A 57,671-nucleotide genomic window follows, 5' to 3' on the forward strand; every position below is an offset into this window, starting at 1 on the left:
CATCCGCGTGGCTCAACGCGGCCGCGCTCGTGCGCTTGGAGCTGGACGAGGGCAACAAGTACGCCAAAGGCCACCCCGCGGCGCACGCGTTCCCCGCCGTGCTGGCGCTGGCCGCCGACCTGCGTGCGTCCGGCCCGGAGACCATGGCTGCGCTCCTCGCGGCGTACGAGGTGGCGAGCCGGTTCGGCCGCGCCACCAGCCTGCGGGCCGGCGCGCACCCGCACGGCTCGTGGGGCGTGGCCGGCGCGGCGGCGGGGTGTGCCCGGCTGCTCGGGCTCGGCGCGGACCAGGCCGCGGCGGCCGTCGACACCGGCGCGGGGCTGCCGGTCGCCGGCCACTTCGGGAGCGCCCTGGACGGCAACCCGGTGCGCGACGCGTGGATGGCCGCGTCCAACCTCTCCGGACTCGCCGCCGCACGGATGGCGCAGGCCGGCGTCGCCCGCAACACCGGCACCGCGGCGATCGCGCTCGGCGAGCTGCTCGGCGGGTTCGACCCGGGCGCCGTCGCCGACGGGCTCGGCGAGCGCTGGGACGTCGAGCTGGGCTACTTCAAACGGCACGCAGCCTGCTCGTTCACCCACCCCGCCGCCGACGTCGTGCTCGCGCTGCGCCCCGAGATCCCCCTGGACGCGGTGCAGGAGATCGTCGTCGAGACGCACGCGCTCGCGGCCGGCCTCACCAGCACGACCTGGGACTCGCGGCTGGGCGCCCTGTTCTCCACGCCGTTCGTCGTCGCGGCCGCGCTCGTCCACGGGCACGTGCGCCCGTCCGCGTCCAGCGGCGACGCGCTGCACGACCCCCGCGTCGCGGCGCTCGCGGGACGGGTGGTCGTCCGCGAGGCCGCCGACCTCACCGCCCGGCTCCCCGCCGAGCGCGCGGCACGCGTGACCGTCCGCGGCGTGTCCGGCGCGGTCACGCGGGAGGTTCCGAACCCCGTGGGCGACAGCGCGTACCACCCGATGGACGCCGCCGCGCTGCAGGACCTGCTGGCAGAGCTGCTCGGCCCCGCAACTGCCGCCGAGGTCGCGCGGTGCGCCGCGGAGACCGCGACGGCGGACGACGTCTCGATCCCGCTCAGGAGGCTCGCGTGCACATCCACGCCGTGACACCGATCCACGTCGACGCCGACGAGCTGGCCCGCCGCCAGGCGCGCTACGACGCGCTGTGCCCGCCGGGCCTGCACCTCGAGCTGCACGACATCGGGCCGGAGGCGCCGCGCGCCCTGGACACCGCCGACGAGGTCCGCGAGTCCGAGCGGCTCGTCGTCGCCGCGCTGCGGGCCGCACCGCCGGGGTACGACGTGCTCCTGCCCGACTGCGTGCTCGACCCGGGCGTCGACCAGCTGCAGGGCGAGCTCCCGGTCGTCGGCATCCTGCGCCTGTCGCTGGGCTGGCAGGTGCTCACCGGCCGGCCCACCGGGGCGGTGGCCCGCAACAAGGCCATCGCCGACGAGCTGGCCGGGAAGGTGGCGGCGTACGGCTGGTCCGGGTGGTTCACCGGCGTCCGGGTGCTCGACCTCGACGTGCACGCGATCGCCGACACCCAGCGCTGGAACGACGCGGTCGGCGCCGCGCTCGAGTCACTGGAGCAGGACGGTGCCGCGGCCGTCATCAACGGTTGCTCGGCCGTGGACGTGCCCGCCGGTGACGTCCGGGTGGTGGACCCGACGGCGCTCGCGCTGCGGGTGCTGGCGGCCGGATCATGACAGCGGCAGGACCGGACCTGGTGGTCGCCGGTGCGGGCGGCGGCCTCGTCGCGGCGCTGCGGGCCGCGCAGCAGGGCCTCGACGTGCTGGTCGTCGAGGCCAGCGAGCACTACCGGCGCGGCAACAACACCTCGATGTCCACCGCGATGATCCTCGGCATCGGCACCCGCTGGCAGCGCGACGCCGGCATCGCGGACTCGCCCGACCTCTTCGTCGAGGACGTGCGGCGCAAGACCGGGGGCGCCGGGGACGAGCGGCTGGCGCGCGCCCTCGCGGAGGTGAGCCCGCGGCTCGTCGAGTGGCTGGCCGACGACACCGGCCTCGCGCTCTCCCTGGTCACCGACTTCCACTACCCCGGCCACTCCGTCGACCGCTGCCACACCGTGGAGGGCCGGCACGGCACCGTGCTGCTCGACCACCTCGCCACCGCGGTGGCCGCCTCTCCCCGGATCGACGTCATGGCGCCGGCCCGGCTCGTCGACGTCCTGGTGAACGACGCGGGCGCCGTGCGCGCCGCCGTCGTGGAGACGCCCGACGGCGCCCGCGAGGAGATCGACACCCCGGCCGTGCTCCTGGCGACCAACGGCTACGGCGCCGACCCCGACCTGGTCTCCCGGCACTGCCCGGAGATCGCCGGTGCCGTCTACCACGGGAGCGAGACCTCGCGCGGGGACGCGCTGCGCATCGGCGCGGCCCTCGGCGCCGGGACCGCGTTCCTCGACGCCTACCAGGGTCACGCGGCCCTCGCCCAGAAGTCGGCCACGCTCGTCGGCTGGGCCACCGTCATGCACGGCGGCTTCATGCTCGACCTGACCGGCCGCCGCTTCGGCGACGAGACCACCGGCTACTCCGAGTACGCCGCCGTGCTCGCGGGACGGCCGGAGGCCACGGGCTGGCTGGTGTTCGACCGGCGCGTGCACGACGCGTGCCTGCCGTTCACCGACTTCCGGCAGACCGTCGAGTCCGGCGCCCTCGTCTGGGCCGACGACGCCGAGGCGCTCGCGAAGGCCACCGGACTCCCCGCGGGCGAGGTGGCCGCCGAGCTCGCCACGACGGCTGCGCTGGCCCGCGGCGAGGGGACCGACCGGTTCGGCCGCACCGGCTTCGAGGCACCCCTGGAGCCGCCCTACGCGGCGGTCCGCGTCGTCCCGGCGCTGTTCCACACGCAGGGCGGGCTCGTCGTCGACGGGTCGGCCCGCGTGCTCCGGGCGGGCGGGAGCCCGATCCCCGGCCTGTACGCCTCCGGCGGTGCCGCCGCGAGCATCTCCGGCCACGGCGCGTCCGGCTACCTGGCCGGCAACGGCCTCCTGCCGGCGCTGGGCCTGGCGTTCCTGGCCGCCGACCACGTCGTCTCGAGAGAAGGAAAGCGATGACGCAGATCCAGACCCTCATCAAGAACGTCACCGTCGTGCGGCCGGACGCGGCCGCCTCGCCGGACGGGGACCGCCTGGACATCGGCATCGCCGACGGGAAGTTCGTGCGGGTCGAGGCGGACATCCCCGCCGCCGACGCCCAGACCGTCGTGGACGGCCGCGGCCTCCTCGCGTTCCCCGGCGCCGTCGACGCCCACCAGCACTGGGGCATCTACAACCCGCTGTCGCAGGACTCCGAGACCGAGAGCCGCGCGAGCGCGCAGGGCGGCGTCACCACCGGCCTGACCTACATGCGCACGGGGCAGTACTACCTGAACCGCGGTGGGCCCTACTCCGAGTTCTTCCCGCACGTGCTCGCGGGCAGCGAGGGCCGCTCGTACATCGACTACGGCTTCCACCTCGCGCCGATGTCGAGGCAGCACATCGACGAGATCCCGGCGATCGTCGAGGACTTCGGCGTCACGTCTTTCAAGATCTTCATGTTCTACGGCAGCCACGGCCTGCACGGGCGCTCCTCCGACCAGAGCTCGTTCCTCATGATCGGAGAGGACGAGCGCTACGACCTCGCGCACTTCGAGTTCGTCATGCGCGGGGTGCAGGAGGCCAGGGAGAAGCTGACGGACGTCGCTCCGTACATCTCGCTGTCGCTGCACTGCGAGACCGCGGAGATCATGACCGCCTACACGAAGCTCGTGGAGCAGGACGGCACGCTGCAGGGCCTCGCCGCCTACAGCGCGTCGCGCCCGCCGCACTCCGAGGGCCTCGCCGTCACGATCGCGTCGTTCCTCGCCGACGAGACGGGCCTGCCGACGATCAACCTGCTGCACCTGTCGTCGCGCAAGGCGATGAAGGCCGCCATGCTCATGGCGAAGACGTTCCCGCACGTCGACTTCCGCCGCGAGGTGACCATCGGGCACCTGCTCGCCGACATCGACACCGCCAACGGCATCGGCTCCAAGGTCAACCCGCCGATCCGGCCCCGCGAGGACGTCGAGGCGCTGTGGGAGCACGTGCTCGCCGGCAACGTGAGCTGGGTCGTCTCCGACCACGCCTGTTGCAAGGACGAGACGAAGTTCGGCGACCCGCGCGAGGACGTCTTCGCCGCGAAGTCGGGTTTCGGCGGCGCCGAGTACCTGCTGCCCGGCCTGGTCAGCGAGGGCCGCCGCCGCGGCCTGTCGAACCAGCGCATCGCCCAGCTGACCTCGTGGAACCCGGCGCAGCGGTTCGGCCTGCTCGGCAAGGGCACGATCGCCCCCGGCTACGACGCCGACCTCTGCCTCGTCGACACCTCGACGTCGTGGACGGTGCACGCGCAGGACTCGCTCTCGACGCAGGAGTACACGCCGTTCGAGGGGTTCGAGCTGGGCGCCCGCGTCACCGACACCTGGGTGCGCGGCCACCACGTGCTCGACCGCGGCAACGTCGTCGGAGACCCGCAGGGGCGGTACGTGCGCCGTCCCCAGGCCCGATGAGCGAGTTTGCGAGCGAATCAATGCCACAGCGCCCGCGCGAAGCGCCGGCCGAGCGCAAGCGAGGCCGAGCGATGAGCGAGCTTGCGAGCGAATCAATGTCACAGCGCCCGCGCGAAGCGCCGGCCGAGCGCAAGCGAGGCCGAGCGATGAGCGAACTTGTGAGCGAACCAGCGGCGCACCCCGGGCCGCTCGACGGGATCCGCGTCCTCGACGTCTCGACGATCCTCGCCGGGCCGCTGGTGGCGCAGATCCTCGGCGACTACGGGGCCGACGTCGTCAAGATCGAGCACCCGACCCGCGGCGACGGGATGCGCGGCCACGGGCTCGACAAGGACGGCGAGCCGCTGTGGTGGAAGATGATCAGCCGCAACAAGCGCACCGTGGGGCTCTACCTCGGCAGCGCAGAGGGCGCGGACGTCTTCCGCAGGCTCGCGCGCACCGCCGACGTCGTCATCGAGAACTTCCGGCCCGGCACCCTCGAACGCTGGGGGCTCGGCTACGACGTCCTCTCCGCCGACAACCCGGGGCTGGTGCTGCTGCGCGTCACCGGGTTCGGGCAGACCGGCCCGTACGCGAAACGGGCGGCGTTCGGCACGCTCGTGGAGTCGATGAGCGGGTTCGCGCACCTCACCGGCCAGCCCGACGGGCCGCCGACGCTGCCCGCGTTCGGCCTGGCCGACTCGATCGCCGGCATGGCGGGTGCGGCCGCCGTGTCGATGGCGCTCTACCGGCGCGAGCGCGACGGCGCGGGCCAGGAGATCGACCTCGACCTGCTCAGCCCGATCATGACGGCGGTCGGCCCCGGCGTGATCTACGCCGACCAGCTGGGCATCGACCAAGAGCGCACGGGCAATCGCTCGAACAACAACTCGCCGCGCAACACCTACCGCACGAAGGACGGCGAGTGGGTCGCGGTCTCGACGAGCGCCGACAGCATCGCGCGGCGCGTGATGCACCTGGTCGGGCACCCGGAGGTGATCGACGAGCCGTGGTTCGCCACGGGCCGCCAGCGCGCACGGCACGCCGACCTGCTCGACGAGTACGTCGGGGGCTGGATCGCGCAGCGCACGCGCGACGAGGTGGCCGCCGCGTTCGAGGAGGCGGGCGCCGCCGTCGCCCCGGTCTACCGGCCCAGCGAGCTCCTGACCGACCCGCAGATCCGGGCGCTGGACATGATCACCACGGTCGACGACCCGGCCCTGGGGCCCATGCGCATGCAGAACGTCCTGTGGCGGATGGGCCGCACGCCGGGCCGCATCCGATCGACGGGCAGGCGCATCGGCGAGGACACCGACGAGGTACTGGCCGAGGCCGGCCTCTCCGAGGGCGAGGTGGCCGGCCTCCGCGAGCGCGGCGTGATCCGCTGAACCGGCCGGCTCCGGTCACTCCGGTTCCCGCCGCGGCCGGTGATCTCGGCGGCCGGCCTCGACCGCGCCGAGGAACTGGCGGACCACGAGCCCGAGGACGAGCAGGTCGAGGAGCATCTGCGCGGCGACGACCATGCGGGCCGCCTGGCTGGTGGCCGTGATGTCCCCGAAGCCGACGGTGGCGAAGACGGTGACCGTGAAGTACAGCGAGTCGGTACGGGTGAGCGAGCCGACGTTGAAGTGCTGGGGGTTGGACCGCTCCATGACGAAGTACGTGGCGGCGAACAGGAGCAGGAACGCCGGCACGGTGATGGCGAGCGCCTCGACGGCCCGGATGGCCGAGTGTCGATGCCGGATGATCGCCCGCACCTGGTAGGCGACGATACCGGTCAGCGCGGCCAGCCCGGCCGCCAGGGACAACGCGAGCGAGACGCCCGCGACGTTGTCCAGCGGTAGCAGGTAGTACGCCAGGACCAGGACGACGGTGGTCGCGGTCGCCCGGAGCAGGCAGATGCCGACGAGCCGGCGGCGCACCGCACCCGGAAGCGGTTCGATGGGGGGAACGTCCACGCCAGGCCTCCTCGTCGTGCTCTCACGGCGCCGCGACCCGTTCGTCACATGTCCCGGATCGTCGAGCCGACCGGTGCGGACCGCCTTGACGAACTGGAGGTCCTGCTCGTTCTGATCGGTGTGAGGCCGAGCCCGTACGGCTCCGCCATCGCGGATCGGCCGTTGAACCGGGCCACCTGTCTAGTCGGGCCCGGCGTCGGTGCGGGCGGGGACGGCCGCCTGCCCACCGGTCGCCGGCTCGACGCGACACGTGGATTCCGTGGATTCCGTGGATGCGGGGTGCTCGCGGTCGGAGGTGTCGGCGCCGTCTTCATCGGCTTCGCCGTCCTCGTCCTCGGACGGTGCGGGCCTGCTGCCTTCGACCAGGCTGGACATCCATCTGGTGTTCGGGTCCACGTCGAGCAGCAGCGCCTTCGTCAGCAGCGTCAACGGGATGGCGAGCACGGCACCGATCGGGCCGATCACGAACGACCAGAAGACGAGCGACAGGAACGTCAACGACAGCGAGAGGTTCACCGTGTCGGACATGACCTTCGGCTGGATGACCGACTGGATCACGAAGTTGATCACGGCGTACGCCACGATGACCGCGAGCATGAGCCCTGGCCCGCCCTCGAGCAGGGCCAGCAGGGCGGGCGGAATGAGCCCGATGAAGTACCCGACGTTGGGGATGTAGCCGGTCAGGAAGGCGAGAAGCCCCCACAGCGCCGGCAGCGGCACCCCGATCGACCAGAGGAATGCGGCGTCGAAGGTCGCCACGATCAGCCCGAACACCGTCGTGAGCAACAGGTAGCTGCGGGTGCCGCGCACGAAGTCGTCCAGCACCCCGACGATCTCCGGGCGTTGCGGCCGCACCCGGGCCAGCCGACTCGAGAAGCCGCCGGCATCGACGCCCATGAACACGATCACGAAGATCAGGAACAGCAGGTTGGAGAAGACGCCTGCGACGCCCAGGAGCAGGTCGCCCACCAGCGCTGCCACGTGGGCGAAGTCGACCGCACCGACGGCGGCCAGGATCTGGTCGTGCCCCACGCCGAGCGAGGCGAGCCAGGCCCGCAGATCGTCGACCAGCGCCGTGAAGCTGTCCTGATAGGTCGGCAGGAGGGCCGCCAGCTCGGCGACCGACAACGCCATCGCCGACCCGAGACCCAGGATCGCCGCGACCAGCGTGATCAGCGTCGTGGTCACGGCCAGCCACCTCGGCACGCCGCGCCGGTGGAGGATGCCGGTGAGCGGGTGCACGCCGATGACGAGGATGAGCGCGAGCAGGACGGGTGCGACGATCGACGCGAACTCGCGCAGCGCCAGCACGCTGACCAGCACGCCGGACAGGGCGAGCACGACGACGAGACCACGCGGCATCACCCCGCGCCGGTCAGCGACGTCGGCCGGACCACTCACACCGCGACGCTCCCCGAGCGGGCCACCGATCGCTTCGCCCGGAACGGGTGAACCGCGGGCCGGCCGTGCATGCTCCCCTGCTTGCCGGCATCGATACCTTGTGCTTCTATGCATAAGGCTTCGAGCCATGGGAGGAAGCGGTCGTGCAGATCGACAAGGACCTGGTCGCGGCCTCGGCCACGCCGCTCGTGCTCGCGATCCTCGCCGAGGGCGAGAGCTACGGCTACGCGATCCTGAGGCGGGTGCGCGAGCTCTCGGGGGGTGAGCTCGAGTGGACCGACGGGATGCTCTACCCGCTGCTGCACCGCCTCCGCCGGCTCGGGTACGTCACCACGGAGTGGCGGACGCCGCCCGAAGGACGTCGCCGCAGGTACTACGAGATCACCGACGACGGGCGGGCGGCGCTCGCGGAGCAGCGCCGGCAGTGGGCCACGGTCACGCGTGCGTTGGGTGATGCCTGGCGAGGTCCCGGTGGGCTGATGCCGGCCCTCGGCGAGGTGTGACCCGTGGACCGGGTGGAGTCGCAGATCGCCGAGTGGCGTGCCTACGTCGCGAAGGCGCCTGCGGTCGCCGACCGCGACGTCGACGAGCTGGAGGCGCACCTCCGCGACCAGATCGCGGAGCTGGGCGCGGCCCACCTCACGACCGACGAGGCGTTCCTCGTCGCCGTGAAGCGGATGGGCGACCTCGACGGCCTCTCCCGCGAGTTCGCCCGCGAGCACAGCGGCCGGCTGTGGAAGCAGCTCGTCCTGAGCGGTGAGGAGGAGGCGGAGCGCCCGTCGGGCGGGTGGCTCGAGGCGCTCGTCCCCGCCGTCGGCGCGGCGGTCGCGGTGCAGGTCGCGCGCCTCGCCGCCGGCTTCCCGCAGGAGGAACCGGCGTGGCTGCTGCGGAACGCGGGCCTGCTCGTGCTGCCGTTCCTCGCCGGGTACTTCGCCCGGAGACGGGGCCTCGACGCCCGCGCATGGCTGCTCGCCGCCGCACCGTTCGTGCTCGCCGCGCTCGTCGTCAACCTCTACCCGTTCGCTCCGGGCTCGGCCACCGAGCTGCTCGTCGGGCTGCACCTGCCCGTCGTGCTGTGGCTGGCGGTCTCCTACCCCTACATGAACGGCACGGTCCGGGTGCACGCGCGGCGCATGGACTTCGTCCGCTTCACCGGCGAGTGGGCCATCTACTACGTGCTCATCGCCCTCGGCGGCGGCGTGCTGCTCATGCTCACCGGCGCGATCCTCGACCCGATCGGCGTCGACGTCGACCAGATCGCCCCGTGGGTGCTGCCGACGGGCGCGGCCGGAGCCGTGATCGTCGCGGCCTGGCTCGTGGAGTCCAAGCAGCACGTGGTGGAGAACATGGCACCGGTGCTCACCGTGCTCTTCACCCCGCTGTTCGCCGTGATGCTCACGGTCGCCGCGGTCACCTACCTCGTGTTCGGGGTCGCGGGAGCGTTCGACCGCGAGCTGCTCGGGGTCTTCGACGCCCTCATGGTGGTCGTGCTGGGGCTCGTCCTCTACGCGATGTCCGCGCGGGAGGAGGCCCGACCGGCCGGGCTGATGGACCGCGTCCAGCTGCTCGCCGTCGGCAGCGCCCTCCTGCTCGACCTGATGGTGCTCGGCTCGATGGTCGCCCGGATCGGCGATCTCGGGTTCACCCCGAACCGCGTGGCGGCGCTCGGCCTCAACCTCGTCCTGCTCGTGAACCTGGCCGGGACCGCCTGGCTCTCGACGCGGTTCCTCACCGGGCGGATCCCCTTCCACCGCCTCGAGCGGTGGCAGACCCGGTACCTGCCCGTCTTCGCCGCCTGGGCGGCGACGGTCGTCGCCGTCCTCCCCCTGCCGTTCGCGTTCACCTGAGTCTCGGCCTTCGGTGACCACGCGGTGCTGCTGCCGGTCCTTCCGTGGGCGCGCCGTTCTCGACCGGGGCCGGAGGGTGTCGGGCCTTCGTCGTGGTGCGGCACCCGAGACCTCTGCCGAGGTAGATCGCACGACCTGCTCGCGTGGCGGTGGAAGGCGGTCACCGAACCGGTGTTGACCGCGCTCGGCCAACGGTTCCCACCTCGGGCCGGACAGCCCGTGCCCCGCCTGCGGTGGGTGCTCGTAGTGCGCAAGACCGAGCTCTGCTTCGTGCACAGCGGGGTTCGTCTTGGCCAGCTCTCGGAACCGGGCTACTTCGGCGCGGACGGCGTCAAGGCTGACCGACGGTCCTCCGGAATGCTCGGGTCCGACCTGACGTGATCGTTCCGGAGCAGTTCGGTGAGTGGCAATCGGACTGCAGCGTGGCTGACCTCGTCGAGCGGGGTCTCCTTCGACGGCCGGTACGTTCCGCGGAACCGCGGAAGTCGGTGGGTTCAGGCAGCGGTCGTGATTCGGCGGGGCAGCAGCACGTCGAGGATGGGTTCGGGATCCAGGCGGTCGCCGTCCCAGTCCGGGGTCAGCGTGGTGTGGTCGATCCGCAGCCGGGCCTGGGTGTGCGCGTGCGCGACACGCAGGTGTTCGGTGGGCGGTGCGCAGGCTCATCCCGGCCCGCCACGACAACCAGTGCGCACAGGAGCGGATCCCGTCACCGGCCCAGCCGTCGCGGTCGTCGAACTCGGCCACCAGCTGGAGGAAGCGGGCCTGGGCGGCGGCGATGTGCCCGGCCAACCCCAACAGCTCCGATTCCAGATCGTCGATACTCATTCCGTGCAGCGGGGCGGGCAGCGAAACAATAGCGGCGACGGGCATGGAATTCCCCTGAGTCGGTGTGGCGTTCGACTTCAGGATGGCAGCCGGGTCTGACAATTCTTGAGCTGCGGAGCGCGTTCCGCGGAACGCGGTCAACGGTCGACTATCCTGCGGGCCCGATTCCCATGCCGCACCTCTGCCAAGAGCTGCGTGTCTACCCCGCCGCGTCCCGCGGAACGCAGCCTTCTCTCGTGGGCGCGCCCGGTCACCTCGGCACGGATACGATCGACCTCGATCGGGGTCTCGTGTGCTGGTCGTTGGTTCGCGTCGCTCTCACCTGCGGGCATGGTGGCTGGGTTGGGATCACTACCGAGCCCTGGGGTTGCTCTGGCGGCCGTCCCCGACCGGCGGGCACGCCCGTTCCCGACGAGACCGCCTCCGCCGGGTGCCCACGCAACTATCCGGTGGTCCCGATCCCCGCCCCACGCCCTGCCTGGAAGTGATTGCCTCCACGTAGGCACCGCACCCGCCGTGACGACCTCGTCGAGAACGGGGGTGCCCTCCAGCCGGGAACGGCTGCCCACGCAACCTCACGGCCCGGTAGCGGTGCCAACCCGGCCATTTCCAAGGGCGCGCGAGGAAGCCGTGAACCGACCGGCAGGTCCCGAGGCCTCGCTGATATCGATCGCATCGAGGCTCGAGGCGACCGGGCTCGCCAACGAGAGAAAGATCAGCTGATGGTGGCTGCGTTCCGCGGAACACGGCGGAGAAGGCAATCAGCCCCATGGAGCGAACGAAACGGGACAACAGAATAGTTGCGCAGGCACCCGGCCGCCACGGGCTCGTCGGGAACGGGCGTGCCGCGAGTCGGGTCGCTTCGGGTCCAGCGCCCCGCGGCGGCGCCGCCCTCGCGATCGGGACGGCTTCGTGAGCACCACCGCGGCACCGCCGAGCGTCCCCAAGCCGACGCCCGGACGCCGACCACGGGGGGCGGGGCTGCTGTCGCCCGAGGAGCTGCGCTTCCAGCTCGACGAGAACCGGGGCAAGGCCTCGTAGTCCGGTCGCGTCGGGGTCACGAGGGACCGGGGGTCTCCTCCACCTGGCGGATGAGCCGTTTCAGCTGGGAGATCTCGTCGTGCAGGGCCTTCGTGCCGGCCGCAGTCGGGTGGATCCAGGTGCGGCCGCGCCTGCCCTCGCAGCTCTTGGCAGATGTCCGGCGTGGCGCGCGGCACTCGACGCTGGTTCCGCCGAGCGGGCGCCTGCGAAGCTGGGCCCATGAGATACGTGGTGATCGGGGCCGGCGCCATCGGCGGGACGATCGGAGGGCGGCTGGCCGAGGCGGGCCGCGAGGTCGTGCTGGTGGCGCGGGGGGCGCACCTCGCAGCCCTGCAGGACTCCGGGCTGCGCCTCGACGACCCGGAACGCTCGCGCACGCTGCGCATCCCCGCCGTCGGCGGCGTCGACGAGGTCGGGTGGCGGACCGGCGACGTGGCCCTGTTCTGCACGAAGACCCAGGACACCGAGGCGCTGCTGGACGCCTTGCACGCCGTGGCGCCGGACGTGCCGGTCGTGTGCGCGCAGAACGGCGTGGCGAACGAGCGCTTCGCGGCCGCCCGGTTCGCCGAGGTGCAGGCGATGTGCGTGATGCTGCCCGCCGAGCACCTCACGCCCGGGCACGTCGTCGCCTACTCGGCCCCGGTACCGGGCGGGCTCGACGTCGGCCGGTACCCCGAGGGGGTCGACGAGCTCTCCGAGCGCATCGCCGCCGACCTCACGGCGGCCGGGTTCAGCTCCCTCGCCGACCCCGCCGTGATGCAGGCCAAGTACCGCAAGCTGCTCCTCAACCTCGCCAACGCCGCCGAGGCGGCGTGCGGGCCGCGGAGCCCGCGCCTCGCCGAGCTCGCCGCGGCGGCGCGCGATGAGGGCGAACGCTGCCTCGCCGCGGCCGGCATCGCGGTGCTCCCGATCGAGCAGGAGCGGGCGCGCCGCGACGGGCTGATCACGGAGCGGCCGGTGGCCGGCGCGTCGCGGAGCGGCGGGTCCACCTGGCAGAGCCTGCGGCGCGGCACCGGGTCGGTGGAGGCGCAGTACCTGAACGGCGAGATCGTCGAGCTCGGCCGCCGCTACGGGATCCCCACACCGGTGAACTCGCTGCTGCTCGACACGGTGGCCGAGATGGCCGAGGGCGCGGAGCCGCCCGGCAGCCGGGACCCGGCGCAGCTGCTCGCCGCGGTGCGGTAGTCACCGCTACGACGACGCAGCGGGCAGGTGCACGATCGCCGTGTCGTCGCTTCCGAGGTCGAGCGGGATCTCGACGTCCGGCCACCACACCACGACGATCCGCGTGCGGGCTCCCTCGGACGTCCCGTAGTGGTGCACCTCGCTGAGGATGCCGCTGAGGCCGTGCCCGCCCTTGCGCTCGATGAAGATCGGCTTACCCCGGTGTCCGGAGTGGAGCTGCCCCAGGAAGATCGCAGTGGGTTCGCTGTTCACCCGTTCCCGACCCTGTCCGCTGCCGACGTGGGTACCGCCGCCGATCACCGTAGCGGGTCGCCGCTCATCTGATGTGCCTAGCCACACATGCGGATCACGACGGGTGGGACGTGAGGTACCCGCCCATCTGCGGGAAGTGGTCCGCCGCGTCGTACTCGCGCCCGTCGTCGGTGCGCACCCGTTCGACGAGGACGCCGCGGTTGCGCCCGCGCCGGGCGTCGGCCCCCGCGACGATCACGACACCGCTCCCCCGCCGGATCACGATCCGCCCGGGCGTCCCGCCGATCGCGTCGTCGGTGACGCGGGCGCGCAGCACCCGCAGCCGCTCACCGCGGTGGAAGCAGTAGGCGTTCGGGTACGGGTCGGCCTGGGCCCGGACGAGGTTGAAGATGTCGCGCGCGGGCCAGGCCCAGTCGATGCGGTTGTCCTCCTCGCCGCGGCGGTGGAAGTACGAGGCCGCGGTCCGGTCCTGGGGCGTCCAGTCGGTGCGGCCGGTCGCCACCCGCTCCAGCGCCTCGACGGTGATCGGGCCGAACATCGCGAGGGTGCGGTCGAACAGGTCCACGACCGTGTCGTCGTCCGAAACCGGCGTGCGCAGCTGCAGGATGATGTCGCCGGCGTCGAACTCGGCGTTCATCATGTGGGCGGTGACGCCGACCTCGGGCTCGTCGTTGATCAGCGCCCAGTTCAGCGGAGCGAACCCGGCGTAGGCGGGCAGCAGCGCGTCGTGGACGTTCACGGTGCCAAGGCGCGGGAGCGAGTACACCTCCGGCGGCAGCCAGGTGCGCCAGTTCGAGACGACCATGACGTCGGCGGCGGCGCCGGCGACCGCCTCGCGGACCTCGGCGTCCTCGGCCCTGTTGCGGACCAGCAGCGGGATGCCGTGGTCGGCGGCGAGATCGGCCACCGACTCGTTGAAGATCTTCTCGTACGCGTTGTCCCCGTCCGGGTGCGTGACGATCAGCGGCACCTCGTGGCCCGCCGCGAGCACCGCCTCGATCGTCCGCCGCCCCCACGTCATGTATCCGAACGCCACGACCCGCATCCCGGTCACGGTCGCGCCCCGCGCTCCATCTCCGCCACCAGGCTGCGCGGGCGCATGTCGGACCAGTTGGCCTCGATGTGCTCCAGCACCTCCTGACGGGGGCCCGGACCGTGCACGGCCGTCCAGCCGGCCGGGATCTCCGCGAACGTCGGCCACAGGGAGTACTGGCCCTCGTCGTTGATCAGGGCGTAGAACTCGCCGCTCTCGTCGTCGAACGGGTTCGTCGACATCGTCACCGCACCTCCATCTCGCTACTCACTCCAGAGAAATCGGGAAACCGCCGGGAACCACTCGCCGATCGCGGGGGGATCGAGGAGCTGCGAGTGCGCACGGGCGACCCGCACCACCTCGAGGTCGCCCGCGACGAGGGACCGCCACCGCCGCGACGCCGTGCCGGTGAACCCGCGCTCGGGGACCGTGGCGTCGACGAACACCACGTCGCCCGCGACGGCGGCGAGCTCGGTGTGCTCGATCATGTGGTCGCTGGCCAGGTACGTCTGCACGACGCGCGCGATCTGGTCGTCGTCGAGCACGGAGAGCGTGCCGCCGTGGGCGCGCACCACCGCCACCGCGTCGGCCACGGTCATGGCGCCTGCGCGCTCCGCGGGGACCGGGTGGCCGAGCTCGACCAGCAGCCCCTCGATCGCCGCGCTGCCGTCCCACCGGTCGAGCTCCCGCCGCCCCTCGGGCAGGTGGGCGTCGAGCATCGCCAGCAGCGCGATCCGGCGTCCGCGGGCACCGAGCTCGACCGCCACCTGGTGGGCCACCGCACCGCCGAACGACCAGCCCACGAGCTGGATCGGGCCCTCCGGCGCCAGGCGCTCGACCTCGTCGGCGTACCGGCGGGCGGTCTCGGCGAGCGTCCCGGGGGCGGCGGCGGGGTCCTGCAGGCGCGGGGACTGCAGCGCGTAGAGCGGGACGTCGGCAGGCAGGTGCGGCTTCAGCCCGGCGAACTGCCAGCCCAGCCCGCTCGCCGGGTGGACCGCGAACAGGGGTGGCCGCCCGGCCCCGTCGCCGAGGACGAGGACGGGCGCCAGTCCCCCGCTGCCGCCGCCGGCACCGGCGATCCGCCGCGCGAGGGCCGACACCGTCGGCGTGGCCATCAGCTCGGCCACCGGGAGCTCGACGGCCAGGTCCCGCCGCAGGGCGGTGGCCAGCCGCACCAGCAGGAGCGAGTGCCCGCCCAGTACGAAGAAGTCGTCGTCGCGGCCGACCCCGTCCACGCCGAGGACCTCGGCGAAGATCGCGCAGAGCCTGCGCTCCAGCGCGGACGCCGGGGCGGTGCCCGTCACCGGCGCCCCGGGGGCCCGGAGCGCCGCACGGTCGATCTTCCCGTTGGGGGTGAGCGGTAGCGCGTCCATGACCGTGACGACCGACGGGACCATGTAGCCGGGCAGCCGCTCGGCGGCCGCCTCCCGGGCCGCTTCCCCGACGTCACCAGGCTCGGCCTCGAGGTGGGCGACGATCCGGTCCCCGTGCACGGCCGCCGCGGCGCGCCGCACCCCGGGGACGGACTCGAGCACCGTCTCGATCTCGGCGAGCTCGATCCGGAAGCCGCGGACCTTCACCTGGTGGTCGCTGCGGCCCAGGTACTCCAGGCAGCCGTCCGGGGTCCAGCGGACGAGGTCACCGGTGCGGTACACCCGCGCCCCGCGCCGGTGGGGGTCCGCGACGAAGCGGGAGGCGGACAGCCCGGGCCGGTTCAGGTACCCCCTGGCCACCTGCGGGCCGCCGAGGTACAGCTCGCCGACCACCCCGGGCGGCACCGGCCGCAACGCCGCGTCCAGCACGTGGGCTGTGGTGCCCGCCATCGGATGCCCGATCCCCGGCTCCCGACCCACGGCGGCGCTCGTCGCCCAGACCGTGACCTCGGTGGGGCCGTACATGTTGATGAGCCCCGCCGCGCGCCGCCCGAGCGACGTGGCCAGCCGCGCCGGCAGTGCCTCGCCGCCGACCAGCGCGGTGACCCCGGAGAGGTCGGGGTCAGCGGCGTCCAGCAGCGCGGTCCAGAGCGACGGCGTCGCCTGCACGGCGGTCACCGACTCGGCCCGCAGCACCTCGGCGAGCAAGCGCGGGTCCCGGACCTGCTCGGCCGACGCGAGCACGACGCACGCCCCGTGGGCGAGCGGCAGCATCAGCTCGAGCACCGCGATGTCGAAGGAGAGCGTGGTGACCGCGAGCAGCCGGTCGGCGGGGGTCAGCGGCAGGATCTGTCGCGCGGCGGCGAGGAAGTGCGCCAGGTTGCCGTGCGTCACGACCACGCCCTTGGGGCGGCCGGTCGAACCCGACGTGTAGATCACGTACGCCGCGGCCGCCGGGTCCGGTTCGCACCGGGGCACCGGGTCGCCCGCGACCTCGCCCATGGTGGCGAGGTCGGTGGCCGCCCCGTCGAGCAGCCCGCGGGTCGCGCCGTCGACGAGCACCACCGCCGGTGCGGCGTCCGACAGCATGTACCGCAGCCGGGCCGCGGGGAACCCCGGGTCCAGCGGCAGGAACGCGGCGCCGGCCTTCGCGATGCCCAGCAGCGCGACGATCATGTCGGGTGAGCGCGGCAGCGCCACGCCCACGGTCGTCTCCGGTCCGGCGCCGCGCGCCACGAGGCCCGCGGCGACGGCGTCGGACGCGGCGTCCAGGTCGGCGTAGGACAGCGTCGTCGCACCGGAGCGGACGGCCGGCGCGTCCGGGATACGGGCGGCGAGGTCGGCGAACCGCCGGAACCACGCGCGATCCGGCGACCCGGCATCCGGCGCGGGCTCGGCACCCCGCGACCAGCGGGCGATCGCGCGTGCGTCATCGGTGGTCAGGACGTCGAGGGTCGGGTACGGGGCGTCCGGGTCGGCGAGTGCGGCGCGCAGCAGCACCCCGAAGCGGGCGGCGAGCGATCGCGCCAGCTCCGCCGTGCAGCGCGCCGCGTCGTACTCGACGGACAGCTCGACGGGGTGCCCCGCCCCGGCGTCGACGACGGTGAACGTGAGGTCGACCTTCGGGTCGGCGGTGACGGCCGGGACCTCGCCCACCGGCAGCCCGAACGCCTCGTCGCCGCCGTCGGGCCTGCGGTGGTAGCCCAGCATCACCTGGAACACGGGGTTGCGGCCGGGCACCCGCACCGGGTTGACCGCCTCGACCACCTGCTGGAAGGGCAGGTCGGCGTGCTCGAGCGCGGCCAGCCCGGTCTCCCGCACGCGGTCGAGGAGCTGCCGGAACGACGGCGCGCCGGTGAGGTCGGTGCGGATCACGACCGTGTTGACGAAGAAGCCGACCAGCTCGTCGAGCCTCGCGTCTCCCCGTCCGGAGACCGGGCTGCCGACCGGGACGTCGGTGCCGGCGCCCATCCGCGACAGCAGCATCGCGAGCGTGGCGTGCAGGGCGAGGAACGTGCTCGACGACGACGCGCGCGCCTGCTCCCGCAGCCGGTCCATCAGGTCGGCTCCGAGCCGGACCGAGACCGTGCCGCCACCCGTCCGGCCGGTGGCGACGGAGGGCAGCGCCAGGTCCTGGGGCGCGCCGGCGAGCTGTCGCAGCCAGAAGTCCCGCTGTCGGCTGCACCGGCTGTCCGGGTCGTCGGGCGAGCCGAGGGCGGCGCGGTGCCACAGGGCGTAGTCGGCGTACTGCACGGGCAGCGCGGCGAAGTCGGGTGCCGTGCCGGACCGCCGGGCGCGGTAGGCGGCGTCGAGGTCCGCGAGCAGCGGCCGGTCCGACCACTCGTCGACGGCGATGTGGTGCAGCACGAGCGCGACCACCGTGTCGCCGGTGTCGGTCTCGCGGACCATGGTGGCCCGCACCGGGATCTGCGACGACAGCGCGAACGGCCGCGCGATCGCGGCGGCCACGACCGCCTCCGTGCCGGACGCGGGTGCGTCCCGGACGTCCACCTCGGGCACCGCGCGGTCGAGGATGCGCTGCTCGGGACCGTCCATGACCAGCGTGCGCAGCACCTCGTGCCGGCCGACGACGTCGGTCAGCGCCGCGGTGAACGCCTCGGCGTCGAGCGCGCCCCGCACGCGCAGCAGCAGCGGGTAGTTGTAGGCCGCCGACTCCGGAGCGAGCTCGTGCAGCAGCCAGAGCCGTTCCTGGGCGGGCGAGAGCGGCAGCCGTTCCGGGCGCGGCACCGGGGTCACCCTGGTCTGCGCGGTGGCCGGGCCCGCGTCGAGAACCGTGGCGAGCCGTTCGGGCGTCGAGTGGTCGAACAGCTGCCGCAGGGAGACGTCGGCGCCCAGCTCGTCGCGGACGCGACCGATCAGGCGGGTCGCGAGCAGCGAGTGGCCGCCGTGATCGAAGAAGTCGTCCTCGACGCCGAACGCCTCCTCGCCGAGTGCGCCGGCGAAGATCGCGCAGAGCGTGCGTTCGGACTCGGTCCGCGCCTCGCGGCCGCTCACCGAGACGGTGCGGGGCGCGGGCAGCGCCGCGGTGTCCAGCTTGCCGTTGACGGTCAGCGGCAGCGCGTCGACCACCGCGTACGCGCTCGGCACCAGGTAGCCCGGCATCCGGTCGCGCAGGTGGCGGCGCACCTCCTCGACCAGCCGGTCGGGATCCGCCGTGGGCTCCGCCGGGATCAGATAGGCGACGAGCCGCTTGCCACCTGCGCCGTCGTCGGCGGCGATGACGGCGCTGCGGCGCACGCCGGGAGCCGCGGTCGCGTTCGCCTCGATCTCGCCCAGCTCGACCCGGTGGCCGCGGATCTTCACCTGGTCGTCGGTGCGGCCGAGGAAGTCGATGTTGCCGTCGGCCCGGACCCGCACCAGGTCGCCGGTGCGGTACATCCGGGTGCCGGAGCCGGTCGGATCGGCGACGAACCGCTCCGCGGTGAGCGCCGGCCGGTTCAGGTAGCCGCGCGCCATGCCGACACCCGCGATGTACAGCTCCCCCGCCACGCCCGCGGGCACCGGGCGCAGCCACTCGTCCAGCACGAGGGCCCGGGTGTTCCAGATCGGGGTACCCACGGTGGCGGTCGGGCTGTCCGTGGTGCCGCCGCCGAGGGTGTTGATCGTGTACTCGGTGGGGCCGTACAGGTTGTAGCCGAGCACCCCGTCGGCGTCGCGCAGGGAGGCCCAGAGGCTCTCCGGCGCCGCCTCGCCGCCGAGGAGCACCAGCGCGGGGCGGTGCCCGTCGAGCAGGCCCACCTCGACCAGGTGCTGGGCGTAGGTCGGCGTCACGTTCACGACGTCGATCAGGTGGCGGTCGCAGTACTCCACCAGTGCGCGCGCGTCGCGGCGCAGGTCCTCGTCACAGACGTGCACGTGGTGGCCCTCCACCAGCCACAGCAGCTCCTCCCACGACATGTCGAAGGAGAACGAGACGGTGTGCGCGATCCGCAGCCCGCGGCCGGCGGCGGCGACCACCGGGCCGAAGATCGCCTCCCGGTGGTTGAGCAGCATGTTCGTCAACCCGCGGTAGGGGGTGACGACGCCCTTCGGGCGCCCGGTCGAGCCGGAGGTGTAGATGACGTACGCCGGGTGGTCGAGCCGGGTGGAACCGACCCGTGAGTGGATTCGAGTGCTATCGCCCTCGTATCCACTCACCACCTCGGGGGAGTCGACACGGATCATCGGGACCTCGCACATCGCCAGCCGGGGCTCCACCGCCGTGGTGGTGAGCAGTAGTGCCGGGGCCGCGTCGTCCACGATCGTCCGCAGTCGCTCGTCGGGGTGGTCGAGCTCCAGCGGCAGGTAGGCCGCGCCCGCCCGGAGCACCGCGAACAGCGCCACCACCATCTCGGTCGACCGGGGCAGCGCGAGCGCGACGATCGTCTCCGGCCCCGCGCCACGCGCGACCAGCAGCCGGGCCGCCCGGGAGACCGCGCCGTCCAGCTCCCGGTAGGTCAGCGTGGTGGAGCCGCAGGTCAGGGCCGGGGCGTCCGGCGTCGCCGCCGCCTGCCGCGCCAGCAGCTCGGCGATCGTGAGGTCGCCGATCGGGTGCTCGCGGGCGGCGTCGGCCGCCTCCTGCGCCGCCACCTCGGCCGGGGTGAGCACCGGCAGGGCCGCCAGCGGCGAGGTGACGTCGTGCGCGAGGCGGTGCAGCAGCCGCTCCAGCCGCCCGAGCAGCGCCGCTGCGTCGGCCTCGTCGACGACGTCCGGCCGGTACTCGAGCTTCACCCACAACCGCCTGCCCGGCATCACCACCCAGGTCAGCGGGTAGTGGGTGGCGTCGACGCTGCGCACCCCGACGATCCCGTTGCCGGACTCGAGATCGGCGAAGGTGTCGTCGTCCAGGAAGTTCTGCAGGACGTAGAGGCTGTCGAAGAGCGGGCCCCGGCCCGCAGCGCGCTGGATGTCACCGAGGCCCAGGTACTCGTGCGGCATGGCGTCGACGCGGTGCCGCTGTACCTCCTGCATCGCCTGCGCGACGGTCGCCGCCGGGTCGAGCCGGACGCGGGCGGGCACCGTGTTGAGGAAGACGCCGACGACGTCGTCGATGTCGTCGAGCTCGGTGGGCCGGCCGGCCACCGTGGTGCCGATGACGACGTCGCTGCTCCCGGCTGCGTGCCCCAGCACCACCGCCAACGCGGTGCTGACCAGCGCGTTCAGCGTGACGCCCGCCGCCCGGACCTGCGCGGTGAGCCGGGCGGTGACCTCCTCCGGGATCTCGGCCGAGATCCGCCGGGCCAGCACCGGCGCGGTGCCGGCGGCCTGCGGGTACAGCAGGGTCGGCCCGGGCAGGCCGGCGAACGCCTCCCGCCAGAACTCCGTGGATGCCGCGGCGTCCTGGCGGCGCAGCCAGTCGAGGTAGTCGACGAAGCTCCCCCGCGAGGGCCGGAGCGGCTCCCCCCGGTAGGCGGCGAAGAGCTGGGTCAGCACCAGCTCGCGCGACCAGCCGTCCCACAGCAGCAGGTGGTAGGTGAACAGCAACCGGTCCCGTCCGCCGGGCCCGTGGATCACGGCGAACCGGGCCAGCGGTGGTTCCCGCAGGTCGAAGGGCGTGGCGCGATCGGCGTCGGTGATCTCCGCGATGCGGCGCTCCGCCGCGTCCGGGGCGAGGTGCGACAGGTCGACCTCGGTCATCCGGCACCGCAACCCGGAGCCGACGAACGCCACCGCGCGCCCGTCGCCCGTGGCGCGGAAGCCCAGGCGGGTCGCCGCGTTGGCGGCGAGCACCTGCTCGTAGGCCGCAGCCAGCCGGCGGGCGTCGAGCCCGCGGTCGAAGTCGAACGCGTTCTGCGCCAGGTAGACGTCGGCGTCGGCGGCCAGCTCGGCCTGGAACCAGATCCCCTCCTGCAGCGGGGACAGCGGCCAGACCTCCTCGACCGGCTCCGGGGCGCGGCCGGCGTCCGCCAGCTCCCGGAGGACCGCGCCGAAGGCGTCCCGCAGGTCGCCGAGCGCCCCGTCGCCGAGCCACCCGTCGGCGTAGGTGAGCACGACCTGCAGCTCGGGCCCGTCCGCGGTGTCCTCGCAGTAGGCGTTGACCTCCAGCAGGTACGGCGTGCCCATGTCCGGCGCGGACCCCACGCGCAGCGCCGCGGTCTCCGGCGCCGCCTCCCAGTCGCCCGAGCCCGGCGCCCCGAAGCGCCCCAGGTAGTTGAACAGCACCTGCGGCTGCCCGAGGCGGGCGAGGGCCGCCGCGGTACGGGCGTTGCAGTAGCGCAGCAGCCCGTAGCCGCAGCCGCCGTCGGGCGCCGCCCGCAGCCGGTCGCGCACCTCGCCGATGCGGTCGAGCGGCTCGCCGGCGCCCGCCGGCAGCCGCACCGGGGCGATCGAGGTGAACCAGCCGACGGTGCGGGACAGGTCGAGATCGCGTCCGAGGTCCTCGCGCCCGTGCCGCTCCAGGTCGATCGCGAGGTCCCCGTCGGCGAGGCCGCGCGCCTCCCGCCAGCGGGAGACGGCCACCCGGAGGGCGGTCACCAGCGTCTCCGTGACGTCCGCGCGCGCTGCGGCGGGCACGGTGGTGAGCAGCGGCAGCGTCTCGTCCGCGCTGAGCCGGAACCGGTGCTCCCGCGTGTCGCCGACCGTGCGGCCCACCACGAGCTGGGTCGGGTCGAGCTCGGCGCCCGGGGCGAGCACCTCGCTCCAGTGCGGGAACTCGGCGAGCCTGCCGTCCTGCGCGGAGGTCTCGTTGAGCACGCGGGCGTAGGTCCGCAGCGACGTCGCGGCGGGTTCGAGCGCGCCGCCCTCCCACGCCGCGCGCACGTCGTCGCGCAGGATCCGCCATGAGACGCCGTCGACGGCGAGGTGGTGCACCACCAGCAGGAGCCGGCCCGGTTCGGCGCCGCGGTCGAAGAAGACCGCGGCCACCATCCGGCCCTCGTCCGGGCGCAGCCGGTCCGCCGCGGCGTCGGACTCGGCGCCCAGCAGGTCGGTGAAGGTGGCGTCGTCGAGGTCGCGGGCGTCCACGACGGTGAACACGCCGTCGGGGAGGTCCCGCGCGGTCTCGAGGGCCCAGAGCACCGGCGCGGGCCGGGACAGCCGCAGCCGCAGCGCGTCGTGCCGGCGCAGCAGCTCGGTGACCACCGCGCCGATCCGCTCCGCCGTCGCCCCGGGCGGCGTGAGCAGCAGCTCGGACTGGTTGAAGCGGTCGACGTTGCCCCCGAGCTCGGCGAGCCGGTGCACGATCGGGGTCAGCATCACCGAGCCGAGCGCGTCCGGGTCCTCGTCGGGCACGGCGGGCGCCTGCGGGCCGGCCAGCGCCGCGAGCGCCGCGGGCGTCCGGTGGGTGAACACGTCGCGCGGGGTCACCCGCAGCCCGAGCCGCTTCATCCGGTTCACCAGCTGCAGGGCGATGATGCTGTCGCCGCCGAGGGTGAAGAAGTCGGCGTCGACGCCGGGGGTCTCGATGCCGAGGATCTCGCCGAACAGCTCCGCCAAGGCCCCGGCCCCCGTCCTCTCGGCGGGCTGCGGGGACGGGTGCGGCCCGGCGAGGGTGAGGGCGTCGCGGTCGAGCTTCCCGTTGATCGTCAGCGGCAGGCCGTCGACCACGGCGAAGACGGCGGGAACCATGTGTGCGGGCAGCACCGTCGCGGCGTGCCGGCGCGCCGCGTCGACGTCCACGCCGTTCCCGACCAGGTGCGCGACCAGCCGCGGGCGGTCCTGCGCATCGCGCTGCACGCTCACCGCCGCGCCGTCGATCCCGTCGAGCTCCAGCAGCGCCGCCTCGACCTCCCCCGGTTCGATCCGGAACCCGCGCAGCTTCAGCTGGTCGTCCGACCGGCCCATGTGGACCAGCTCCCCGTCCTCGGTCCACCGGGCGACGTCGCCGCTGCGGTAGAGCCGCTGCCCGTCGGGGCCCGCGACGAACCGGGACGCGGTGAGGCCGGGGCGGTCGAGGTAGCCGCGGGCCAGCTGCGGGCCTGCGACGTAGACCTCACCCGTGACGCCGGGCGGCACCGGCTGCAGGTAGCGGTCGAGCACGTGCACCGTGAGCCCCGCGAGCGGCACTCCGATCACGCTGTCGGCGCGCGCCGCGTCGTCCGCGGTGAGCGCCCGTAGGGTGACGTGCACGCAGGTCTCGGTGATCCCGTACATGTTCACGAGCCGCGGCGCCGAGTCGCCGTGGCGTCCGTACCAGGGCGCGAGCCTGCGCGGGTCCAGCGCCTCGCCGCCGAGGACGACGTACCGGAGCGCGAGCGGTCGGCTGCTGCCGCGGTCGGCCGCGATCAGCGAGTAGAAGGCCGACGGGGTCTGGTTGAGCACGGTGACGCCCTCGTCGGAGAGCAGCGCGTGGAACCGTTCGGGGTCGCGGGCGACGTCGTGGTCGACGACGACGAGGCGGCCCCCGTGCAGCAGCGCGCCCCAGATCTCCCACACCGAGAAGTCGAAGGCGTAGGAGTGGAAGAGCGTCCACACGTCGTCGGGCCCGAAGTCGAAGTCGGCCGCGGCGCCGGCGAGGAGCGCGGTGACGCTGCGGTGCGGTACCGCGACGCCCTTCGGCCGGCCGGTGGAACCGGACGTGTAGATGACGTAGGCGTCGGCGTCGGGGTGCCCGATGCACACCGGGCCCGCCGCCGGATCCACGACGCCCGGGTCGTCCAGGACGAGCACGGCCGGGCCGCCCTCGGGCAGCACGTCGGTCGTCCCGGCCACCGCCAGCACGCACTCGGGCGTGGAGTCGTCGAGGATGTAGGCGATCCGGGCCGCCGGGGACGCCGGGTCGATCGGCACGTAGCAGCCGCCCGCCTTGAGCACACCGACGATCGCGACGATCAGGTCGGCCGACCGGGGCAGCACGATCGCGACCCGCGAGCCCGGCCGCACCCCGTGCGCCACCAGTCGGTGCGCCAGCGCGTCCGACCGGACGTCGAGCTCGGTGAAGCTCAGCTCCACGCGCTGGTCGCGGACGGCAACCGCGTCCGGACGCTCGCGCGCGACCTCGGTGAACCGGTTGGCCAGCGTGCGGTCGTCGCGGCCGGGCAACGCGCGCGCGACGGGGGGCGTGGCGCCGACCCGGAGCCCGGCGACCGGCACCGCCGGGTCATCGGCGAACTGTTCGAGGAGCAGCGCCATCGCCTCGACGAGCCGCCGGGCGAACCCCTCCTCGACGAGCCCGGTGTCGTAGGTGATCTTGAGCCGCAACCGCTCGTCCGGGTGCACCACGAGCGCCACCGGGTAGTGCGCGGCGTCGGTGCCGTCGATCCACTCCGCGGCCGGTACGCCCTCCGCGGGTTCCGGCGCCTCGGTGACGGCGAAGTTCTCGACCACGACGATCGTGTCGAACAGCTCGCTCACGCCCGCGATCCGGGCCAGCTCCACCAGGCCGATGTGCTGGTGGTCGAGCACGGCGCTCTGCTGGTCCTGCAGCCGCGCGAAGACGGCGTCGAGGGGGTCGGCCGCCGCCCACTCCATCGGCACCGGCAGGGTGTTGATCATCGGTCCGACGATCTCCTCGACGCCGGCCGCGTTCTCCGCCCGGCCCGACACCGTGGAGCCGAACACCACGCGCTCCCGGCCGAGCGTGCGGCCGAGCACCAGACCCCACGCGCCGTGCAGGACGGTGGACAGGGTCACCCCGGCGGCCCGGGCCCGGTCGGCGAGCCGCGCAGACACCTGCGCCGAGAGCTCGTGCTGCACGTCGGCGTGGGACGAGACGTCGGCGCCGCGCGGCGCGTCGATCAGCTTCGTGGGCCCGTCGACGCCCGCGAGCGCCTCGACCCAGACCTCCCGCGACGCGGCCGGGTCGCGAGCGGCGAGCCGGGCGACGTGGTCGGCGAAGGTCACCGCGGGCACGGGCAGGTCGGCCCGGCGGGTCCGCACGAGCTGCCGGTAGGCGGCCATGACGTCGTCGAACATCAGCGGGTACGACCAGCCGTCGGCCAGGAGGTGGTGCATGGTCTGGACGAGGCGGTGCCGGTCGTCGGCGAGGGTCACGAGCGTGTAGCGCAGGAGCGGCGGCGCGGCGAGGTCGAAGACGGTGCGGAACCGCGCGGCAGCGACGTCGGCGAACGCGTCCGGGCGGTCGCGGAGGTCCACGGCCTCCCAGTCCAGGTCCACCCGCCCGGCGACCACCTGCACCACCCGGCCGTCCGCGAGCTCGCGGAAGCAGGCACGCAGCACCGGGTGCCGGTGCACCATCGCCTCCACCGCGCGACGCAGCAGTTCCCCGTCGAGCGCACCGCGCAGTTCGAGGACGTGCTGGATCACGTACGGGTCCCGGTCGGTGCTCTGCACCGAGTGGAAGTACATCCCCTGCTGCAGCGGCAGCAGCGGGAGCACGTCGGCCGGGCCGCCCGGGATCGTCGCCTCCAGCTCGGCGACGTCGTCCGCGGTCATCGCGACGAGCGGGAAGTCGGACGGCGTGTGGCCGGCCAGCTCGCGCGAGCTCGCGACGGCGCGCAACGCCTGCTCCCACAGCGAGGCGAGCTGCTCGATCTCGGCGCGGGACAGGATCCCCGTCGGCCAGGCGAGCGTCGCGGAGAACTCCGGCCCGGCCGCGCTGTCGTGGGCAGCGCCGTCATGGGTCATCGCGTTGACCGACAGCGCCCGCACCTCGGACGCGGGGTCCACGCCCTCGCCCAGCGCGTCGTAGTCGGCGACCGGCTCCCAATCGGCCTCGGCGCCCGCGCCGAAGCGGCCCAGGTAGTTGAACAGGATCTGCGGCTCGACGTCCGGCAGGTCGACGCTCGCGTCGAGGTCGTTCAGCACGCCGTAGCCGATGCCGCGGCCGGGCACGCGGAGCTGTTCCTTCACTGCCTTGACGGCGCGGGCCAGGCCGGCCCCGCCCCCGACGACGTCGTCCCACTCGACCACACCGGGGTCGAGCCGCACCGGGTGGAGCGAGGTGAACCAACCGACCGTCCGGGACAGGTCGAGCGGACCGTCGAACTCGAACGGCTCGGGCTCCCGGCCGTGCCCTTCGAGGCTGAGCAGCACGGCAGAGGAGTCACCGCGCCCGCGGACGCGGCGCCAGTGCGCGACCGCCAGTGCGAAGGCGCCCAGCAGGACGTCGTTGACGCCACCGAAGATCGCGGCCGGCACCGTGGACAGCAACGGCCCGGTGACGTCGGCGGGCAGGCGCAGCGTCACCGTGTCGGTGGTCGCGGCGACGTCGACCGCGGGGTCCAGCGGCCGGGAGCCGAGGTCCGGATCCGGCGTGCCCGCCATGTCGCGCCAGTACGCGGCCTCGCCGTGGAACAGGCCGCGGTCGGCCGCCGAGCGCACCCGCAGCGCCCAGGTGCGGAAGGACGTGGCGACCTCGTCGAGCCGCGGTTCGCGCCCGGCGCGGACGGCCGACCAGGCCTGGGCGAGGTCGGCGGTGAGGATGCGCCACGACACGCCGTCGACCACCAGGTGGTGCACGACCAGCAGCAGGCACCCCGGACCGGCCGCGTCCCGGAACCAGTGGGCGCGCACCATCGTCCCGCCGCGCGCGTCCAGGGCGGCGGCCGCGGCACGGGTGGCGGCGGCCATCTCCTCCGGCGTCGGACGGCCGGTGCGGTCGGTGACCTCCAGCAGGCGGGCGACGCCCGTGGCGCCGGGTTCCGGCACGGTGAGGTGCCAGGGTCCCGCCCCGTCGACGCGGGCCCGCAGCAGGTCGTGCCGATCGAGGATCGCGGCCAGCACCGTCTGCAGCTCGTCGCTGGTCATGCCGGCCGGGGTCCGCAGGACCATCGACTGGGAGAAGTTGCCGAGGGGCATCCGCTCGAACGCCGCCAGGATCGGCGTGTTCGGCACGGCGCCCACGCCGGAGTCCCGCACCGCGCGCGGCCGCTCGCCCTCGACGGCGAGCCCGGCGGCCATCGCCTGCACCGTCCGCTTGCGGAAGACGTCACGGGGTGCGAGGTCGAGGCCCGCTTTCCGGGCCCGCCCGCAGAGCGTGATCGACGAGATGCTGTCGCCGCCGAGGGTGAAGAAGTCCTCGTCGACGCCGACCTCGGCCACGCCGACGACCGAGGCGACGATCCCGGCGAGCACCCGCTCCGCCTCCGTGCTCGGCGCCCGGCCACCCCGGCGCGCCACGGGCCCCGGTTCGGGCAGCGCCGCGGCGTCGAGCTTGCCGTTGACGGTGAGCGGCAGGTCGTCGACCACACCCCACAGCGCCGGGACCATGTAGTCGGGCAGCACCGCGGCGAGGGCCGCCTGCAGCGATGACGGCAGCTCGTCCCGGTCGTCGACGCCCCCGTCGGGCACGACGTAGGCCGCGAGCCGCTTCACGTCGCCCTCGGCACGGACGACCACCGCGACGCGCCGCACGCCGGCCTGCCCGGCGAGCACCGACTCGATCTCGCCGAGCTCCACGCGATAGCCGCGGATCTTCACCTGGTCGTCGGTGCGGCCGAGGAAGTCGAGGTTGCCGTCCGGGCGGCGGCGCACGAGGTCGCCGGTGCGGTACATGCGCCCGCCCGGGCTCCACGGGTCGGCGACGAACCGCTCGGCGGTGAGCCCGGGCCGGTGCAGGTAGCCGCGCGCGAGCCCGGCGCCCGCGATGTAGAGCTCCCCCACCACGCCGACGTCCACCGGCCGCAGCCAGCCGTCGAGCACGTGGGCGCGGGTGTTGGAGATCGGGTGCCCGACCGTGGAGGTCGCGCTCTCCCCGGTACCCGCGCCGAGCGTGTTGATCGTGTACTCGGTGGGGCCGTAGAGGTTGTAGCCGAGGGTGCCGCTCTCGCGCAGCGCCGTCCAGAGGCTCTCCGGAACGGCCTCCCCGCCGAGCAGCATCAGCGCGAGGGGGTGCCGGGTCACCAGTCCTTCCTCGATGAGGACCTGGGCGTAGGTCGGCGTCACGTTCACGACGTCGATCCCGTGGCGGGCGCAGTAGTCGACGAGGGCGCGCGCGTCGCGGCGCAGGTCCTCGTCGCAGACGTGCACCTCGTGCCCCTCGACGAGCCAGAGCAGCTCCTCCCAGGACATGTCGAAGGAGAACGACACCGTGTGCGCGATGCGCAGCCGCCTGCCCCCGGCCGCGGCCACGGTCGGGTCGAAGATCTCCCTCCGGTGGTTGAGCTGCATGTTCGTCAGCCCGCGGTACGGGGTGACCACGCCCTTGGGGCGCCCGGTGGACCCCGACGTGTAGATGACGTACGCGGGGTGGTCGAGGCGGCCGGGGCGGCCCGCCGCGAACGGCGCCGGGGCCGCGGCCGGGTATCCGGTGAGGTCGAGGGTGTCGAGATCGGTCACCGGGGTGGCCGTGCCGGCGAACCGGGACGACACCGCGGAGGTCGACAGCACCACCATCGGCCGCGCGTCCGCGATCACGCCGGCCAGCCGCTCGTCCGGGTACTCCAGGTCCAGCGGCAGGTAGGCCGCACCCGTCCGCAGCACCGCGAACAGCGCGACGACCATGTCGACGGACCGCGGGAGCGCCAGGCCCACGATCCGCTCGGGCTCGGCACCGGCGGCCAGCAGGTGGTGCGCCAGCCGGTTCACCCGCGCGTCGAGCTCCTCGAAGCTCAGCCGCGCGGCGCCGCACACCAGCGCGGTCTCGGCCGGCCCGGCCGCGGCCCGCTCGGCGAGCAGGTCGGCGATGGTCTCCGCGCCGACGGGCTGGACGGCCTTCTCCCACTCGGCCGCCATGGCGGCGCGGTCCGCGGGCGTCTGCAGCGCCAGCTCGCCGACGGGCTGCCCGAGGTCCAGCCCCAGCAGCACCTGCTCGAGCCGGGCGAGCAGGGCCGCCGCGGTCTTCCGGGGCACCACGTCGCCCCGGTACTCGAGCTTGATCCACAGCCGCTCGCCCGGGTACACCACCCAGGTCAACGGGTAGTGGGTGGAGTCGACGCCGGCCGCCGAGAGGATGCCGTGCTCGGCCTCCAGCTCGGTGAACGTGTCGTCGTCGACGAAGTTCTGCAGGACGTAGAGGTTGTCGAACAGCTGCCCGCGGCCGACGGCGCGCTGGACGTCGCCGAGGCCCAGGTACTCGTACGGCATCATCGCGATGCGCTGCTCGTGCATGCCGCGCACGGCGTCGGCCGTGGTGGCGCGGGGGTCCACGTGCACGCGGGCCGGGATGGTGTTGAGGAAGACGCCCACGACCGACTCGATGCCCTCGACCTCGGTGGGGCGGCCGGCCACGGTCATCCCGAACACCACGTCGTCGGTGCCCGCGGCGTGGCCGAGCACCAGCCCGAGCGCGGTGGCCACGACGGAGTTCAGGGTCACGCCGATCGAGCGCGCCTGCCCGGACAGGCGTGCGGTGTCCTCGGGGGTGAGCTCCACCGACATCCGGGTGGCGATCACCGGGTCGGTGCCGACGGCCGCCGGGAAGAGGATCGTCGGGTCCGAGAGGTCCGCGAACGCCCCCGACCACGCCGCCGCCGCGGCCTCGTCGTCCTGCCCGGCGAGCCACGCCAGGTAGTCGGGGAACTGCGCGCGGACCGGCGCCGGCAGGGCGCCTCCCCGGCGGACCGCGGCGTAGGCGCCGAACAGCCTGCGCAGCACCAGCTCCCGCGACCAGCCGTCCCACAGGAGCAGGTGGCGGGTGAGGAGCAGGCGGTCCCGCCCGTCCCCGCGCAGCACGGTGAGCCGCACCAGTGGCGGGCACGTGAGGTCGAACGGGGTGCGCCGGTCGGCGGCCATGATCGCCTCGGTGCGCTCCGCGCGCTCCGCGTCGGTCATCCCCGACAGATCGATCTCCGTGACCGGCGGCGCGAGGCCCGCGGCGACGACGGCGACCGGGCGGTCGAGCCCGGCGTCGGTGAAGCCCAGTCGCAGCGCCGAGTTCTGCTCCAGCAGGAGCGAGCACGCCTCTCGCAGCGCGTCCACGTCGAGCCGGGCGTCGAGGTCGAACGCGTCCTGCGCGAGGTACACGTCCCCCTCGCCCGCGATCCGGGACTGGAAGAACAGGCCCTCCTGGAGCGGCGACAGCGGCCAGACGTCGGCGACCGGGCCGGGGCTCGCCGCCTCGATCGCCTGTACGTCGTCCAGGGAGAGGTCGACGAGCGGGAAGTCCGACGGCGTGTGCCCGCGCAGCTCGGCACACCGCGCGAGTGCGCGTAGCGCGTCGGCCCAGAGCGACGCCAGCTCGCCGACCTCGGCCGCACCGAGGATGCCGGTCGGCCAGGTCAGGGTCGCCGAGCCGTCGCCCATCACGTTGATCTCGAGCGCGTCGACGGGCGAGCGCGGGTCGAGCCCCGAGCCGACGGTGGTGAAGCCCCAGTCCTCGTCGGGGCCCCCGGCGCTGCGGCCGCGGTGGTTGAACACGATCTGCGGGGTGACCGCGGGCAGGTCGGCGCCGTGGTCGAGGTATCGCAGGACGCCGTAGCCGATGCCGGCCGACGGCACCCGCAGCTGGTCCTTGACCAGCTTCGCCGCCCTGGCGAGCTGCGGACCCGCTCCCCACGAGACCTCTCCCGGGTCGAGCCGCACCGGGTAGATGCTCGTGAACGATCCGACGGTGCGGGACAGGTCGACGTGGCGGCCGAAGAGGTCGCCCTCCCGGCCGTGCGCCTTCACCCCCAGCAGCACCGCGGATCCGGCGTTGACGCCCCGTCCGCGCCGCCACCGCTGCATCGCGAGCGCGAACCCGGTGAGCAGGATGTCGTCGGCGCGGCCGTGGATCGCCTGCGCGGGGTCCCCGAACGCCTCGGGTGGCAGGTCGACGGCGAGGGTGTCGGTGGTCGCGTCGACGTCGACGTGCGGGTCGAGCGCCCGGTGGCCGAGTGCCGGGTCGGCGGTGTTCAGCACCTCCCGCCAGTAGGGGAGCTCGGAGCGGAAGTCGGCGTTCCGGAGGACCTGCGACCAGGTCCGGTACGAGGTCCCCACCGGCTCCGGCTCGGGCTCGCGTCCCGCGGCGACGGCCTGCCATGCGGCGGCCAGGTCGGCGGTCAGGATCCGCCAGGACACGCCGTCGATCACCAGGTGGTGCGCGACCAGCAGCAGCCGTCCCGCGTCGCGGAACCAGTGCGCGCGCAGCATGATCCCGCGCCGCGCGTCGAGCCGGGCGGCCTCCTCCCGGGTGGCGCGCTCGACCACCTCCGGCGACGGTTCGGCGGCGCTCACGCTGATCGGGACGCCCGCGGCAGCTGCGTCCGGCACGGTGACCGCCCATCCCTCGTCGGCCGCTGTGCCGACCACGGCCCGCAGCAGCGGGTGCCGGTCGGCGACGGCCCGCAGGATGCGGTCCAGGTCGTCGTGCGTCAGCGGTGCGGGCGTGCGGACCAGCATCGACTGGGAGAAGTTGTCGAGGGGGATGCCGTTCGCCGCGACCTCCGCCATGACGGGCGTGAGCGGCACCGGCCCGGCGCCGTCGTCCGCCTCCGGGACGGGGATCTGCTCGGGGTCGTCGCCGGGCCCCGCGGCGAGTGCCTGCACGGTGCGCAGCCGGAAGATGTCGCGCGGCGTGATCCGCATCCCGGCGCGGCGGGCCCGGCCGGACACCGCGATCGAGGTGATGCTGTCGCCACCCAGCGCGAAGAAGTCGTCGTCGATGCCCACCCGGTCCAGCCGCAGCGCGTCGGCGAACAGGCCGCAGAGCCGCTCCTCCCGCTCGGTGCGCGGCCCGCGGCCGGAGACGAGGCTCCCGAAGTCGGGGTCCGGCAGCGCCGCCCGGTCGAGCTTGCCGTTCGGCGTCAGCGGGAACGCGTCGAGCGCCACCACGATCGAGGGCACCATGTGCTCCGGCAGGACCTGCGCCACTCGCTCCCGCAACGCCTCGCGGTCCACCGACCCGACCACGTAGGCGACGAGCCGGCCGTCCCGCACGACCACCACGGCGCGCGCGGCGTCGCCTGCGGTGACGAGCGCGGCCTCGACCTCCCCCGGCTCGATCCGGAAGCCGCGCACCTGCACCTGGTGGTCGCCGCGGCCGAGGATCTCCAGCACGCCGGTGTCGTCCCAGCGGGCGAGGTCGCCGCTGCGGTACATCCGCTCGCCGGGCATGAACGGGTCGGCGACGAAGCGCTCCGCCGTGAGGCCCGGCCGGTCGAGGTAGCCGTACGCCAGCTGCACGCCGGCGATGTACAGCTCTCCCGCCACGCCGGGTGGCACCGGGCGCAGGGCGCTGTCCAGCACGTGGAGCCGGGTGTTGGCGACGGGCCGCCCGACCGGCACCGACCGCCCGACCGGCAGTTCCGCCGTGTCCCACGCGGTGACGTCGATCGCGGCCTCGGTGGGGCCGTAGACGTTGTGCAGTTCGCAGTCGCGCAGTTCGGCGATGCCGGCGAAGCGGGCGACGACGTCCGCGGGCAGCGCCTCCCCGCCGCAGATCACGCGCCGCAGCGAGGTGCAGTCGCGCACCGCCGGTTCCTCGAGGAACACCGCGAACATCGACGGCACGAACTGGGCGGTGGTGACGTGGTGGGTCTGGATGAGCTCGGCGAGGTACGCGGCGTCCCTGTGCCCGTCCGGCTTCGCGATCACCATCGTGGCGCCGGACATCAACGGCCAGAACAGCTCCCGCAGCGACGCGTCGAAGCTCGACGGCGTCTTCAGCAGGGTGGGCTCGCCCGGCTCCAGCCGGTAGGTCTCCTGCATCCACGACAGGAAGTTGCCGGCGGCGCGGTGCGGCACCACCACGCCCTTCGGGCGACCGGTGGAGCCGGAGGTGTAGATGACGTACGCCGGGTCGGCGGGCGAGACCGGGACGTCGGGGCCGGACGCGTCCCCGTCCGCGGGGACGGCCGCCGGATCGTCGATCACGTGCGAGGGCCCGGCGTCGTCGAGCATGAACGCGATCCGCTCGGCCGGGTAGCCGGGATCGATCGGCAGGTAGGCCGCACCCGCCTTGTGCACCGCGTACAGCGCGACGATGAGCTCGACCGAGCGCTCCAGCACGACGGCCACCACCGAGCCGCGCCTGACGCCCCGCGCGATCAGGCTGTGGGCGAGGCGGTTCGCCCGCGCGTTCAGCTCGCCGTAGCTGACCGACGCGCCCTCGAACACCACCGCGGTGGTCCCGGGGGTGTGCGCCGCCCAGTGCTCGAAGCGGCTGCGCAGCGTGGGGGCGCCCAGGTCGTGAGCGGTGTCGTTGAAGGTGTCGAGCACCAGGGCGCACTGGTCGGCGTCGACCACCTCCAGCCGGCCGACCGGGACGCTCGCGTCGACCGCCAGCTGGTCGAGGATCCGCGTGACCTGCCGCAGCAGCCTGCGGGCGAGGCCCTCCTCCACCAGGCCGACGTCGAACTTCACCTGCAGCAGCAGCCGCTCGCCGGGGAAGGCGACCATCGACACCGGGTAGTGCGAGAACGTGGTCGAGGTGAACCCGCGCACCGACAGGCCGTCGTCGGCGGGCGCGTAGACCTCGGGGAAGTTCTCGACGATCACGAGCGTGTCGAACAGCGTGCGCAGGCCACGCGACCGCGTCAGCTCGGCGAGCCCCGCGTGCTGGTGGTCGAGCACCGCGGCCTGCTCGTCCTGCAGCCTGCGCACCACGTCGCCGACCGGCTCGTGCTTCGCCCACGCCATCGGCACCGGAACGGTGTTGATCAGCAGCCCGACGACCGAGTCGACTCCCTGCACGGACTGCCCGGCCCGCCCGGACACCGTCGACCCGAAGACGACGGAGTCGTCGCCGACGGCGCGGCCCAGGAGCAGCCCCCATGCGGCGTGCAGCACCGTGCTGAGGGTGACGCCGAGGTCGCGCGCCGCGGCGGCCAGCGCCGCCGTCCGCTCGGCCGACAGCTCCTCGGCGACGATGCGGTGCTCGCCGACCGCGGCGCCCGGGTCGGCGTCCACGAGCAGGGTCGGCTCGTCGACGCCCCCCAGCGCGTCGGACCACACCGCGGCGGTCTCCCGCGCGTCCGCCCGTGCGATGGCAGCGATGTGCTGGCCCAGCGCCACGGCGGGCAGGCCGCGCAGCGTGCCGCGGTAGGCGTCGACGATGTCGTTGAACATCAACGGGTACGACCAGCCGTCGGCGATGATGTGGTGCATGGTCTGCACCAGCCGGTGCTCGGTCGGGCCCAGCGACACGAGGCTGTAGCGCAACAGCGGCGGCTCGGCCAGCACGAAGGGCCGGGCCCGGTCCGCGGCAGCCACCCGCTCCAGCTCGGCAACGGCCTCGGCGTGCGGGCGCCCGCCGAGGTCGACGACCTGCCAGTCGAACTCGACGCGCCCGCTGACGACCTGGACGATCTGTCCGTCGGCGAGGTCGCGGAACCCGGCGCGCAGCGCGGGGTGGCGCCCGACCATCGCGGCGACCGCATCCCGCAGCGCCTCCGCGTCGAGCGGGCCGGACAGCTCGGCGACCTGCTGGATGAGGTAGGTGTCGACGGACCCGTCCCCGTAGCTCGCGTGGAAGTACATGCCCTGTTGCAGCGGGAGCAGCGGGAGCACGTCCTGCAGGCCGGGGACCTCGCGCTCCAGCTCCGCGACGTCGGACGGGTCGAGCTCGACGAGCGGGAAGTCCGACGGCGTGAACCCGGCGACCGACGCGTCGGTGGCGATGTCCCCGAGCACCCGCAGCCAGCGCTGCGCCAGCGCGCGGACCTCGTCCTCGTCGAGCACCGCCGCGGGCCAGCTGAACCGCGCCGACAGCGCCGGCCCGTCGGCGGTGTCGACGGTGACGGCGTTGATCTCGAGGGCACGGGGCAGCGGCATCCGCGGGTCGCGGTCCTCGCCGACCTCGGCACCCGCGGCGAACCGGCCGAGGTAGTTGAACAGCAGCGCGGGCGCCACGGCGAGATCGGCGTGGCCCGCGAGGTGGCGCAGGCTGCCGTAGCTCAGCCCGTTGCCGGGGACGGCGCGCAGCTGCTCCTTGACCCCCTTCACCACTGCGGCGAGACCGCCGGAGGGCACGTCGAGGGCGACCGGGTAGAGCGTGGTGAACCAGCCGACGGTGCGCGACAGGTCGATGGCGCCCGGCACCAGCTCGGCCTCGCGACCGTGGCCCTCCATCTCGAGGAGGAGCCGGGAGCCGCCGTCTCCCCGCCACTGCGTGACCGCCAGCGCCAAAGCCGCCACCAGCGCGTCGTTCACGCCGCCGTGGATCGCGGCCGGCACCGCGGTGAGCAGCGGCTTCGTGAGCGCGCTCGGCAGCGTCACGGTGAGCGCCCGCTCGGTCGCGACCGTGTCGACGGCCGGGTCCAGCGGCCGGCGCCCGATCATCGGGTTCGGGGCGGCCGCCGTCTCCCGCCAGAAGGCGAGGTCGTCGTCGAACGCCCCCGCCCGCGCGGCGCCGGCGAGCGCCAGCGCCCACTCGCGGAAGGAGGCCGACCGGTCGAGGGGGCGGCCCGCGTACAGCGCCTCCAGGTCCTCGGCCAGGATGCGCAGCGACACGCCGTCCACCACCACGTGGTGCACGACGAGGACGAGCCGGCCCGCCACCCCGCTCCCGCGGTCCAGCCACACGAACTCGGCCATCCGGCCCGAGGCGGCGTCCAGCCGGGCCGCGGCGGACGCGGTCTCCCGCAGCACGCGCTCGTCGAGCGCGTCGCCGGCGTCCAGCCGGACGTGCGTGACCGAGGGCGGCGGCACCTCGGCCGGCACCCGGACCGTCGGCCGCCCGTCGGCGCCGGTGCCGACCACCGCCCGGAGCACCTCGTGGTGGCCCAGCAGCGCCGAGGCCAGCTCGGTGAGCCGGTCCGGGGTGAGCCCGGCCGGGCCGTCCACGGCGATGGACTGGTAGAAGCCCACCGACGGCCCGGTCTCCCAGAGCCACTCGACCACGGGCGTGGCCGGCAGCTCGCCCACCGGCTCGACGGCCGCGCCGCGCCGCGCCCCATCCACGTCGCCCGCGACGAGCGCCAGCGCCGCAGGCGTGCGCAGCTCGAACACCGCGCGCGGCCGCACGGCGAGCCCGGCCCGCCGCGCCCTGCTCACCACGCCGATCGCGACGATGCTGTCGCCGCCGAGCGCGAAGAAGTCCTCGTCGGCGCCGACCTCGGCGAGCCCGAGCAGCTCGGCGAAGATCCCGCAGAGCGTGTGCTCCCGTGCGGTGCGCGGCGCCCGCCCGCGGGTGCGCTCCTCCCGCCACCGCGGTTCGGGCAGCGCCCGCCGGTCCACCTTGCCGTTCGGCGTCAGCGGGAACGCGTCCAGCACGGTGACGGTGCGCGGCACCATGTACTCGGGCAGCCGGTCGGCGCACCACCGGCGGAGGTCCTCTCCGGTGACCGGGTCGGGGGCGAGGGCGTATCCGGCCAGGTACGTCGCGCCCGCGGCGTTGTCCCGGGCCGCGACCACCGCCTGCCGGACGTCCGGGTGGGTGGCCAGCGCCGCCTCGACCTCCTCCAGCTCGAGGCGCATGCCGCGGACCTTCACCTGGTTGTCGGCCCGGCCCAGGAACTCCAGCGACCCGTCCTCGTGCCACCGCGCCAGGTCGCCGGTGCGGTAGAGGCGCGAGCCGTCGCCCGCGAACGGGTTCGCGACGAACCGGGCCGCCGTGAGCCCCGGCGCGTTGACGTAGCCGCGGCCGAGCAGGAACCCGGCCGCGTACAGCTCGCCGCCGACGCCGACCCGCACCGGGCGCAGGTCGTCGTCGAGCACGTAGAGCTGGGTGCTCGGGTTGGGCCGGCCGATCGACGTGGCGATCCGCTCGGCGTCGTCGCGGTAGATCACGTGCGAGACGCCGATCGTGGCCTCGGCGGGGCCGTACCCGTGGTACAGCGTGGTGGTCAGCCGGCTGCGGAACCGCTCGAAGAGGTCCGGTGTCAACACTTCGCCGCCGCACCACACGTGCTCGAGCCCGTCGAGCTTCGCGGTGCCGCGCGCCATCTCCAGCAGCACGTCGAGCATCGAGGAGACGAGGTAGACGAACGTGACGCCCTCGGTGGCGATCAGGTCGAGGAGGTACTGCGGGTCCCGGTCGCCGCCCGGCTCCGCAACCACCACGTAGCCGCCGGACACGAGCGGCAGCAGGATCTCGTTGACCGAGATGTCGAACGACAGCGGCGCCTTGAACAGCGCCGCGTCCCCCGGCCCGAAGTGCAGGATCTCCTCCACCTGCCACTGCAGCCGGTTGCAGATCGCCTCGTGGCGGATCATCGCGCCCTTGGGCCGGCCGGTCGACCCCGACGTGAACATCACGTATGCGAGGCGCCCGGGCTCGATGCGCACGGCGGGCGGCGTGGTGGGGAGCTCCCCGTAGGCCCACGAGCCGAGGTCGACCACGGCTTCCGGCACGATCGAATCGCCCTGGGGTGCCGCGGTCACCATCATCACGGCGCCGGCGTCGCCGAGCACCTGCCTGCGGCGCTCCTGCGGCCACTCCGGGTCGACGGGCACGAACGCGCCGCCCGCGACCATGATCGCCAGCACCGCGACGACCATCTCCGCCGACCGCGGCAGGTGGACCGCGACGACCTGCTCGGCGGTGAGCCCGCGGTCCAGGAGGTGGTGCGCCAGCTGGTCGACCCGCTCGGCGAGCTCCGCGTAGGTCAGCTGCACCGACTGCCCGTCGCGAGCGCCCGCGACCAGGGCCAACGCGTCGGGATGCGCCCGCACCGCATCGGCGAACATCGCGGCGACGGTGGTGGTGTCCGACGGCGGCGTGGTGTCGTTCCACTCGGCGAGCGCCTCGAGTCGTTCGACCAGGGTGTCGCGCTCGATGGTCATACCTCTCCCACCAGGTCCTTTCGGGGGTTCGGTTCAGGCGTGGGAAGTCGCGTGGGAATTCGTGGTGCGTGATCGCCAGGCGCCCCACAGCTCGGCGTACCGGCCGCCGGCCGCGAGTAGCTCGGAATGGGTGCCGGCCTCGACGACGTGTCCGTGCTCGAGCACGATCACGCGGTCGGCGGACGCGGCCTGGGTGAGGCGGTGGGCCACGACCAAGGTCGTGCGGCCCGTCGTCGCGGCGGCCGCCGCCTGCTCCAGCCCGCGTGCGCCCCGGCTCCCCGCCTCCGCGGTGGCCTCGTCGAGGATCGCCACCGCCGGATCGCGCAGCACCAACCTCGCCAGCGCGAGCTGCTGCGCCTGGGCCGCGGTGAGGTCGCGGCCGCCCTCCCCCACCCGGGTCTCGATCCCCTCGGGCAGGGCGTCGACCCAGCCGAGGGCGTCGACGCACGCCAGCGCCGCCCGCACCTCGTCGACCCTGGCGTCCGGCCGGGCCAGCCGGACGTCGTCGGCGAGCGGCCCGGCGAACACGTGCACCTCCTGGCTGATGATCGCCACCTGGCCGCGCACCTGGTCCGGGGTGAGCTCGCGCAGCGGCACCCCGCCGAGGCGCACCGAGCCGCCGGAGGGTACGAGCAGCCCGGCGGCGATGGCCGCGAGGGTGGTCTTCCCGGCGCCGGTGGAGCCGACGAGTGCGACCCGCTCCCCCGGCTCGATCCGGAGGGTCACACCGTGGAGCACCGCGACGCCGGGCTCGTAGCCGAACACGATGTCGGTCAGCTCCAGCGAGGAGTCGGCCGGCAGGCGGGCCGGCCTGAGTGCGGCGGGTGCGTCCTCTGGGATGCGCACCACCCCGACGAGCCGGGCCAGGCCCGCGCCCGCCGACTGCACCTCGTCGAAGCTGTGCAGCACCGTGCCGACGGGGTCGAAGAGGCGGTGGAAGAGCAGCGCCGCCGCCGTGGCCGCGCCGACGGTGACCATCCCCTCCCGAACCAGCAGGAAGCCGGCGACCAGCACCACCGAGAGGCCCACGAACTCGGCCCGGTTGGTGCGGCCCACGAAGCGGGTGAAGAGCGTGACGATCCCGATCGACAGGTCGCGGGCGCGGGCGGCGGCGGCGTCGATCTCCGCGAGGTGCTGCCGCTCCAGGCCGTAGGCGTGCACCGTGCGCGCCCCGACCATGCTCTCCATCAGCGCCTGCGACCGGGCCGCCACCGCCTTGCGCTGGTCGGCGTACATCGGGGCCGACCGCGGCAGGTACCACCGCAGGCCCAGGACGTACAGCGGCACGGCCGTCAGCCCGGCGAGCCCGAGCCGCCAGTCCAGCCCCGTCATCGCGGCGATGCCGAGCACGGCCACCAGCAGCGACGAGAGCACCTTGGGCAGCACCTCGGTGACCGCGCGGCCGATGGTGTTGACGTCGTCGCCGATGCGCGAGAGCAGGTCGCCCTTGCCCGCCTTCTCGACCACGGCGTTCGGCAGTGTCAGCGCCCGCTGCACGACCCGTTCCCGCAGCGTGGCCAGCACGGTCTCGCCGAGCCTGCTCGTCAGGTAGGTGGATGCCCCGGAGCTGATCCCGCCGACGACCGCGGCGACGACCAGCACGATGGCGATGGTGCCCAGCGACGAGGCCGCCTCGTGGCCGCTGACCCGGTCGACGAGCTCACCGAAGACGTAGGCCGGCAGGACGGCGGCGGCCGCTGCGACGAGCCCGACGCCCACGGTGACCGCGACCAGCGTGAGGTGCCTGCGCAGCTCCGCGAACAGCCATGCCCAGGACTCGCGCGGGCCGGCGATGGGGAGGAGGTCGGCCATCAGCGCAGCACCGCCTTGCGGTACTCGCCGTCGCGGTCGGCCAGCTCGTCGTGGGTGCCGGCGGTGCGCACCGCTCCGCCCTCGACCACGACGACCCGGTCGACGGTGGCGAGCAGGATCGGGCTGCAGGTGACCAGCACCGTGGTGAACGTGTGCCCCGGCCCGTGGCGCAGCGCCGACAGGCCCCGCGCGACCGCGTGCTCGGTGACCGAGTCGACGGCGGTGGTGGGGTCGTGCAGCACCAGGACCGGCGGCCGGGCGTGCAGCGCCCGAGCCAGCGCCAACCGCTGCCGCTGACCGCCCGAGAGGCTGGCGCCCCGCTCCGTGACCTCGGTGTGCAGCCCGCCCGCGTGCACGTCGACCACGTCGTGCGCAGCGGAGGCGCGCAGCACGGGATCGAGATCGGCGGGATCGCCGTCCGCGCCCGCCGTGATGTTCGAGAGCAGGGTGCCGGTGAAGATGTCGGTGTTGTGCGGCTCGACCAGCAGCGCGGCCCGCGCGGCGCGGTGCTCGACCGACGCCAGGTCGGCGCCGCCGATCGCGATCGTGCCGCGGTAGTCCTCCGGGGCGACCCGGCCCGACAGCACCGCCACGAGCGCCTCCGCGTCGGCGGCCCGCGGCGCGACGACGCCCACGAGCTCTCCCGGCGCCACCGCGAGGTCGAGGCCGTCGAGGCCGCCGTAGCGCAGGTCGGCGATGTCGAGGCCGTACGGCGGGGCGTCCAGCGTGCGCTGCCCCTCCGGCACGAGCGGCGGCGCCGACAGCACCAGCGCCACCCGGTTGGCCGACGCCCTGGCCTCGGCGACCCAGCTGGGCACGACGGTCAGCTGGACGAGCGGCTCGACGAGGAACTGCGCGAGCCCGATCACCGTGACGAACTGCCCGATGCTGAGCACGCCGTCGAGCGCCAGGAAGCCCGCCGCGACGGCGATGCCCGCGGCCAGCAGGTTGCTGATCGTCGCCGAGATCCCCTCGAAGCCGCGTTGCGTGCGCGCCGCGCGCAGGGTGGCCCGCAGCGAGCGCCTGCTGACGTCCCGGTACCGCTGCGTCGCGGCGTCCTGCGCGCCGATGCCGCGCAGCGGCCGCAGCCCCGAGACCAGGTCGGTGGCCACCGAGGCGGCTTCACCCGCTGTCTCCTGCTGGTGCTGGATCCGCCGCGTGATGAGCGGGGTGCCCAGGTGCAGCAACAGCAGCACGAGCGGGGTGCCGAGCACGACGGCGAGCCCGAGCGGAACGTTGATCAGCAGCAGGGTGACGGCGCACACCGCCGTGGCGGTGACCGAAGCGACGATGCGGGGGATGTAGTCCAGCAGGTACGACGCGTTGTCCGCGTCACTGCTGGAGATCGTGAGCAGCTCACCGGTCCGCAGGTCGGTGCGGATGCCGCGCGGCTGCAGGATCCGCCCGGCGACCGCGACCCGCAGGGCGTAGCCCTCGCCCGCCTCCGCGTAGGTGAGCAACCGGGCGCCGAACCGCCACATGAGCGACAGCACCACGAAGAGGACGGCCAGCACCGCGACCCACCGGACCAGCGCCCCGACGTCGCCCGTGGCCACCGCCCGGTCGATGATCACACCGATGACCACGGGTACCAGCGCCTCGCAGATCTGGTGCCCGCCGTACATCGCCGACCCCGCGGTCAGCCAGCGGCGGTTGCGGCGGATCCCGTCGAGCAGAACTCGCGAACCGGTCGTCGCCATCGGCTACGCGCGGTCCCGGGCCGGCACCAGCGACTCGGTGATCGACTGCAGGATCTCGGCGGAACGCACCGCGATGTTGGACAGCAACGACGAGGTGAGCCCGTGCGTGTGCTCGGTGCCGCCCTGGAGGTAGATGTTCCCCGAGAGACGCTCCGAGGCCTGCAGCCGGTAGTCCCGCGTGACCTGCGGCCCGTCGAGGACGCGCGGGTCGTAGAGCTCCCCGAGGATGTCGCGCAGCGGCATCGGGTCGAACCCGGTGGCGTACACCACGGCGTCGCAGTCGAGCGTGGTCACCCGCCGCGTCGGCTTGTGGACGACCTCCACCCGCACCCCGGCCGGATCCTCCCGCACGGTGCGCACGCTCGATGCGCCGTGCACGAAGAGGCGCCGCTGGCCGGAGACCCGCTCGGCGTACTCCCGCCGGTAGAGGCTCTCGATCAGCGGGAGGTCGACGCACGAGTAGTTCGTCGATCTGTGGTATTCGAGCAGTTGCCTGCGCACTCCGGGATCGGCGGAGTAGAAGTCGTCGACCGCCGCGGGATCGAAGACGCGGTTCGCGAACGGGCTGTCGTCGGCCGGGCTGTAGCCGTAGCGCGCGAAGACGCCGTGCACTTCGGCGCCGCCGAATCGGCCGTGCAGATACTCGGTGACCTCCGCCGCGCTCTGGCCGGCGCCGACGACCACGAATCGCTGGTGCCGCGGTTCCGGCAGCTCGTCGAGGTGGTCGAGCAACCGGTGGTTGTGGAACTGCCGCATCGACGGTTCCACCCCGTCCGGCAGGCGCGGGGCCAATCCGCCGGCGAGTACGACGTTGCGCGCGGGGAGTGCGACCGATCCGTCGGGCCCTTCCACGTCGACCTCGAACCGCCCGCCGCCGTCCCGGACCGCGACCGCCCTGGTGCCGTATCGCACCTGCGCCGAGACCGATTCCGCCGCCCACGACAGATAGTCGTGGAACTCGAGCCGGGTGGGGAAGAACGTCTGGTGGTTGATGAAGTCGATGAGCCGGTCCCGCTCGGCCAGGTAGTTCACGAAGCTGTAGCGACTGCGCGCATTGCGCTGGGTGGCGAGGTCCTTCAAGAAGGAGATCTGCATCGTGGTGCCGGGGAGGAGCATCCCGGTGTGCCACCCGAACTGCTTCTTGACCTCGACGAACTCGGCCCGTACCGGCCGCCGCGGGCCCCTCGCGTTGTACTCCTCGATCGCGATGGCGAGGCCGAGGTTGGACGGTCCGAAGCCGACTCCCACGAGGTCCAAGGGCTCGTCGCCCTCGCCGTGCGGCCCCACGATCCCCGGAGGCACCGCCTCCTCGGACATGACGAGCGACATGATCACCTTTCCCCCGAGCTGAGCTTAGCCTAGCCTAAGTAGCAGGCTCGTCAACGGCGCTTGCTGAACGTCACCTCCGGCCACCCCTCACCGGGCGCCACGGGACGGCTACGGTTTCTACCCGCTCAAGTGAGGTAATGCTAGCCTCACTCAACGTCTCGAAGGGGTGTCGATGCGACCGAGCCACGGAGTTCTCGCACGGGTGGGTCTCTCACGGGTGGGCGCGACGTTCGTCGCATTGCTGGTCGCGACGGGTATGGCGACCGGCTGCGGCTCCTCGTCGACGGACACCGCGGATACGGATGCAACGGTCACCATCTCGCACAAGTTCGGCGAGACGAAGGTGCCGGAGAACCCGGCCCGGGTTGTCACCGTCGGCTGGAACGACCAGGACTTCGTGCTGGCACTGGGCATCGTCCCGGTCGTGAGCCGCGCCTGGTTCGACAACTACGACAACTACCCGTGGGTCCAGGAGGCCACCGGCGGAAAGGGCGTCCCGACCCTCAGCGGCGAAGGAATCCAGTACGAGGACATCGCGGCGGCGAAACCCGACGTGATCTTCGCCATCTACGAGACGATCGACCGGCCGACCTACGACCGGCTCTCCCAGATCGCACCCACGGTGATCCAGTCCGGCGACTACCCGGACGAGGAGACCCCGTGGAACGAGCAGCTCCTCCGCACCGGCAAGGCGTTGGGCAAGGACGCCGAGGCGCAGGCCCTCGCCGACCAGGTGAACGCCAGGATCGACGAGGCCAGGGCCGCGAACCCCGGCTTCGCCGGGAAGGTCCTCGTCGAGGACTTCGGCCCGGAGAACGGCGGGCACTATCTCATCGGCGAGGGCGACCCGCGCCGCGCCCTCTTCGACGCGCTCGGTTTCGCGGCCCAGGACACCACGGGCGACGTCAGCGAGGAGAACGTGTCGCTGCTGGACCGCGACGTGCTGTTCGTCAACGGGGCCACCGAGGAGCAGATGACGGCGTCCCCGGTGTTCGCCCGGCTGAACGTCGTGAAGGAGGACCGCACCCTCTACACCACGTTCGACTCCAACCTGAGCGGCGCGCTGTCCTACAGCGGCCCCAAGGCCCTGCTGTACGCGCTGGACCAGCTGGTGCCGCAGCTGTCGAACGCAGTCAACGGACGGCCGATCGCCGACCTGTCGCACGCCTGACAGCCGTCGGCTCGATCAGCTGGGCACTTCCGACCACGGCCGAACACCCTCGACCGCGACCAGGTCAGCTGTCACCGATGTCCCGAGACGTCCTTGTCACCGATGTGTACGCGCACCTGATCACCGAGCGCCGGGCCGGTGCACTCAGCCGGCGGTGATCCGGTCTGTCGGCGGCGGGGCGACGGGACGGTGGGCGCCGAGGTAGGCGGCGAGCGCATCCACGTCCGCGCCACCGACGACGTCGTTGGTGGCCTGCGTGAACACCGAGAACCCGTCCCCGCCACCGGCGAGGAAGCTGTTCACCGTGATCCGGTAGGTCGCGCCGGGGTCGACCGGCACCCCTCCGATCGTGATCCCGTCGACCTTCGTGCCGCTGCACGGGTCGGCGGCGGTTCCGGGAGCTCCGGCCTGCCGCACGGCGTAGCGCACGCCGGCCGAGGGCTGCAGCACCCGCTCGGTGACGAACTGCTGCTCGAGCAGGCAGTCCAGCTGGGCACCGGTCAGGTCCAGCGTGGTCACGTAGTTGCCGAACGGTTGGACGGTGAACGCCTCCTCGTACGTCACGGGTCCGGCGTCGAGGTCGGCCCGTACACCGCCGGGGTTCATGAAGGCGGCGACGGCCCCCTGCTCGTCGTCGGTGGCGGCGAGCTGGGCGTCGGCGATGAGGTCGCCCAGCGGGGACTCACCGGTGGGGCCCGCGGTCCGGGTGATCGGCGCGCTGGTCTCGCCCACCTCCTTCCCCGCGACCGGTCCGAGCAGGGCCCGGTAACGCCCGATCAGCTCCTTCTGCGCGGCGTCGGGGGCCACGTCGCGGCCGACGACGACGTTGCGGGCATGCGCCTCGACGACGTCGCCCGACGACGGGTCGACGCGCAGGTCGATGTCGGTGACCAGCCGGCCGAACGAGCTCGCGCTGGTGACCACGCGGCCGTCGAGCACGCAGTTGTAGGCCTGGTGGGTGTGCCCGCTGACCACGACGTCGATGGCGTCGGAGAAGCCGCCGACGATGTCCACGATCGGCCCGGTGAGGTTCGCGCAGTCGTTGATCCCCCCGCCGCCTGCCTGGGTGCCGCCCTCGTGCAGGAGCACGACGATGGCCTGCACCCCCTGCTCCTGCAGCTCGGCGGCGTAGCGGTTGGCGGTCTCCGCCTCGTCGCCGAAGTCCAGGCCCGCGACGCCGGACTGCGTGACGATGTCGGGCGTGCCCTCCAGCGTCATCCCGATGAAGCCGATGCGCACGCCCTGCACCTCGCGGATCGCGTACGGCGGCAGCAGCGGCTCCCCCGACGCGGTGACGAACGCGTTGGCGGACAGGTACTGGAACCCGGCGCCGGCGTAGGGGTGCGCGGGATCGGCGCAGCCGTCGACCGGGTGGCACCCGCCGTTCTGGATGCGCAGCAGCTCGCCCGCGCCCTCGTCGAACTCGTGGTTGCCGACGCTCGCCAGGTCGAGGCCAGCCAGCCCGAGCGCCTCGATCGTCGGCTCGTCGTGGAACGCCGCCGAGAGCAGCGGGGACGCGCCGATGAGGTCGCCCGCCGCGACGGTGAGGGTGTCGGGCCGCTGCACCTGCTCGGCCAGCAGGCGCAGCTGGGTGGCGAGGTACTCGACACCACCCGCGTCGACGCCGTCGATCTTCCCGCTGGACCCGCCGGGCGGCTCGAGGTTGCCGTGGAAGTCGTTCAGCGCGAGCAGCTGCACGTCCACGGGCGGGCGCGCGCTTCCGCGGGGGATCACGAGCGCCGCCGCCACCACGGCGACGGCCGCGAGACCGACTGCGATCAGCAGGGACCGGCGGGAGACCGACCATCGGGGCATGTGCTGATCATTCCGCAGAGCCCGCGATCAGCCGAGGGCGAGCAGCAGCCCCGCCGTCCCGAGCCGGGGCAGGTCGACCGCGACCGTCTCGCCCTCCACCGCCAGCTCGTCCCGCCGGTCGCCCAGGTACGTCGCCGTCCACGCCGCGGACACCGGCACCGCGACGCGCACCCGCACCGCCACCGGCTCCTCGGCGTAGGACTGCAACCGCAGCAGCACGCCGCCCTCGGCGCCGGAGACGGAGACCAGCCGGACGCGGTCGTCGTCCAGCTCCACGAGCGATCGCTCCGGTGCAGGCTCGGCCGTGGCGGGCCCCGCGGCGAGCACGCCGTGCACGGGCTGGGTGAGGTCCGCGGCCGTCCGGATGCCGAGCCCGGACGGTGAGATCCGCTCGTCCGCACGGCGCACACCCACCGCGTAGCGCACGGACGCGGTGAAGCCCTGCTGTGACGGGAAGTTGGTGTCCCACACGTTGTTGTGCACCCACGAGTAGACGGTGGCGGGCTCGCGCGGGGTGGTGGAGTCCGGGAACGGCGCGTAGGGCAGCGCGATCGTCTCCGGGTGCACGAGCGGCGCCTCGTCGGTGGCCCAGGCGACGGCGTGGTCGCCGTCGGCGATGCTCACCCAGTTCCGCACCGCGCGCATGTGCTGCGGGGCGCCGGGCACGTGGTCGAGACCGTCGCCGGTGAGCGCGCCCGTGATCTCGTACCGGACGGTCGGGTCGTCCGCCGCGAACGGGAACGCGAAGAACGCGCTCTCCTTCGTCATCGTCAGCGGCTTGGACAGCCGGTTCTCGATGTCGAGGCGGGGCTGGTCGCGACCCAGGCGCAGCGTGGTGCGGGCCCAGCGCACCCCGTCGGCCGCGTACTCGTAGACGAGCCGCTGCTCCACACCCGCGTCGGCCTGGGCCCAGTGGTCCCAGGCCGGCGAGAGGTTCGTGAGGACGTTGCCGGGCGCCGGCCGGGTGTAGGTCCCCCGGGCACACCGGGTGCGCGCTGGGGCGTCGCGATCCCCGGCCCGTTCGACTACGCCGCAGGCGTCGGCCGCTTCGCGGGCGTCGGCAAGTTCGACGCGCTGCGCGGCGTGGCGCTCGGCGAGATCCTCGCGAAGGAGCTGGACGCGGCGGACGTGGTGTTCCTCAACGACGCCCACGCGTTCGGCATCGGCGAGTGGCGGGCCGGCACGGCACGCGGCCACGACCGGGTGCTGGTGCTGACCCTGGGCACCGGCGTCGGAAGCTGCTTCCTCGACCGCGGCACCCCGGTCTCCTCGGGTCCCGACGTCCCGCCCGAGGGGCGGGCGGACCTGCTCACCATCGACGGGGCCCCGCTCGAGGAGACGGTCTCCCGGCGGGCGCTCCTGGCCAGGGCCGGGGCGGGCCCCGGCGTGGACGTGCGGGATCTCGCCGAGCGGGCCCGGGCGGGCGACACCGCCACCGAGAGCCTGTTCACCGACGCCTTCGCCGCCCTCGGCCGCGCCGTGGCGCCGTGGGCACGGCGTTTCGGGGCCTCCCTCGTCGTCGTGGGCGGGGCGATCGCGGCATCATGGGACCTGGTGGCCGCCCCGCTGCACGCGGGCCTGTCCGACGGCCGGGCCGAGCTCCCGGTCGTCCCGGCGTCCTCGGGTCACGCCGGCCTCGTCGGCGCCGCCTGGTGGGCCCACCGGTTCTGAGGAGGAACGGCGTGTCGTCGATGGCGCCCGGACGCACCCCGACCATGCGGGACGTCGCCGCGCACGCCGCGGTGAGCCCGATGACGGTCTCCCGCACCCTGCGCGGCGACCCCCGGGTGTCCCCCGAGATGCGCGCGCGGGTGCTCGCGTCCGTCGAGGCGCTGCGCTACCGCCGCAACGACCTGGCGCGGGGGCTGCGCACCGGCCGGTCCAGCGGCCTGCTCGGCCTCGTGGTCACCAACCTGTCCAACCCGTTCTACTCGGAGCTCGCGCTCGGCGTGGAGGGCCTCGCCTCGGTCAACGGGATGCGCGTGGTGATCGGCAACACCGGCGGTGACGTCGACCGGGAGCGGCAGCTGGTCGACGACATGGCCTCGCGGCGCGTGGACGGGATCATCGTGGTGCCCGCGGGCAACGACCACGCCCACCTCGACCCCGCCGGGCTGCACGGGCTGCCGGTCGTGCTGGCCACCCGCCCGCCGACCGGCCTGGACGTCGACTGCGTGGTCGTCGACGACTTCGGCGGCAGCCGCAGCGCCACCGCCGCCCTGGTCGCGCAGGGCCACCGCCGCATCGGTTTCCTCGGCCTCGGCCGATCGCTGTGGACCGGTGCCGAGCGGCTGCGCGGCCACTGCGCCGCCCTCGAGGAGGCCGGCCTCCCCGTCGAGGACGCGCTGCTGCGCAGCGTGGCGCCGGACGCGGGCGCCGCGGAGGCCGTCGCACTGGAACTGCTCGCCGCCGACGACCCGCCCACCGCCCTGTTCGCGGCGAACAACCGCAACACCGTGGGCGCGTACCGCGCGATCGCCGAGACCGGGTCGCCCGCGGCCCTCGCCGGCTTCGACGACCTCCCCCTCGCCGACCTGTTCGCCGCCCCGATCAGCGTGGTGACCTACGACACCGGCGAGGTGGGCAGGCGCGCCGCCGAGCTGCTGCTGGAGCGCATCGCCGATGAGGAGCCGCCCGCGCACGCTCGGCTCGTGACGATCGGGACGACCCTCAAGCGGTACCGCCCGTTGCGCGGGCCGGGCTGAGCACGTCGCCGGCCGCGCCGCGCAGCCTCTTGACGAGGCCGACGACGTCGGCCGGGGGCCGGTCCCCACGCCACGCGACGTGCTGGTCCTCCCGGCAGATGACGAAGTCGTGGCGGTACTCCGGTCGGCGCAGGCTCGCCGGGACCTCGACGACGGCGAGCGGGACACCTGCGGCCGCGAACGCGGCAGTCAACGGGGTGAGCGCGGCCGGGTCGCCGAAGCACAGCAGCGTGTAGCCCGGCCCGAACGCGTCGTACACCGACCGGCCGTCGTCGAGCCAGAAGTGCGGCGCGCGGCAGCCGGGCACCGTGGACGGCGTGAAGGATCCCATCGAGTAGGCCGGTGCCTCCTCGCCGTCGTAGCTGATGATCGGGGATGCGTCGTAGACGTAACCGAAGTTGAGGCCCGCGGCGGCGAACTGCTGGACGTTCAGGTCGTAGGCCTCCCGCCCGAGCCGCTCCCTGGCGACGCGGCCGGCCTCGGACTCCTCCTCGATGGTGTCCGGGATGCGCGAGCGCACGAGCTTCTGCTGGTGGCTCATCGCGAACCGGGACACCTGGTCGGTGATCGGCAGGCGCTCGGCCTCGTAGGCGTCGAGGATCCCGATGCCGGCCCAGCCCTGCAGGTGGGCGCCCAGCAGCCAGGTGAGGTTGAGCGCGTCGGCGATCCCGGCGTTCATGCCGTACCCGGCGTAGGGCACCCACAGGTGGCAGGCGTCCCCGCAGAGGAAGACACGGTCTCTCCGGAACCGGTTCGCGACCAGCCGCCGGGCCGTCCAGTCCTCGTGCGAGACGACCTCGTACTCGAACCGCTCGTCGACGCCCAGGATCGTCCGGATCGCCCCGTCCCGATCGACCGGCTCGTGGGCGATCTCCTCGGCGGAGAGGTGGTTGTGGACGAGGAACACCTCACGCCCGTCGATGGCGTAGACGTGGCCGTTGCGACGGGGGTTGAACGTGTAGTACCCCCAGGCCGGCGCGCCGGGCATGAGGCCGTAGAGCCCCGGGGCGCGGATGCAGGTGGACTGCACGTTCTGGAGCACGGCGTCGCCGGAGAGCGTCGCGCCGATCTGCTTGCGGACGCTCGAGCGGGCCCCGTCCGCGCCGATGAGGAACGCCGCCCGGATGGTGCGCTCTCCTCCCCCGTCGACGTCGCCGATCACCGCATCGACGCCGCCGCCATCCTGGGTGAGCCGGTGGAACCGCGTCTCGTTGAGCAGGGTGACGTGCGGCAGCCCGGCGACGTGCTCGGCGAGCAGCGGCTCGAGGAACGTCTGGTTGATGCGATGCGGAGGCTCCGGGGTCGGCCACGACGTGTCCGGGCCGACCGTCGAGCCGATGCGGTCCCTGCGCGACGGGATCAGGATCCGGCCGATCTCCGCCCCGGTCAGCACGGTGCGGAACGAGATGTCGTGCGGGTAGTCGGCGGGCAGGCCCGCGTCGCGGACCTTCGCCGCGACCCCGAGCCGGCGGAACCGCTCCATCGTGCGGGCCGAGACGTGGTTGGACTTGACGCTCGGCGGCTCCAGGAAGGCCCGCGCCTCGACGACGATCGTGGAGATCCCACGGGCGTCGAGGTCCATGGCCGCCGTCAGCCCCACCGGCCCCGCCCCGACGATGAGGACGTCGGCGTCGGTCGTGCGTGTCATCGTTCTCCAGATCGTTCTCTACTCGATCGCGGCGAGGTCCCGCCGACGCCCCTCGGCCGCAGCGAGCACGGCCAGCAGGCACACCAGGAGCGCCGCGATCCACACGCCCCCGAGCAACGCGATCCCGCCGGTGGCCGCCACGAGCGCGCTCGCGATCATCGGCGTGAACCCCGCGCCGATCGTCGAGGCGGCCTGGAAGCACAGGGACGAGCCGGTGAACCGCACGGCGGTCGGGAAGAGCTCGGCCAGGAACGCGGCGAGCGGGCCGAGGATGACGCCCTGGATGCCCTGCCCGACCGTCACCGCCACGGTGAACCCGACCACGGTGCCCGACTGCACGAGCAGCAGCAGCGGGAAGGCGAACAGCATCGCCGCGACGATCCCGGCGGTGAGGATCGGCTTTCGCCCGAACCGGTCGCACAGCCGGGCGCTGACCAGACACATCACGAACATCGCAACGGCTGCGAGGGTCTTCGAGTTGAGCACACCGGTCTTCTCCGCCCCCTGCTGAACCGCGTAGCTGACCGCCCAGACGCTCGCGATCCCCGACACCGTGAGCTGGCTCATCGCGACGAGGATCCCGAGCACGAGGTTGCGGGGGTGGCGCGTGAGGACGTCGACGATCGGGATGCGACGCCGCTGCGCCTCGGCCTCGAAGCGCTGGAAGAGCGGGCTCTCGGCGACCTTCAGCCGGATCACCAGCCCGATGCTCACGAGGACGACACTCAACAGGAACGGGATGCGCCAGCCCCACGCGAAGAACTGCTCGTCGGGCAGCAGCGTCGCCGCGGCCACGGCGCCGGCGGCGAGCATCGACCCGGCCGGGGCACCGAGGTTCGCGAAGGACGCGGCGAACCCGCGCTTGCCACCCGGTGCGTGCTCGAGGGCGATGAGCATGGCCCCGCCCCACTCGCCGCCGACGGCGAGCCCCTGCAGCATCCGCAACACGATCAGCAGGACGGGCGCCACGGTGCCGACCTGCGCCGTCGTCGGCAGCAGGCCGATGATCGTCGTGGCGATCCCCATGGTGACCATCGACGTCACCAGCACGCCCTTGCGGCCGATCCGGTCGCCGAAGTGGCCGAAGATCGCACCTCCGACCGGGCGCGCCACGTAGCCCGCGGCGAGGGTGCCGAACGACGCGAACGTGGCGATCGCAGGACTCAGGTCGGTGAAGAACACCTCGGAGAAGACGACGGCGGCCGCCGTCGCGTACAGCATGAAGTCGTAGAACTCGATCGCGCTCCCGATGAAGCTCGACGCGAGGATGCGCCGCATCGGGCCGCTGGTGAGGCTGTCGTCCCGCCCGGTTGGCGCCGTCGAGGGCGCCACGGACCTGCTTCTCATCGTTGAGCCTCTCGCCGTGGGTCGACCCACTATGGGCGGTGCGCCTCACGTGCGACAATCACAAGTATTTCGACAATTTGTTCAGAGAGGCTGAAGTGCCCGACTTCACGCTCCGCCAGCTGGAGTACTTCGCAGCCGTCGTCGAGGAGGGTTCGGTCACCGACGCCGCGCGACGGCTGCGCGTCTCCCCCGGCGGCGTGTCCGTGGCGATCACCGAGCTCGAGAGCTGCCTCAAGGTCCAGCTCACGCTGCGGCGCCGGGGCAAGGGCGTCACCGTCACCCCCGCCGGGCGGTGGGTCTACGAGCACGCCAGCGCCGTGCTCGAACGGTCCGCGGACATCGGCGCCGTCGCCCGGATCGCCCGCGGCGAGCTGGCGGGCCCCCTGCGGATCGGCTGCTTCACCACCCTCTCCCCATGGCTGTTCCCGCGCATCGCCGCCTGGTTCGCCGAGCACCACCCGGGCATCGACGTGCAGCTCGTCGAGGACGCATCCACCGTCCTGCAGGATCGGCTGCGGACCGGCGACCTCGATGCCGTCCTCATCTACTCCAACCACCTCGTGCACGGCATGACCAGCGAGGAGATCGCGCCCGTGCGGCTCCAGCTCGCGGTCTCGCCCGACCACCGCCTCGCCGGGCTCGACGAGGTGCCCCTGCGCGAGCTCGAGAACGAGACCGCGATCCTGCTCGGGTTGCAGCCCGCCACCGGGCACGTGGAGGACATCCTGCGCTCCGCGGGCTTCGAACCAGAGGTGCGCTGGCGCAGCACCAACGTCGAGACCATCCGCTCGATGGTCGCCCGCGGCCTCGGCTACACGATCATCATGGGCCGCCCGTACGGCGACCGCACCTACGACGGCCTCCCCCTCGCGTACCGCCGCATCGCCGACGACGTGCCGGCCAACAGCGTCGTGCTCGCCTATCCCGAGGGCACCGTCCCCACCGCCAAGGTGCGCACCCTCGTCACGTTCTGCAAGCGGGAGTTCGCCGGCGAGGGGCAGCCGATGCTGTGAGCCCTCGGCGCTGCGAGACCTCAGTCGAGCACGGCGTAGGCCTCGACCTCGACGAGCACGTCGGGCTCGAACAGGTAGTCGACGCCGATCGCCGACAGCGGCGGCAACGGCCGCGGGATGCCCAGCTCGTCCACGACGCGCTCGACGCCCGCGACGAAGTCGTCGTACTTGTCCGGGCTCCAGTGCGTGACGAAGAACCGGAGGCGCACGACGTCGGCGAAGCTCGCTCCGGCTCCGGCCAGGCCGCGCGCCGTGCTCCGCAGCGCGTGCGCGACCTGACCGGCGAGGTCACCCGTCGCGACCGGGTTCCCCTCGGCGTCGCGCGCGATCTGGCCGGCCACGTGCACCTGGCGGGCCCCCGTGCCGATCGAGACGTGGTGGTAGGGGACGGGAGCGAACATGCCCTCCGGGGTCAGCAACTGCACTGCCACGATTTTCCCTTCAGTGGTGGACCAGGTATCCAACGTCTACCTGGTGCCCAAAGGGAACTTCAACGAGACTAGGTGGCATGCAGGAAACCGCTCCCCACCACCCGGAAGGCCCACAGCTCACCGAGCAGCACCGCGAGCTGCTCGACCAGGTGCTGGACAAGTGGTCGCTCCAGATCCTCGACTCGCTCTGCGAGCGGCCCTTGCGCTTCAACGAGCTCCGCCGGGCGATCCCCGTCGTGACGCAGAAGTCGCTCACGGCGGCACTGCGTCGCCTCGAGCGCAACGGGATGATCGAGCGCGTCGTCACGAGCACGCGCCCCGTGGCCGTCGAGTACCGCGTCGCACCGCTCGGGAGGTCGCTGCAGGACCTCATCGACGCCCTGCTGCGCTGGAGCACCGTCACGTTGCCCGACGTCGAACGAGCGCGGGCGCGCTTCGACGACCTGTCGTGACCCGGCCCGCCGAAGATCAGCCCTGGAACCCGTCGCGCGCGTGGCCGCGCAGGTGGTCCAGGTCGAAGTCGAGCCCGAGGCCGGGCCCGGCCGGCAGGGTGAGCCTGCCGCCGCGGTTGTCCAGCGGGGCCGTGAGGAACTGGTTGTAGCTGCTCAGGTCGTGGCGGCTCGACTCGATCCGGTAGAAGTTCGGCACGGTCGCCATCACGTGGCCACCCGCGACGAGGTTGACCGGGCCGGCCGCGTCGTGCGGCGAGATCGGCACGTAGTAGGCCTCGGCCATCGTGGCGATCTTCTTCAGCTCGGAGATCCCACCGGTCCACGTCACGTCCGGCATCACGAAGTCGGCGAGCCGGTTCTCGAGGACCGGGACGAAGTCCCACCGGGTGTGCAGCCGCTCTCCGACGGAGATCGGGACGCGCACGCGCTCGCGCACCTGCTCGAGGGCGTGGTAGCTCTCCGGCGGCACCGGCTCCTCGTACCAGTGGATGTCGCCCACCTCGTCCAGCGCCTGGCCGAGCCGGATGGCGGTGGGCACGTCGAACCGGCCGTGGGCGTCGATGAGCAGCTCGACGTCGGGGCCCGCGGCCTCGCGGATCAGCGCCGTCAGCTCCATGGCCTTCCGCTCGTCGGTGCGGCTCATCGCGCCGTCGAGGTAGCGGTCGTTCGCCAGCGGCACCCCCGGCTTGTGCGGGAACGGGTCGAACTTGATGCCGGTGTGGCCGGAATCGACGATCTCGCGGATCTCCGCGACGACCCCTTCGGGCGTGCCGAACCGCCGCTGGTCGGGGTGGGTGTAGATCAGCAGGTCGTCCCGGACGCGGCCGCCGAGCAGGTCGCAGACCGGCAGGCCGAGGACCTTGCCGCGGATGTCCCACAGCGCGATGTCGACCGCGCTCACGACGTTCGTGCCGGCGCCGCGGCTGCCCATGTAGGTGAACGCCCGGAAGATCTTGTGCCAGGTGTCCTCGATGCGCGCCGGGTCGTCGCCCGCGACCAGGTCGTTCACCTGCCTGACCATCGACGCGATGCCGCGGTTGGCCGTGGGCGTGGTCGTGGTGATCTCGCCCCAGCCGCTGATCCCCTCGTCCGTGCGCACCTCGACGAAGAGGTACTCGCCCCATCCCGTGCCCTCGGACCCGACCAGCCACGGCACCAGTTCAGTGATCTTCAACGTCGCCTCTCCTCGTCCCTTCTCGTCTCCGCCTTCACGCCGCGGACGTCGTGACGTCGGCGGCGCGCTCGAACGCCGGGTCGAGCGTGACGCCCCAGCCGGGGGCGGTCGGGGCGGGCACCGCACCGTCCACGACCTGCAGGACCGGCTCGAAGATCCCCCGGCTCCACGGGGTGTGCTCGATGCTCCACTCCTGGTACTGGGTGCACGCGGGCATCGCCGCGGCGAGGTGGAGGGTGAAGACCTGCAGCAGCGAGTCGTTCGCGCAGTGCGGGGTGCAGGGGATTCCCGCCGCCTCGGCGAGCACGGCCACCTTGCGGGCGCGCGAGATGCCGCCGATGTAGCCGATGTCGGGCTGCACGATGTCGACCGCGCGGCCGGAGATCATGCGCTGGAACTGCGGCATCGAGGTGTCCTGCTCACCGCCGGACACCGGGATGTCGAGCGCGGCCGCGACCTGCGCGGTCTGCTCCAGCTCCGGGAACGGGCACGGCTCCTCGAAGTGGAAGTAGCCGTGGTCCTCCATCAGCCTGCCGACCCGGATCGCCCGGCTCACGGAGAACCCGCCGTTCGCGTCGGCCGAGATGTCCACGCCGTCGCCGAGCACCTCGCGCACGTGCGGGACGATCCGTTCGGTACGCCCCGGCGCCGCATCCACGTCCCGGCCCATCACCTCCCCGACGCGGATCTTCACGGCGCGGAAGCGCTGCTCGGCCACCAGCGCGGCGAGCCGCTCGGCCTCCTCCTCCGGCGTGACCGAGCGCTTCATGCTGGAGGCGTACATCGGCACGGACGCGCGGGCGTGCCCACCGATGAGCTTCGCGACCGGCTGCCCCGTGACCCGCCCCAGCACGTCCCACAGGGCGGTGTCGACCCCGGCGAGCGCGCGGTGCAGGAAGCTGCTCGGGAACTTGTAGTGGACGCGCACGCACTCGTCCACCAGCGCCTCGACGTCCCACGGGTCCTTGCCGAGGAACAGCGGCGCCACCATCGCGTGCAGCACGTGCGCGCTGACGGCCGCCTGGTACGGCGCGGTCTGGCCGATGCCGATCGCCCCGTCGTCCGTGGTCACCCGGACCACCGCGACCTGGTCGCGGACCAGCGTCTCGATGCGTCGGATCTTCACGGGCAGGCCGGGCGGAGAGGGTCGAAATATTTTTCGAAACGCCTGGGCTCGCGCACGGCGGTGGACACGACGGAACTTCCTTCCGGCAAGCGGAAAGTCGATTTCGACAGACGATAGGCGGCCGGGATCCGGTTGGTCAAGAGCCGGGGCCGGCCGCCGATCAGACCCCTGGACGAACCGCAGGGACAGCGCCGGCCGGCCGGTCTGGCGCCTCGGCCACCCGCGGCAGCAGCCACACCGCGATCCCGGACACGGCCGCGAGCAGCGCGATGTAGCCCGCCACGGCCGTCCACGAGCCGGTGGCCACCAGGAGCATCGCCGAGAGCAGCGGCGTCAGGCCGCCGCCGAGAACGGCACCGAGCTGGTAGGAGAGCGAGGACCCCGTGTAGCGCACGTCGGCGCGGAACGACCCGGAGATGATCACCGCCTGGACCGCCACCATCAGGCCCAGCACCACCCCGAGCAGCGCGGTGGCCAGCAGCACGGCGCCCACCGCCGCGGTGTTCACCAGCGCGAACACCGCGAACGGCACCAGCACGCCCAGCACCGACGACACGGTGAAGATCCGGCCGGGGCCCACCCGGTCGGAGACCAGCGCCGTGAGGCAGGCCACCACCAGGTACACGACCGACGCCGCCGTGATCGCGAGCAGCATCGACTGCGGCGCGACGCCGGCCGTGCCCGTGCCGTAGCTCAGCAGGTAGACCGTCAGCAGGTACCCCAGCGCCGACGGCGCGAAGGTGATGCCCATCCCGAGTGCGACGGCGACCGGGCTGCGGCGCAGCACCTCAAGGAGCGGCACCCGCCGCACCTCACCGCGGCTGCGGATCGTCGAGAACTCCGGGCTCTCGTCCACCTTGAGCCGGACCACCAGCGCGACGGCCACCAGCACGGCGCTCAGCAGGAACGGGATCCGCCACCCCCAGGCCGCGAACTGCTCGGGCCCCAGGCCCGCCGCCACCGCGAAGAACACCAGGTTCGCCAGCAGCGCGCCGGCCGGCAGCCCGACCTGCGGGAACGCGGAGTAGAAGCCACGCCGCCCGGCCGGGGCGTGCTCCAGCGCCAGCAGGACCGCGCCGCCCCACTCTCCGCCGACCCCCAGGCCCTGCAGGAACCTCAGCGCGATGAGCAGGATCGGCGACGCGAGCCCGATCTGGGCGTAGGTGGGCAGTGCAGCGATGAGGACGGTGCCCGCCCCCATCAGCAGGAGTGACGCCACGAGCGTCTGCTTGCGGCTGTACCGGTCGCCGAAGTGACCGAACACGATGCCACCGATCGGCCGGGCGATGAAGCCGACGGCGAACGTGCCGAACGCGGCGAGCGTCGCCGCCGCGGGCGAGAAGTTCGGGAAGAACTGGGAGGCGAAGATCAGCGCCGCCGCGGCACCGTAGAGGTTGAAGTCGTACCACTCGATCGCCGTGCCGACGAAGGTCGCGGCGGCGACCCGGCGGCGCCGGGCCCGGTCGGTGGGAGAGGTGGTGGGTCGGGTCACGAGCGCTCCTGACGTACGTCGTCGGACGAGGAAGCGGAACGGGGTCAGTCCCAGCGGAAGTCGGCGGTGTCCGGCACGCGCACCATCCGCCAGTAGTCGAGCAGGGTGAAGGGCCAGACCTGGGAAGCCCGGCCGGCGGCGTTGCGGTACCAGCTGTTCACGGTGGCCACTCCCCATGCCATGCGGGCGTTGCCTGCGTCGACCGCGGCGTTGTACGCGTCGTGGGCGGCCGGCCGCACCTCGACCGTGCGCGCGCCGCGGGTGAGCAGCTCGCGCAGGCAGCCGAGGATGTGGTGCACCGCGATCTCGGAGAACAGCAGGATGCTCCCGTTGATCACGAGACCCGTGTTGGGACCGAAGACGCAGAACAGGTTCGGGAAGCCGGGCACGTGCACGCCGAGGTGGGCCCGAGCGTCCCCGGCCCACCAGGCGTGCAGGTCCCGGCCGCCGCGCCCGCTGACCCGGATCGGGGCGAGGAAGTCCGAGGCGTGGAAGCCGGTCGCGTGGATCAGCACGTCGGCGTCGTGCAG

The 57,671-nt window shown here is 73.4% G+C and carries 33 protein-coding genes (2 of these 33 cut by a window edge); 15 read left to right on the forward strand and 18 right to left on the reverse strand.

What is annotated here, in order from left to right; translation table 11 throughout:
• The 5 genes from ABEA81_RS29770 to ABEA81_RS29790 all read left to right on the forward strand — a co-directional run.
• Nucleotides 1-1,106, forward strand: the 3' portion of a protein-coding gene (locus tag ABEA81_RS29770; protein ID WP_345609506.1) for an MmgE/PrpD family protein. The gene continues 190 nt to the left of window position 1, outside the view; only the last 1,106 of its 1,296 coding nucleotides appear in the window; the start codon falls outside the window, past its left edge; its stop codon occupies nt 1,104-1,106.
• On the forward strand, nt 1,088-1,705 hold the full coding sequence (locus ABEA81_RS29775) for an aspartate/glutamate racemase family protein (RefSeq protein WP_345609508.1): 618 nt from the start codon (nt 1,088-1,090) through the stop codon (nt 1,703-1,705). Before ABEA81_RS29770 ends, ABEA81_RS29775 begins: the two co-directional genes overlap by 19 nt.
• The gene (locus ABEA81_RS29780; RefSeq protein ID WP_345609510.1) at nt 1,702-3,078 is read left to right on the forward strand and encodes an FAD-dependent oxidoreductase; all 1,377 of its coding nucleotides are present in this window, start codon (nt 1,702-1,704) and stop codon (nt 3,076-3,078) included. The genes ABEA81_RS29775 and ABEA81_RS29780 overlap by 4 nt, the downstream gene beginning before the upstream one ends.
• Entirely contained in the window at nt 3,075-4,550 is a 1,476-nt protein-coding gene (locus ABEA81_RS29785) for a dihydroorotase (protein WP_345609512.1), read from the forward strand. The genes ABEA81_RS29780 and ABEA81_RS29785 overlap by 4 nt, the downstream gene beginning before the upstream one ends.
• A 146-nt stretch (nt 4,551-4,696) precedes the next feature.
• Nucleotides 4,697-5,917, forward strand: coding sequence for a CaiB/BaiF CoA transferase family protein (locus ABEA81_RS29790; RefSeq protein WP_345609514.1), 1,221 nt, complete (start codon nt 4,697-4,699; stop codon nt 5,915-5,917).
• A 15-nt stretch (nt 5,918-5,932) separates the two neighbouring features.
• Here the strand turns inward: ABEA81_RS29790 and ABEA81_RS29795 are convergent, their stop codons facing one another.
• Nucleotides 5,933-6,487, reverse strand: coding sequence for a potassium channel family protein (locus ABEA81_RS29795; RefSeq protein WP_345609516.1), 555 nt, complete (start codon nt 6,485-6,487; stop codon nt 5,933-5,935).
• A 180-nt stretch (nt 6,488-6,667) separates the two neighbouring features.
• Nucleotides 6,668-7,888: an AI-2E family transporter gene (locus ABEA81_RS29800; protein WP_345609518.1), complete on the reverse strand. Its 1,221-nt coding sequence runs from the start codon at nt 7,886-7,888 to the stop codon at nt 6,668-6,670.
• 143 nt (nt 7,889-8,031) lie between these two features.
• On the opposite strand from ABEA81_RS29800, the gene ABEA81_RS29805 reads away from it, so the two are divergent.
• From ABEA81_RS29805 to ABEA81_RS29825, 5 genes are all read left to right on the forward strand, one after another.
• Entirely contained in the window at nt 8,032-8,391 is a 360-nt protein-coding gene (locus ABEA81_RS29805) for a PadR family transcriptional regulator (RefSeq protein WP_345609520.1), read from the forward strand.
• A gap of 3 nt (nt 8,392-8,394) precedes the next feature.
• Complete coding sequence (locus tag ABEA81_RS29810) at nt 8,395-9,735, forward strand: permease prefix domain 1-containing protein (protein ID WP_345609522.1); 1,341 nt, start codon at nt 8,395-8,397, stop codon at nt 9,733-9,735.
• Nucleotides 9,736-9,981: 246 nt separating this feature from the next.
• A complete protein-coding gene (locus ABEA81_RS29815; RefSeq protein WP_345609524.1) occupies nt 9,982-10,116 on the forward strand; it encodes a hypothetical protein in 135 nt (44 codons plus the stop codon).
• A 1,356-nt stretch (nt 10,117-11,472) separates the two neighbouring features.
• Nucleotides 11,473-11,601, forward strand: coding sequence for a hypothetical protein (locus ABEA81_RS29820; RefSeq protein ID WP_345609526.1), 129 nt, complete (start codon nt 11,473-11,475; stop codon nt 11,599-11,601).
• 219 nt (nt 11,602-11,820) lie between these two features.
• Entirely contained in the window at nt 11,821-12,786 is a 966-nt protein-coding gene (locus ABEA81_RS29825) for a ketopantoate reductase family protein (protein WP_345609528.1), read from the forward strand.
• A 6-nt stretch (nt 12,787-12,792) separates the two neighbouring features.
• On the opposite strand, the gene ABEA81_RS29830 is transcribed toward ABEA81_RS29825, so the two are convergent.
• From ABEA81_RS29830 to ABEA81_RS29860, 7 genes are all read right to left on the reverse strand, one after another.
• Nucleotides 12,793-13,038 (reverse strand): hypothetical protein, encoded by a 246-nt coding sequence (locus tag ABEA81_RS29830; RefSeq protein WP_345609530.1) that lies wholly within the window; start codon nt 13,036-13,038, stop codon nt 12,793-12,795.
• Between the two features lie 94 nt (nt 13,039-13,132).
• The gene (locus ABEA81_RS29835) at nt 13,133-14,083 is read right to left on the reverse strand and encodes a methionyl-tRNA formyltransferase (RefSeq protein WP_345609598.1); all 951 of its coding nucleotides are present in this window, start codon (nt 14,081-14,083) and stop codon (nt 13,133-13,135) included.
• 5 nt (nt 14,084-14,088) lie between these two features.
• Nucleotides 14,089-14,313 carry an MbtH family protein gene (locus ABEA81_RS29840; RefSeq protein WP_345609600.1) on the reverse strand — a complete coding sequence of 75 codons (225 nt, stop codon included), beginning with the start codon at nt 14,311-14,313 and terminating at the stop codon, nt 14,089-14,091.
• A 21-nt stretch (nt 14,314-14,334) separates the two neighbouring features.
• The gene (locus ABEA81_RS29845; protein WP_345609532.1) at nt 14,335-37,926 is read right to left on the reverse strand and encodes a non-ribosomal peptide synthase/polyketide synthase; all 23,592 of its coding nucleotides are present in this window, start codon (nt 37,924-37,926) and stop codon (nt 14,335-14,337) included.
• Between the two features lie 33 nt (nt 37,927-37,959).
• Nucleotides 37,960-39,738 (reverse strand): ABC transporter ATP-binding protein, encoded by a 1,779-nt coding sequence (locus ABEA81_RS29850; RefSeq protein ID WP_345609534.1) that lies wholly within the window; start codon nt 39,736-39,738, stop codon nt 37,960-37,962.
• The gene (locus ABEA81_RS29855) at nt 39,738-41,438 is read right to left on the reverse strand and encodes an ABC transporter ATP-binding protein (protein WP_345609536.1); all 1,701 of its coding nucleotides are present in this window, start codon (nt 41,436-41,438) and stop codon (nt 39,738-39,740) included. The genes ABEA81_RS29850 and ABEA81_RS29855 overlap by 1 nt, the downstream gene beginning before the upstream one ends.
• A gap of 3 nt (nt 41,439-41,441) precedes the next feature.
• Nucleotides 41,442-42,767: a lysine N(6)-hydroxylase/L-ornithine N(5)-oxygenase family protein gene (locus ABEA81_RS29860; protein WP_345609538.1), complete on the reverse strand. Its 1,326-nt coding sequence runs from the start codon at nt 42,765-42,767 to the stop codon at nt 41,442-41,444.
• Nucleotides 42,768-42,969: 202 nt separating this feature from the next.
• On the opposite strand from ABEA81_RS29860, the gene ABEA81_RS29865 reads away from it, so the two are divergent.
• Nucleotides 42,970-43,938, forward strand: a complete 969-nt coding sequence (locus tag ABEA81_RS29865) for an ABC transporter substrate-binding protein (RefSeq protein WP_345609540.1) — start codon at nt 42,970-42,972, stop codon at nt 43,936-43,938.
• Nucleotides 43,939-44,082: 144 nt separating this feature from the next.
• On the opposite strand, the gene ABEA81_RS29870 is transcribed toward ABEA81_RS29865, so the two are convergent.
• The gene (locus ABEA81_RS29870; RefSeq protein WP_345609542.1) at nt 44,083-45,753 is read right to left on the reverse strand and encodes a bifunctional metallophosphatase/5'-nucleotidase; all 1,671 of its coding nucleotides are present in this window, start codon (nt 45,751-45,753) and stop codon (nt 44,083-44,085) included.
• A gap of 27 nt (nt 45,754-45,780) precedes the next feature.
• The gene (locus tag ABEA81_RS29875) at nt 45,781-46,644 is read right to left on the reverse strand and encodes a hypothetical protein (RefSeq protein WP_345609544.1); all 864 of its coding nucleotides are present in this window, start codon (nt 46,642-46,644) and stop codon (nt 45,781-45,783) included.
• A gap of 21 nt (nt 46,645-46,665) precedes the next feature.
• Here ABEA81_RS29875 and ABEA81_RS29880 point away from each other — a divergent pair, with 21 nt between their 5' ends.
• Nucleotides 46,666-47,424 carry an ROK family protein gene (locus tag ABEA81_RS29880; protein WP_345609546.1) on the forward strand — a complete coding sequence of 253 codons (759 nt, stop codon included), beginning with the start codon at nt 46,666-46,668 and terminating at the stop codon, nt 47,422-47,424.
• Nucleotides 47,425-47,444: 20 nt separating this feature from the next.
• The gene (locus ABEA81_RS29885) at nt 47,445-48,458 is read left to right on the forward strand and encodes a LacI family DNA-binding transcriptional regulator (protein ID WP_345609602.1); all 1,014 of its coding nucleotides are present in this window, start codon (nt 47,445-47,447) and stop codon (nt 48,456-48,458) included.
• Here the strand turns inward: ABEA81_RS29885 and ABEA81_RS29890 are convergent.
• Together ABEA81_RS29890 and ABEA81_RS29895 are read right to left on the reverse strand one after the other, a co-directional pair.
• Nucleotides 48,424-50,106 (reverse strand): FAD-dependent oxidoreductase, encoded by a 1,683-nt coding sequence (locus tag ABEA81_RS29890; RefSeq protein WP_345609548.1) that lies wholly within the window; start codon nt 50,104-50,106, stop codon nt 48,424-48,426. The two genes, ABEA81_RS29885 and ABEA81_RS29890, sit on opposite strands and share 35 nt — an antisense overlap.
• Before the next feature lie 18 nt (nt 50,107-50,124).
• Nucleotides 50,125-51,438, reverse strand: coding sequence for an MFS transporter (locus ABEA81_RS29895; protein WP_345609550.1), 1,314 nt, complete (start codon nt 51,436-51,438; stop codon nt 50,125-50,127).
• 110 nt (nt 51,439-51,548) lie between these two features.
• Between ABEA81_RS29895 and ABEA81_RS29900 the strand changes: the two genes are divergently transcribed.
• Entirely contained in the window at nt 51,549-52,466 is a 918-nt protein-coding gene (locus ABEA81_RS29900; protein WP_345609552.1) for a LysR substrate-binding domain-containing protein, read from the forward strand.
• Nucleotides 52,467-52,486: 20 nt separating this feature from the next.
• On the opposite strand, the gene ABEA81_RS29905 is transcribed toward ABEA81_RS29900, so the two are convergent.
• The gene (locus tag ABEA81_RS29905) at nt 52,487-52,897 is read right to left on the reverse strand and encodes a RidA family protein (RefSeq protein WP_345609554.1); all 411 of its coding nucleotides are present in this window, start codon (nt 52,895-52,897) and stop codon (nt 52,487-52,489) included.
• Between the two features lie 77 nt (nt 52,898-52,974).
• Between ABEA81_RS29905 and ABEA81_RS29910 the strand changes: the two genes are divergently transcribed.
• Entirely contained in the window at nt 52,975-53,349 is a 375-nt protein-coding gene (locus ABEA81_RS29910) for a winged helix-turn-helix transcriptional regulator (RefSeq protein WP_345609556.1), read from the forward strand.
• Nucleotides 53,350-53,365: 16 nt separating this feature from the next.
• Here ABEA81_RS29910 and ABEA81_RS29915 read toward each other — a convergent pair whose 3' ends face one another.
• The 4 genes in view from ABEA81_RS29915 to ABEA81_RS29930 are tightly spaced (at most 44 nt apart) and all read right to left on the reverse strand, a layout consistent with a single transcriptional unit that may run on beyond the window.
• Nucleotides 53,366-54,523, reverse strand: coding sequence for a mandelate racemase/muconate lactonizing enzyme family protein (locus ABEA81_RS29915; protein WP_345609558.1), 1,158 nt, complete (start codon nt 54,521-54,523; stop codon nt 53,366-53,368).
• Nucleotides 54,524-54,557: 34 nt separating this feature from the next.
• The gene (locus ABEA81_RS29920; protein WP_345609604.1) at nt 54,558-55,838 is read right to left on the reverse strand and encodes a mandelate racemase/muconate lactonizing enzyme family protein; all 1,281 of its coding nucleotides are present in this window, start codon (nt 55,836-55,838) and stop codon (nt 54,558-54,560) included.
• Nucleotides 55,810-57,141: an MFS transporter gene (locus ABEA81_RS29925; RefSeq protein ID WP_345609560.1), complete on the reverse strand. Its 1,332-nt coding sequence runs from the start codon at nt 57,139-57,141 to the stop codon at nt 55,810-55,812. The genes ABEA81_RS29920 and ABEA81_RS29925 overlap by 29 nt, the downstream gene beginning before the upstream one ends.
• Before the next feature lie 44 nt (nt 57,142-57,185).
• Nucleotides 57,186-57,671, reverse strand: partial view of a flavin-containing monooxygenase gene (locus ABEA81_RS29930; protein ID WP_345609562.1) — the 3' portion only. 1,458 nt of this gene lie beyond the right edge of the window; the window shows 486 of its 1,944 coding nt (coding positions 1,459-1,944); its start codon lies beyond the right edge, outside the window; it ends in the stop codon at nt 57,186-57,188.

Source organism: Pseudonocardia adelaidensis, assembly GCF_039543345.1.
Taxonomy (GTDB): domain Bacteria; phylum Actinomycetota; class Actinomycetes; order Mycobacteriales; family Pseudonocardiaceae; genus Pseudonocardia; species Pseudonocardia adelaidensis.

Coding starts and splice junctions, on each gene's coding strand:
- ABEA81_RS29780 (WP_345609510.1), top strand. CDS start 1,702: ATGACAGCGGCAGGACCGGACCTGGTGGTCGCCGGTGCGGGCGGCGGC.
- ABEA81_RS29785 (WP_345609512.1), top strand. CDS start 3,075: ATGACGCAGATCCAGACCCTCATCAAGAACGTCACCGTCGTGCGGCCG.
- ABEA81_RS29790 (WP_345609514.1), top strand. CDS start 4,697: ATGAGCGAACTTGTGAGCGAACCAGCGGCGCACCCCGGGCCGCTCGAC.
- ABEA81_RS29825 (WP_345609528.1), top strand. CDS start 11,821: ATGAGATACGTGGTGATCGGGGCCGGCGCCATCGGCGGGACGATCGGA.
- ABEA81_RS29835 (WP_345609598.1), bottom strand. CDS start 14,083: ATGCGGGTCGTGGCGTTCGGATACATGACGTGGGGGCGGCGGACGATC.
- ABEA81_RS29840 (WP_345609600.1), bottom strand. CDS start 14,313: ATGTCGACGAACCCGTTCGACGACGAGAGCGGCGAGTTCTACGCCCTG.
- ABEA81_RS29845 (WP_345609532.1), bottom strand. CDS start 37,926: ATGACCATCGAGCGCGACACCCTGGTCGAACGACTCGAGGCGCTCGCC.
- ABEA81_RS29850 (WP_345609534.1), bottom strand. CDS start 39,738: ATGGCCGACCTCCTCCCCATCGCCGGCCCGCGCGAGTCCTGGGCATGG.
- ABEA81_RS29855 (WP_345609536.1), bottom strand. CDS start 41,438: ATGGCGACGACCGGTTCGCGAGTTCTGCTCGACGGGATCCGCCGCAAC.
- ABEA81_RS29860 (WP_345609538.1), bottom strand. CDS start 42,767: ATGTCGCTCGTCATGTCCGAGGAGGCGGTGCCTCCGGGGATCGTGGGG.
- ABEA81_RS29870 (WP_345609542.1), bottom strand. CDS start 45,753: ATGCCCCGATGGTCGGTCTCCCGCCGGTCCCTGCTGATCGCAGTCGGT.
- ABEA81_RS29885 (WP_345609602.1), top strand. CDS start 47,445: ATGGCGCCCGGACGCACCCCGACCATGCGGGACGTCGCCGCGCACGCC.
- ABEA81_RS29890 (WP_345609548.1), bottom strand. CDS start 50,106: ATGACACGCACGACCGACGCCGACGTCCTCATCGTCGGGGCGGGGCCG.
- ABEA81_RS29910 (WP_345609556.1), top strand. CDS start 52,975: ATGCAGGAAACCGCTCCCCACCACCCGGAAGGCCCACAGCTCACCGAG.